At 55.1% G+C, this 55,205-nt stretch carries 62 protein-coding genes and 2 tRNA genes (1 of these 64 running past the window's edge); 33 read left to right on the plus strand and 31 right to left on the minus strand.

Annotated elements, in window-relative coordinates; genetic code table 11:
* Positions 1–133 precede the first annotated feature (133 nt).
* Positions 134–508 (minus strand): hypothetical protein, encoded by a 375-nt coding sequence (locus AC2FH0_RS18995; protein ID WP_281973222.1) that lies wholly within the window; start codon positions 506–508, stop codon positions 134–136.
* A 91-nt stretch (positions 509–599) separates the two neighbouring features.
* Between AC2FH0_RS18995 and AC2FH0_RS19000 the strand changes: the two genes are divergently transcribed.
* Entirely contained in the window at positions 600–1,358 is a 759-nt protein-coding gene (locus AC2FH0_RS19000; protein WP_142638214.1) for an alpha/beta fold hydrolase, read from the plus strand.
* A 48-nt stretch (positions 1,359–1,406) separates the two neighbouring features.
* Here AC2FH0_RS19000 and AC2FH0_RS19005 read toward each other — a convergent pair whose 3' ends face one another.
* Positions 1,407–1,778: a rhodanese-like domain-containing protein gene (locus AC2FH0_RS19005; RefSeq protein WP_496790095.1), complete on the minus strand. Its 372-nt coding sequence runs from the start codon at positions 1,776–1,778 to the stop codon at positions 1,407–1,409.
* 225 nt (positions 1,779–2,003) lie between these two features.
* A tRNA-Leu gene (locus tag AC2FH0_RS19010) sits at positions 2,004–2,089 on the minus strand.
* Positions 2,090–2,494: 405 nt separating this feature from the next.
* On the opposite strand from AC2FH0_RS19010, the gene AC2FH0_RS19015 reads away from it, so the two are divergent.
* The 9 genes from AC2FH0_RS19015 to AC2FH0_RS19055 all read left to right on the plus strand — a co-directional run bounded on the left by AC2FH0_RS19015 (position 2,495) and on the right by AC2FH0_RS19055 (position 9,032).
* Positions 2,495–3,673 (plus strand): tyrosine-type recombinase/integrase, encoded by a 1,179-nt coding sequence (locus tag AC2FH0_RS19015; protein ID WP_496790096.1) that lies wholly within the window; start codon positions 2,495–2,497, stop codon positions 3,671–3,673.
* Positions 3,670–4,383, plus strand: coding sequence for a hypothetical protein (locus tag AC2FH0_RS19020; protein ID WP_496790097.1), 714 nt, complete (start codon positions 3,670–3,672; stop codon positions 4,381–4,383). The genes AC2FH0_RS19015 and AC2FH0_RS19020 overlap by 4 nt, the downstream gene beginning before the upstream one ends.
* A gap of 337 nt (positions 4,384–4,720) precedes the next feature.
* Positions 4,721–5,047: a hypothetical protein gene (locus AC2FH0_RS19025; RefSeq protein ID WP_496790098.1), complete on the plus strand. Its 327-nt coding sequence runs from the start codon at positions 4,721–4,723 to the stop codon at positions 5,045–5,047.
* A 1-nt stretch (position 5,048) separates the two neighbouring features.
* Complete coding sequence (locus AC2FH0_RS19030) at positions 5,049–5,291, plus strand: hypothetical protein (RefSeq protein WP_496790100.1); 243 nt, start codon at positions 5,049–5,051, stop codon at positions 5,289–5,291.
* Between the two features lie 70 nt (positions 5,292–5,361).
* On the plus strand, positions 5,362–5,619 hold the full coding sequence (locus AC2FH0_RS19035) for a hypothetical protein (RefSeq protein WP_496790101.1): 258 nt from the start codon (positions 5,362–5,364) through the stop codon (positions 5,617–5,619).
* A gap of 55 nt (positions 5,620–5,674) precedes the next feature.
* Positions 5,675–7,090, plus strand: a complete 1,416-nt coding sequence (locus AC2FH0_RS19040; protein WP_496790102.1) for a hypothetical protein — start codon at positions 5,675–5,677, stop codon at positions 7,088–7,090.
* Positions 7,087–7,341, plus strand: coding sequence for a hypothetical protein (locus AC2FH0_RS19045; RefSeq protein ID WP_496790103.1), 255 nt, complete (start codon positions 7,087–7,089; stop codon positions 7,339–7,341). The genes AC2FH0_RS19040 and AC2FH0_RS19045 overlap by 4 nt, the downstream gene beginning before the upstream one ends.
* A gap of 25 nt (positions 7,342–7,366) precedes the next feature.
* A complete protein-coding gene (locus AC2FH0_RS19050) occupies positions 7,367–8,131 on the plus strand; it encodes a hypothetical protein (RefSeq protein WP_496790105.1) in 765 nt (254 codons plus the stop codon).
* Positions 8,132–8,363: 232 nt separating this feature from the next.
* Complete coding sequence (locus tag AC2FH0_RS19055; protein WP_496790106.1) at positions 8,364–9,032, plus strand: competence protein CoiA; 669 nt, start codon at positions 8,364–8,366, stop codon at positions 9,030–9,032.
* Positions 9,033–9,292: 260 nt separating this feature from the next.
* Here the strand turns inward: AC2FH0_RS19055 and AC2FH0_RS19060 are convergent, their stop codons facing one another.
* Both AC2FH0_RS19060 and AC2FH0_RS19065 read right to left on the minus strand, forming a co-directional pair.
* A complete protein-coding gene (locus tag AC2FH0_RS19060; RefSeq protein WP_496790107.1) occupies positions 9,293–12,760 on the minus strand; it encodes a P-loop NTPase fold protein in 3,468 nt (1,155 codons plus the stop codon).
* A gap of 336 nt (positions 12,761–13,096) precedes the next feature.
* Positions 13,097–13,172: transfer RNA gene (locus AC2FH0_RS19065), tRNA-Thr, on the minus strand.
* A 499-nt stretch (positions 13,173–13,671) separates the two neighbouring features.
* Here AC2FH0_RS19065 and AC2FH0_RS19070 point away from each other — a divergent pair.
* A complete protein-coding gene (locus AC2FH0_RS19070) occupies positions 13,672–14,229 on the plus strand; it encodes a hypothetical protein (protein WP_271950360.1) in 558 nt (185 codons plus the stop codon).
* Positions 14,230–14,251: 22 nt separating this feature from the next.
* Here AC2FH0_RS19070 and AC2FH0_RS19075 read toward each other — a convergent pair whose 3' ends face one another.
* Positions 14,252–14,518: a DUF2312 domain-containing protein gene (locus AC2FH0_RS19075; protein WP_142638157.1), complete on the minus strand. Its 267-nt coding sequence runs from the start codon at positions 14,516–14,518 to the stop codon at positions 14,252–14,254.
* A 162-nt stretch (positions 14,519–14,680) separates the two neighbouring features.
* Between AC2FH0_RS19075 and AC2FH0_RS19080 the strand changes: the two genes are divergently transcribed.
* A complete protein-coding gene (locus tag AC2FH0_RS19080; RefSeq protein WP_142638212.1) occupies positions 14,681–14,899 on the plus strand; it encodes a carboxymuconolactone decarboxylase family protein in 219 nt (72 codons plus the stop codon).
* A gap of 9 nt (positions 14,900–14,908) precedes the next feature.
* Here AC2FH0_RS19080 and AC2FH0_RS19085 read toward each other — a convergent pair whose 3' ends face one another.
* Positions 14,909–15,124 carry a hypothetical protein gene (locus AC2FH0_RS19085; RefSeq protein ID WP_142638155.1) on the minus strand — a complete coding sequence of 72 codons (216 nt, stop codon included), beginning with the start codon at positions 15,122–15,124 and terminating at the stop codon, positions 14,909–14,911.
* A gap of 246 nt (positions 15,125–15,370) precedes the next feature.
* On the opposite strand from AC2FH0_RS19085, the gene AC2FH0_RS19090 reads away from it, so the two are divergent.
* Genes AC2FH0_RS19090 through AC2FH0_RS19105 form a run of 4 tightly spaced genes read left to right on the plus strand, consistent with a single transcriptional unit; the run spans position 15,371 to position 17,564 of the window.
* Positions 15,371–16,234 carry an MBL fold metallo-hydrolase gene (locus AC2FH0_RS19090; protein WP_281973224.1) on the plus strand — a complete coding sequence of 288 codons (864 nt, stop codon included), beginning with the start codon at positions 15,371–15,373 and terminating at the stop codon, positions 16,232–16,234.
* Positions 16,235–16,269: 35 nt separating this feature from the next.
* A complete protein-coding gene (locus AC2FH0_RS19095) occupies positions 16,270–16,692 on the plus strand; it encodes a YeeE/YedE family protein (RefSeq protein ID WP_142638151.1) in 423 nt (140 codons plus the stop codon).
* The gene (locus AC2FH0_RS19100) at positions 16,692–17,123 is read left to right on the plus strand and encodes a DUF6691 family protein (RefSeq protein ID WP_496698102.1); all 432 of its coding nucleotides are present in this window, start codon (positions 16,692–16,694) and stop codon (positions 17,121–17,123) included. The genes AC2FH0_RS19095 and AC2FH0_RS19100 overlap by 1 nt, the downstream gene beginning before the upstream one ends.
* 9 nt (positions 17,124–17,132) lie before the next feature.
* Entirely contained in the window at positions 17,133–17,564 is a 432-nt protein-coding gene (locus AC2FH0_RS19105; protein ID WP_142638147.1) for a protein tyrosine phosphatase family protein, read from the plus strand.
* A gap of 7 nt (positions 17,565–17,571) precedes the next feature.
* Here AC2FH0_RS19105 and AC2FH0_RS19110 read toward each other — a convergent pair whose 3' ends face one another.
* From AC2FH0_RS19110 to AC2FH0_RS19130, 5 genes are all read right to left on the minus strand, one after another.
* A complete protein-coding gene (locus AC2FH0_RS19110) occupies positions 17,572–18,690 on the minus strand; it encodes a FliM/FliN family flagellar motor C-terminal domain-containing protein (protein ID WP_496731100.1) in 1,119 nt (372 codons plus the stop codon).
* 50 nt (positions 18,691–18,740) lie between these two features.
* Complete coding sequence (locus tag AC2FH0_RS19115) at positions 18,741–21,419, minus strand: ATP-binding protein (protein WP_496790108.1); 2,679 nt, start codon at positions 21,417–21,419, stop codon at positions 18,741–18,743.
* Positions 21,419–21,721 carry a hypothetical protein gene (locus AC2FH0_RS19120; RefSeq protein ID WP_281973229.1) on the minus strand — a complete coding sequence of 101 codons (303 nt, stop codon included), beginning with the start codon at positions 21,719–21,721 and terminating at the stop codon, positions 21,419–21,421. Before AC2FH0_RS19120 ends, AC2FH0_RS19115 begins: the two co-directional genes overlap by 1 nt.
* Positions 21,718–22,098 (minus strand): response regulator transcription factor, encoded by a 381-nt coding sequence (locus AC2FH0_RS19125; RefSeq protein ID WP_142638139.1) that lies wholly within the window; start codon positions 22,096–22,098, stop codon positions 21,718–21,720. The genes AC2FH0_RS19120 and AC2FH0_RS19125 overlap by 4 nt, the downstream gene beginning before the upstream one ends.
* A 78-nt stretch (positions 22,099–22,176) precedes the next feature.
* Positions 22,177–23,475 carry a helix-turn-helix domain-containing protein gene (locus AC2FH0_RS19130; RefSeq protein WP_281973282.1) on the minus strand — a complete coding sequence of 433 codons (1,299 nt, stop codon included), beginning with the start codon at positions 23,473–23,475 and terminating at the stop codon, positions 22,177–22,179.
* 222 nt (positions 23,476–23,697) lie between these two features.
* On the opposite strand from AC2FH0_RS19130, the gene AC2FH0_RS19135 reads away from it, so the two are divergent.
* The 4 genes from AC2FH0_RS19135 to aat all read left to right on the plus strand — a co-directional run bounded on the left by AC2FH0_RS19135 (position 23,698) and on the right by aat (position 26,918).
* Positions 23,698–24,234, plus strand: coding sequence for a helix-turn-helix transcriptional regulator (locus AC2FH0_RS19135; protein ID WP_496790110.1), 537 nt, complete (start codon positions 23,698–23,700; stop codon positions 24,232–24,234).
* Between the two features lie 152 nt (positions 24,235–24,386).
* Entirely contained in the window at positions 24,387–24,878 is a 492-nt protein-coding gene (accB, locus tag AC2FH0_RS19140) for an acetyl-CoA carboxylase biotin carboxyl carrier protein (protein WP_281995796.1), read from the plus strand.
* 9 nt (positions 24,879–24,887) lie between these two features.
* The gene (gene accC / locus AC2FH0_RS19145) at positions 24,888–26,237 is read left to right on the plus strand and encodes an acetyl-CoA carboxylase biotin carboxylase subunit (RefSeq protein WP_271950374.1); all 1,350 of its coding nucleotides are present in this window, start codon (positions 24,888–24,890) and stop codon (positions 26,235–26,237) included.
* Between the two features lie 48 nt (positions 26,238–26,285).
* The gene (aat, locus tag AC2FH0_RS19150; protein WP_282022112.1) at positions 26,286–26,918 is read left to right on the plus strand and encodes a leucyl/phenylalanyl-tRNA--protein transferase; all 633 of its coding nucleotides are present in this window, start codon (positions 26,286–26,288) and stop codon (positions 26,916–26,918) included.
* Here aat and AC2FH0_RS19155 read toward each other — a convergent pair.
* From AC2FH0_RS19155 to AC2FH0_RS19180, 6 genes are all read right to left on the minus strand, one after another.
* Positions 26,873–27,241 (minus strand): DUF2155 domain-containing protein, encoded by a 369-nt coding sequence (locus AC2FH0_RS19155; RefSeq protein WP_142638127.1) that lies wholly within the window; start codon positions 27,239–27,241, stop codon positions 26,873–26,875. The genes aat and AC2FH0_RS19155 overlap by 46 nt on opposite strands.
* The gene (gene mlaD / locus AC2FH0_RS19160; RefSeq protein WP_142638125.1) at positions 27,238–27,690 is read right to left on the minus strand and encodes an outer membrane lipid asymmetry maintenance protein MlaD; all 453 of its coding nucleotides are present in this window, start codon (positions 27,688–27,690) and stop codon (positions 27,238–27,240) included. The genes AC2FH0_RS19155 and mlaD overlap by 4 nt, the downstream gene beginning before the upstream one ends.
* A gap of 13 nt (positions 27,691–27,703) precedes the next feature.
* Complete coding sequence (locus AC2FH0_RS19165; RefSeq protein ID WP_496692846.1) at positions 27,704–28,087, minus strand: NADH:ubiquinone oxidoreductase subunit NDUFA12; 384 nt, start codon at positions 28,085–28,087, stop codon at positions 27,704–27,706.
* A gap of 79 nt (positions 28,088–28,166) precedes the next feature.
* Positions 28,167–28,541: a Rid family hydrolase gene (locus AC2FH0_RS19170; protein ID WP_496692847.1), complete on the minus strand. Its 375-nt coding sequence runs from the start codon at positions 28,539–28,541 to the stop codon at positions 28,167–28,169.
* Between the two features lie 66 nt (positions 28,542–28,607).
* Positions 28,608–29,873, minus strand: a complete 1,266-nt coding sequence (gene clpX / locus AC2FH0_RS19175) for an ATP-dependent Clp protease ATP-binding subunit ClpX (protein ID WP_142638118.1) — start codon at positions 29,871–29,873, stop codon at positions 28,608–28,610.
* Positions 29,874–30,005: 132 nt separating this feature from the next.
* Positions 30,006–30,638 (minus strand): ATP-dependent Clp protease proteolytic subunit, encoded by a 633-nt coding sequence (locus tag AC2FH0_RS19180; protein ID WP_142638117.1) that lies wholly within the window; start codon positions 30,636–30,638, stop codon positions 30,006–30,008.
* A 320-nt stretch (positions 30,639–30,958) separates the two neighbouring features.
* Between AC2FH0_RS19180 and AC2FH0_RS19185 the strand changes: the two genes are divergently transcribed.
* The gene (locus tag AC2FH0_RS19185; RefSeq protein WP_142638116.1) at positions 30,959–31,294 is read left to right on the plus strand and encodes an ArsR/SmtB family transcription factor; all 336 of its coding nucleotides are present in this window, start codon (positions 30,959–30,961) and stop codon (positions 31,292–31,294) included.
* A gap of 23 nt (positions 31,295–31,317) precedes the next feature.
* On the opposite strand, the gene AC2FH0_RS19190 is transcribed toward AC2FH0_RS19185, so the two are convergent.
* Entirely contained in the window at positions 31,318–32,319 is a 1,002-nt protein-coding gene (locus AC2FH0_RS19190) for a zinc ABC transporter substrate-binding protein (protein WP_496790111.1), read from the minus strand.
* A 93-nt stretch (positions 32,320–32,412) separates the two neighbouring features.
* Between AC2FH0_RS19190 and AC2FH0_RS19195 the strand changes: the two genes are divergently transcribed.
* From AC2FH0_RS19195 to AC2FH0_RS19210, 4 genes are all read left to right on the plus strand, one after another.
* A complete protein-coding gene (locus tag AC2FH0_RS19195) occupies positions 32,413–32,892 on the plus strand; it encodes a Fur family transcriptional regulator (RefSeq protein WP_142638114.1) in 480 nt (159 codons plus the stop codon).
* Entirely contained in the window at positions 32,889–33,638 is a 750-nt protein-coding gene (locus AC2FH0_RS19200; RefSeq protein WP_496690139.1) for a metal ABC transporter ATP-binding protein, read from the plus strand. The genes AC2FH0_RS19195 and AC2FH0_RS19200 overlap by 4 nt, the downstream gene beginning before the upstream one ends.
* Positions 33,638–34,432: a metal ABC transporter permease gene (locus AC2FH0_RS19205; protein ID WP_142638112.1), complete on the plus strand. Its 795-nt coding sequence runs from the start codon at positions 33,638–33,640 to the stop codon at positions 34,430–34,432. Before AC2FH0_RS19200 ends, AC2FH0_RS19205 begins: the two co-directional genes overlap by 1 nt.
* A gap of 76 nt (positions 34,433–34,508) precedes the next feature.
* Positions 34,509–34,646 (plus strand): entericidin A/B family lipoprotein, encoded by a 138-nt coding sequence (locus AC2FH0_RS19210; protein ID WP_142638111.1) that lies wholly within the window; start codon positions 34,509–34,511, stop codon positions 34,644–34,646.
* Between the two features lie 1,294 nt (positions 34,647–35,940).
* Here the strand turns inward: AC2FH0_RS19210 and AC2FH0_RS19215 are convergent.
* The 4 genes from AC2FH0_RS19215 to AC2FH0_RS19230 all read right to left on the minus strand — a co-directional run bounded on the left by AC2FH0_RS19215 (position 35,941) and on the right by AC2FH0_RS19230 (position 40,624).
* Positions 35,941–36,261 carry a hypothetical protein gene (locus AC2FH0_RS19215; protein WP_142638110.1) on the minus strand — a complete coding sequence of 107 codons (321 nt, stop codon included), beginning with the start codon at positions 36,259–36,261 and terminating at the stop codon, positions 35,941–35,943.
* Positions 36,262–36,351: 90 nt separating this feature from the next.
* Entirely contained in the window at positions 36,352–36,531 is a 180-nt protein-coding gene (locus AC2FH0_RS19220; RefSeq protein WP_142638109.1) for a CTP synthetase, read from the minus strand.
* Positions 36,532–37,667: 1,136 nt separating this feature from the next.
* On the minus strand, positions 37,668–39,467 hold the full coding sequence (lepA, locus tag AC2FH0_RS19225) for a translation elongation factor 4 (protein ID WP_496790112.1): 1,800 nt from the start codon (positions 39,465–39,467) through the stop codon (positions 37,668–37,670).
* A 143-nt stretch (positions 39,468–39,610) separates the two neighbouring features.
* Positions 39,611–40,624: a hypothetical protein gene (locus tag AC2FH0_RS19230; RefSeq protein WP_496790113.1), complete on the minus strand. Its 1,014-nt coding sequence runs from the start codon at positions 40,622–40,624 to the stop codon at positions 39,611–39,613.
* Positions 40,625–40,816: 192 nt separating this feature from the next.
* Here AC2FH0_RS19230 and AC2FH0_RS19235 point away from each other — a divergent pair, with 192 nt between their 5' ends.
* The 3 genes from AC2FH0_RS19235 to AC2FH0_RS19245 all read left to right on the plus strand — a co-directional run bounded on the left by AC2FH0_RS19235 (position 40,817) and on the right by AC2FH0_RS19245 (position 43,222).
* Positions 40,817–41,128 carry a hypothetical protein gene (locus tag AC2FH0_RS19235; protein WP_142638101.1) on the plus strand — a complete coding sequence of 104 codons (312 nt, stop codon included), beginning with the start codon at positions 40,817–40,819 and terminating at the stop codon, positions 41,126–41,128.
* Between the two features lie 66 nt (positions 41,129–41,194).
* Positions 41,195–42,136: a LysR family transcriptional regulator gene (locus tag AC2FH0_RS19240; RefSeq protein WP_282022114.1), complete on the plus strand. Its 942-nt coding sequence runs from the start codon at positions 41,195–41,197 to the stop codon at positions 42,134–42,136.
* Positions 42,137–42,295: 159 nt separating this feature from the next.
* Entirely contained in the window at positions 42,296–43,222 is a 927-nt protein-coding gene (locus AC2FH0_RS19245) for a DMT family transporter (RefSeq protein WP_496790115.1), read from the plus strand.
* Positions 43,223–43,289: 67 nt separating this feature from the next.
* Here the strand turns inward: AC2FH0_RS19245 and AC2FH0_RS19250 are convergent, their stop codons facing one another.
* Positions 43,290–43,733, minus strand: coding sequence for a low molecular weight protein-tyrosine-phosphatase (locus AC2FH0_RS19250; RefSeq protein WP_496698072.1), 444 nt, complete (start codon positions 43,731–43,733; stop codon positions 43,290–43,292).
* A 28-nt stretch (positions 43,734–43,761) separates the two neighbouring features.
* Here AC2FH0_RS19250 and AC2FH0_RS19255 point away from each other — a divergent pair, with 28 nt between their 5' ends.
* Positions 43,762–44,457 carry an NAD-dependent deacylase gene (locus AC2FH0_RS19255; protein WP_496790116.1) on the plus strand — a complete coding sequence of 232 codons (696 nt, stop codon included), beginning with the start codon at positions 43,762–43,764 and terminating at the stop codon, positions 44,455–44,457.
* Positions 44,458–44,511: 54 nt separating this feature from the next.
* Positions 44,512–45,120 (plus strand): HdeD family acid-resistance protein, encoded by a 609-nt coding sequence (locus AC2FH0_RS19260; RefSeq protein WP_496692855.1) that lies wholly within the window; start codon positions 44,512–44,514, stop codon positions 45,118–45,120.
* Between the two features lie 81 nt (positions 45,121–45,201).
* Here the strand turns inward: AC2FH0_RS19260 and AC2FH0_RS19265 are convergent, their stop codons facing one another.
* The 5 genes from AC2FH0_RS19265 to meaB all read right to left on the minus strand — a co-directional run bounded on the left by AC2FH0_RS19265 (position 45,202) and on the right by meaB (position 49,190).
* Entirely contained in the window at positions 45,202–45,666 is a 465-nt protein-coding gene (locus AC2FH0_RS19265; RefSeq protein WP_142638090.1) for a copper chaperone PCu(A)C, read from the minus strand.
* A gap of 42 nt (positions 45,667–45,708) precedes the next feature.
* Positions 45,709–46,059 (minus strand): hypothetical protein, encoded by a 351-nt coding sequence (locus AC2FH0_RS19270; RefSeq protein ID WP_142638088.1) that lies wholly within the window; start codon positions 46,057–46,059, stop codon positions 45,709–45,711.
* 407 nt (positions 46,060–46,466) lie between these two features.
* Positions 46,467–46,754, minus strand: a complete 288-nt coding sequence (rpmB, locus tag AC2FH0_RS19275) for a 50S ribosomal protein L28 (RefSeq protein ID WP_142638086.1) — start codon at positions 46,752–46,754, stop codon at positions 46,467–46,469.
* A 169-nt stretch (positions 46,755–46,923) separates the two neighbouring features.
* Complete coding sequence (locus AC2FH0_RS19280) at positions 46,924–48,063, minus strand: Hint domain-containing protein (protein WP_496790118.1); 1,140 nt, start codon at positions 48,061–48,063, stop codon at positions 46,924–46,926.
* 149 nt (positions 48,064–48,212) lie between these two features.
* Positions 48,213–49,190 carry a methylmalonyl Co-A mutase-associated GTPase MeaB gene (meaB, locus tag AC2FH0_RS19285; protein WP_142638208.1) on the minus strand — a complete coding sequence of 326 codons (978 nt, stop codon included), beginning with the start codon at positions 49,188–49,190 and terminating at the stop codon, positions 48,213–48,215.
* 153 nt (positions 49,191–49,343) lie between these two features.
* On the opposite strand from meaB, the gene hrpB reads away from it, so the two are divergent.
* From hrpB to AC2FH0_RS19300, 3 genes are all read left to right on the plus strand, one after another.
* Positions 49,344–51,776, plus strand: a complete 2,433-nt coding sequence (gene hrpB, locus AC2FH0_RS19290; protein ID WP_496790119.1) for an ATP-dependent helicase HrpB — start codon at positions 49,344–49,346, stop codon at positions 51,774–51,776.
* A gap of 139 nt (positions 51,777–51,915) precedes the next feature.
* On the plus strand, positions 51,916–52,374 hold the full coding sequence (locus AC2FH0_RS19295; RefSeq protein ID WP_496790120.1) for an NUDIX hydrolase: 459 nt from the start codon (positions 51,916–51,918) through the stop codon (positions 52,372–52,374).
* A 93-nt stretch (positions 52,375–52,467) separates the two neighbouring features.
* Entirely contained in the window at positions 52,468–53,946 is a 1,479-nt protein-coding gene (locus AC2FH0_RS19300) for an inorganic phosphate transporter (protein WP_496790122.1), read from the plus strand.
* Between the two features lie 4 nt (positions 53,947–53,950).
* On the opposite strand, the gene AC2FH0_RS19305 is transcribed toward AC2FH0_RS19300, so the two are convergent.
* Together AC2FH0_RS19305 and AC2FH0_RS19310 are read right to left on the minus strand one after the other, a co-directional pair.
* Positions 53,951–54,916, minus strand: a complete 966-nt coding sequence (locus AC2FH0_RS19305; RefSeq protein WP_496790123.1) for a 2-dehydropantoate 2-reductase — start codon at positions 54,914–54,916, stop codon at positions 53,951–53,953.
* Between the two features lie 67 nt (positions 54,917–54,983).
* Positions 54,984–55,205, minus strand: the final stretch of a protein-coding gene (locus AC2FH0_RS19310; RefSeq protein WP_496692860.1) for a pirin family protein. Its footprint extends 741 nt past the window's final position; 222 of the gene's 963 nt are visible here — the last part of the coding sequence; its start codon lies off the right edge, out of view — the gene reads right to left on this strand; the stop codon is at positions 54,984–54,986.

Here is a 55,205-nt window from a genome sequence, read left to right on the forward strand (position 1 = left end):
ACGGTGAGGTCGAGGCCAAAGTCAAAACCGAAGTCGCAAACCTCTGCGCCAGATTCCCAATCTATCCAAACTTGTAAGAATTCAGTCATCCAAGAAACAAAACGGCGCCAATCCGGCGCCGTTTTTTTTGTGGTCAGATAAGCCCCTGCCACATCATGAAGATCAGCAACAAAGCAGAAAAGGCCAACAGGTTAAAAGTCAGCCCGCCCAGCATTCCCAGAAACCACCCCATCCGCCGATCCGCCAAATTGATACCCCCCAGATGTTTTTGCACCTCTTCCGAGGCCTGGATCAGTTTCGGATTGTCCAGCACAAGTCGCAGTTTTGGATGGGCCGCCATCTGCTCTGCTTGTGCCAGGACCATTGCCTGTTTGTATATCCGGCGCGGCAGTTGCCTTTTGGCCTTTTTGACCGAGGCGGTCAGCGTTTTGTCGCGCACACCCAACTTGTCACGCAACAGCTGTATGGTCTGCGCAATTTGGGTTTGTATATCTGTGTCTTGCGGCATGCTGCGGCCTCCTGAGCTGACAGTTTACCCATGTGGAATAGGAGCCACAATGGGGCTGGCCGTTTCAGATTGCGGCGGGTATCACGGCTATATGCTGAACACGATCATACATGGTGAACCTACCGACAAGCCCCCTTTGCTGATCGCCCATGGCCTATATGGCTCGGCCCGGAACTGGGGGGTCATCGCCCGCCGGCTATCTGACGAGCGGCAAGTTGTGGCGGTTGATATGCGCAACCACGCAAACAGCATGTGGACGCATGACCATGGGTATTCCGATCTAGCAAATGATCTGGCCGAAGTTATCGACCAGTTCGGCGGACAGGCAGATGTCGTCGGACATTCGATGGGCGGCAAGGCATCCATGACTTTAGCCCTGCTGCACAGCGCAAAGCTGCGCAAACTGGTGGTGGCAGACATCGCCCCGGTGGCCTATAGCCACAGTCAGATTCAGTTTATTGAAGCGATGCGCGCGGTGGACCTTTCCCGGGTCGAGCGTCGCTCGGACGCTGAACAACAACTGGCCGACAACGGAGTCGAAAAAGCCCTTCAGAGCTTTTTCACGCAGTCACTCGACATCAACGGACAGCGTTGGCTTTTGAACCTGGATACTTTGGCCTCTGAAATGCCCAAGATCATGGGCTTTCCTGAAATAGACGCATCCTGGGGTGGTCAAACACTGTTTTTGTCCGGGGGGGAGTCCGACTATGTGCTGCCTGAACATCGCTCTGTGATCCGCGGAATGTTCCCTTCGGCACGTTTTGCAAAAATACCTGGTGCAGGACATTGGTTGCATGCGGAAAAACCGCGTGAGTTCGAGGCCGCCGTCAGGACGTTCCTCAACGCCTGACCTGACCTTTCGAACGATCACAGCTCGGGTTCTGGCGTTTCCTATTGGCTAGGCGACTTCGCCCCCGCCATTCACCCAATCGACCAAGCCACCCAGGTTATAGACCTGCTCATACCCCATGTCCTGCAACAGTTTTCCCGCAAGGGCAGCGCGGCCACCCGAGGCACAATACAAGACAATTGGGCGATCTTTGCGAAGCTCTGGATCATGTGATTGCAGAGTGTCATCCGCCCGAAATTCCAACATACCGCGCGGGATATGATGTGACCCCGAAGCACGCCCTGCCTGCTGCAATTCCGCTGCATCGCGGATGTCCAGAAGCAGGCCACCTCGCTCCAGGATCTCGACCGCTTTGGCTCTCTGGATTCGCTCGACGGTGGAGTTCGCAGCTTCCATCATTTGTTTTACGGTCAACGGCATATGGTGTCTCCTGAAGAAATTTACGGGATGCTAACATGCAGGAACTGGAAGGTGTAGCCTGACAGGCCCTCACCTTAGACTGGATAGATATTGGACATTTAATGCAGGACACCGATTTTTGCGCTGGACCAATCCCGGTATTCAATTCCCGCCGAACCCGAACCAAAGCAAATCGGGAGAGGTTCCGCTGCATCGAGACTTGAAAATCAATCAGGGTGGCAGAGGTGGTGCGGGCGGTGGGACTCGAACCCACACGGGCATACGCCCTTCAGATTTTAAGTCTGATATGTCTACCATTCCATCACGCCCGCACAGCGCGTTGGGCCAGTTTTTAGGCTGAAAGCACCAGTAAGGCCATAAGGCTATGAACACAATGCGTTTCGCCGATGCAACTTGCGGAAATTCAATCGCCGCCTTTGACCACCACCCCATTTACGCAGGTCATCAGAAAAAGTCCTCGGAAAAACTCTTCGTTACGCAATTCGCCTGCGCTGTCCCAATCATTCTGACTTTTGGAAAATCAAGAAATAGAAAGAATCTTAGAGTGAAATGGTGCCCCCACACTGCATTGAAGACTTGAACACGCATAACTCTGAACGTTTCAGGTTGCCTCAAAGTATCAACAAAACCCTTTAAAAACACGTAAATATGGTTTCCATCCGCTTCAGAATGGTTCACTGTGCCTCACAGCACAAGGTGGACCAAGGGGTGGACCAATGCCAGCGCTCAATAAGCTATCATCATTGCAGGTGAAGAACGCTCAACCCGGCAAATACTCCGATGGCGGGGGCCTATGGCTGCACAAAAAAGACGGCGATGGCGGCAAGTGGTTCCTTCGGGTTCATGTGCACGGACGTCGCAGGGAAATGGGCTTGGGAGCTCTGACTGCGGTAACTCTGAAGGAAGCGCGCGAAGAGGCCGAGAAATGGCGGGCCGTCGCCCGTCAGGGAAAAGACCCGATCAAAGAACGGGAACGGATACGCCGGGAAGCAGTCAAAGCCGACCACACATTGACCGTTGTAGCGAAAGAAGCCTTTGCTGCCCGTCAGGCCGAGTTAAAAGACGACGGCAAGGCAGGGCGTTGGTTCTCGCCGCTGGAACTGCATGTCCTTCCCAAACTTGGCAATGTGCCAATTGAAGAGATAGACCAACAGGACATCAAAAACACTCTCGCCCCTATTTGGCATTCGAAAGGCGAGACCGCAAAGAAAGCTATGAACCGGCTGGGCATTGTCTTCCGGCACGGTGCCGCAATGGGATTGGATGTGGACCTTCAAGCCACGATGAAAGCCAAAGCGCTGCTTGGTAAATCCCGACAAGTGAGCAAGCATATCCCGGCGATGCCATGGGGCGATGTTCCTGCGTTCTATGAAAGCCTTGATGATGGATCGGTCACACATCTCGCCTTTCGGTTGCTAATCCTCACTGCTGTTCGGTCCAGACCGATACGTTTCGTTCATTTGGACGAACTGCACGGCGACAAATGGGTTATTCCGGCAGACAAGATGAAGACCAGCAAGGAGTTTCATGTGCCCCTGTCCATTGAAGCCCAGCGCACTATTGAACAGGCTATGGCATTTGAAAAGGACGGCTACCTATTTCCAAGTGTTAAAAAAGGCGTCATCTCCGATGCCACCATGTCGCGCCTAATGGAGCGTCAGAAATTAGAGGCACGGCCTCACGGGTTCCGATCTAGTTTCAGGACATGGTGTGCTGAAGCAACGGACGCGCCGCGCGAAGTCGCCGAAATGGCCCTAGCCCATGAGACCGGCAGCAAGGTTGAACGTACCTACCGCAGAACGGACTTTCTCGAACAGCGCCGCGTTCTCATGGAACGCTGGGCGCAACATGTGACCGGGCAGAGTGCAGACATTGTGAAATTGGTGGCGAAATGAGCAAAAGTGCAATGGAAAAAGCAATCTTCAAAAGGAGCAAGAAATGGACGCCGGATAACGATGTCCACGTACTAGACGAAGGAAAAGAGTTGGCTTTTGACCTGACCCAAGACTTTGGTGAATTCGATCCCAAAGAACTTGCCCGCCATATGGCGGCATTGGTAGCGGAACTGCCTCGAAAAACGGTTCTGATAGAAGATGTATTTGCTGAAGCTAGGAAACATGGCGACCCCGAAGGCGAAGCCCACTCTAGAGCGCAGACCTTGGCGTCAATTTGGGAAATGCTTGCAAGCGCAAATGATGCTCTCGGCGATATCCCAAATCAATACCATGACGCAGTTCAACATGCGATGGATTGTGCTTTTTCTGCTGGTCAGAGTTACCAGAGCATCGAGTTTTGCGAGAAGTTTGTCCCTGATTGGGAGCGCAACAAGGCAAAGCCGTACAACGGCGGTGACAAGACCAAAGAAAAATTTGATGAGGAACGAGTGCAGTACGATCCGTTGCTCAATTTTATGGATGACCTGATGAAGGATGACCCTATCAAGTACCCAAGCCGCAATGCTGCTGCTGAGGAAGCAACTGCCAAGAGATATGGCTCACAAATTGGTGGAGGCGATACGGGGGATATCCGAAACAACTATATGCGTCATTACCGCGAAACACCCGAAAACCGCAGAAAACGGCAAGATCGTCGAAACAATCTCTAACTCAAGGCTGAAATCAACCGTTTTACTACGCTCAGCCATGTAAAACGACGCAAGTTTACCGTTATTTTTCAGACTGATACCCCTGAACGCAGACAGACCAAACTGGAAGCGTTCAGCATGCCCCCCAAACACAGATATAACACCCTTCGGCAATTGACCGAAACGTACCCTTTGAGTGGTCCGACGATTTATCGAATGATAAAAAAGGAAATTTTTCCACCTCCCGTGAAGATCGGACGGGGGTCTTACTGGCTCGCCGATGAGGTGGAAGCAGCGATGCAAGCCCTCGCGGACGCTCGCGGCTAACCCAATTTCACCCACAAAAACGGAGATAGATATGTCATCGGACAACAATGCACCCGGGTTCAATCGCATAAAACACAACTGGGGCTTGGCAAGTCGCGCAAGTGACACCCCGGAAAAGCCCAAACCTGAAACAACCGAGATTACCACCCAACGAAACGCGGCAGCGGCGTTCGGTGTCAGCCATGATCGCGCAGGGCAGGAAAAACAGGACGTTAATAAGGATGAACGTTCAGCCCGCCGGGCAAACATCGAAAGCCGTCTCGGCATCTCACTGGGTGATAAGCCCGTGTCCAAGAGCAGTTCCAGCAACATCACCCGCGCGTTCGGCGGCACGAATACTCACGAAGGGGGCATTTAAGATGGAGCCTAAGTTCAAAGCCAAGTTAGTGCGTGGACGGCAATACAGTAAATTCGTGCCGGACGGGGCACACGGAGACTTTGTCGTGTTCAAGCGCGGTATTGCTGTGACCGTCTCCGCAGAAACCAAGCACCACCTCGAACAATACGCTGTTGATCCGGTCCAAACCACATTCAGCACAGGCGATGTGGAAGAGAGTTACGAGTGCAAATTCGCGTTCGAAGAATTGGACGAAAGCCCCTGAGTTATTGAACCCGGGTGCAATTCCGCCCGAACCCTACCTGTCAGATCAACCCAACTAGAATGGAAAACCCATGCCTAAAAAAATGCCTTATGATCCTGCTGAAACCGAGCAGAAAAACCACGCGCTCCAAGCGCTACTAGCGGAATACCTCGTTCGTCTCGACGGCCTGCGCGAAACGATCCAAGGCGACCTTGATAACCCGGAAGATGCATTTTCAGCAGAGATGCATTTTAAGTTTGGAGAAAAACTGGTCCTCGCCCACTCTGCCGGGAATGTCTTTTTGCACCATCTGAGACAGGTTTCAGCGGCGGGCCAAGTCGCTCGCTGAATGCCAAGCGCAAATCCCATTGAACCGAAGAATTTGAACCCGGGTGCAAACAACCATGCCTGATCCTTATGAAACGCATACCGCCCAGCGCATGGCGATAGTGAACCCGGGTTCAATGCACGAAATGGACCGCAAATGGTCCAGAGAAATTGGCTGGGCATATGAGGTCTATCATGAACGGGCTAACGCAATCCATTCCGCCACTACTTCCGGGAAACGCCTTCAACCTGTTGCCCGCGATTTTCTCAGGTCACCCCATGCCAAACTCGTCTCTGCATACAAGGCGCTGGGCGGCAGTGCGGACCCGGATCAGGTTAGAACACTGAGCAAGCAAGTGAATGCTTGGGCGACCGACTATCCGCCGATCAGATGGTATCCGAAGACCAAACCCGACGGGTCTTCGCGTCCTATCTGCGTGCTGCCACCTGCCTTGAAGGCCGCGCATTATCTGATCCGGGAAGTGATTAACCAACAGACCGCGCCGAATGGCTCACTGTTCGGTATCCCCAGGGCAAGCCGCGATGACCTCGCCAGACAACTCAAACAGTTTCAGAATTCCGGGTACGTCTATCTAGCCAAGACTGATGTGGTTGACTGCTATCAGAGCATCAGCCCGGATGCGCTGTATTCTCTACCATTGCCACAGGAGGTGATCCGCCGAGCACTTGATACTAGAAGACTATGCTTTTCAGTGACCCACCATCCCGGCAATGCTTCGCAGGCTAAACAGGATTTCGGTTCTTCTGGGAGTATATATGAGACTAACCACAATGTAAGCGGGCCAAAGGGCCTTATGCAAGGCTCTCCGGCCTCTGGTGTTGTTCTCGCGCATCTGCTTGTCGGATTGTCGGATAGCGCAGACGCAAAGGTTATGATCTGCTTTGACAACATTGTCATTGCAGCGCGTACACCTGCCGGAACCCGGGCGATGGCAGATACCTTGGCCGCTCATCTTGAGCGGTGCCCTGCTGGTCCGCTTGCGATGTGTGAACCTGAATATGCCGACGATGCGCCGTTGGATTTCCTCGGGTATAGGTTCGACCCCAGCCGAGATGACATTGGCATTGCTGAGGACGCCCTTTCCCGGCTGGAAGAACGCCTTGGCTTCGCAGAGCAGATGGATATTGAGCGGCTGCACGCGCTCCTAGAGACCTATGAACAGGCTGCGTCGGACACCGGGCAGATAACACCAGCCAGCCCGCTTCTGGATGCGCCTCCGGTAAGCATATGGCGTGTCCTGCGTGACTGGCGTGCGGGCTTCCCGTCTGCGCGATCAGACGGGCCGGAACTGTCGCACTACCTGCGCACATCCGCCGACGCCACTGCCGACCACCCTGTGTTTAGCCACCTTCACGAACACCTTTTCGCAGAACCCGACACGTGGGAGCACGACGCCATCCGCGCCATTCTAAAAAGACATTGTGATGAACACGACAAATTCCAGAGCAACACCAGAAAGCAAAAATTATGAGCATTGCCACGTTAGTATTCACCGTCGCCACCCTCCTCTATCTGATGGTTGGCCGGACGGCTTATCGCAAGATCATAGTCCCGGCGCGTTACCGCGATGCGCTGGGCGGCGACTTGGACGCGACGGTCTCTATCATCCACGAACAGGAAAAATCGGTGGTCCACTACCTAACTTATGGGGGCTGGCTGTTGTTCTATCCGGTGTTCTTACTATTGGGCTGGATCATCGCCCGATTGGACATCGACATTTGAACCCGGGTTCAAATCCTGAACTGCAATGCCGGTTAACGCCGCAAAACAACCCCACTATCGGAAAGGTATCAAAATGACCGAGCAGCACTACCCAGTGCCCGACCAAGCCCAACCCGATACCAAAATTGTACATTCACCTGCCGCAATGGTACGGCAATCTGGTCGCCTGCGCTCTGAGCAACAATGGGATATTGTCAGGCAACTGCTGCACCCGATGTTGATGCAGAACTATTCCGGCCAAGCCATTGCCGATGTGTTCGGAATTTCCGTTGATACCGCATACAGATGGAAGCGGAGACTGTTGGATGACCTGCGCAAGGAAGCCGTATCCATGCAGCCAAGAGACTTCGTGATGGAAAGCATGTCCTCTCTCCGGCGAGTGCGTGCCGAAGCATGGGCCGGTTATCAAGCAGCAAGCGACGCCAAAGAAAAACGCGCCTTCTTGAACACTGTGACAAACGCCGAAGCGCAGTTCGCCAGAATGGGGGAGCGAATTGGCCTCTATGGGCGTCCCGGCCAAAACCCACTAGATGCGAGCGCCTATGGTGAAGTTAAGGACGGCGACCAAAGCGATTTGATGCTGGTCCGCGAACTCCAAATCCGGCTGGTCGAACTACTTTCGATTTCTGACAATCAAGTTGAAGTTGACGAAGATGCAGGGTCGGAACCCTATGACGAATTGCTGTCGGAAATTGAAGCAAACACTATTGCACACGATGCGGAAGAACCGCAGCGCGTGAATTTACCAACTCGCAAAAGGCAGCGACCACTCCCGACGCCAAGTTTGTGACACCTTTGTAATTCCAAAGAGGTTTAGGGATTTACCCCACAATTACAGGTTCAAACTAGGAAAAGAACAAGTCTTCAATAAGCGCACGATTGGTTCTGTGCATGGATTGCAGGTACGCAAGCAAATGTCCACTCAGAGCAAGTGGCACCAGTAGCCGCCTTTGATTGCGTGTTGGTCCAATTTACGACATTTTGGGACTGTGAACTGTTAACGGAAGAAGCATAAATGATTGTTGGATATCAATAAAATGCGGTTTGCGCTTTCTGGTGAAACCAAGATAGAGGCGACGCCGGGTGCGCACGGACGCTGCCAGGGATGCGACACCGAGATGATAGCCAAATGTGGCAGCGTGAGGGTTCACCATTGGGCGCACAAGGGAAAGCGTCACTGCGATCAATGGTGGGAAAGTGAAACAGTGTGGCACCGACAGTGGAAAAGTGCCTTCCCTACTGATTGGCAGGAAGTGATTATTCGAAAATCTGACAAATGGCATATTGCGGATATTGAGACTGCCAATGGGGACATTATCGAATTCCAGCATTCCCATATTGACCCGTATGAACTGTATGAACGGGAGGAATTCTACGGGCCGAGAATGATTTGGGTCGTGGATGGAACCAGACTGAAAAGAGACCGCGAAACGTTTTCTCGGGAAATCGCTTCTCAAATGCGAAATCAAAAGCACGATGGAACAGTTGAATTTAATCCACGCTCTGCTCAGATCGCTAAGCGTTGGGACGTAAGCAAAAGGCTGGTCTACTTGGATTTCGGCGACGACAGCCTATGGCGCATATCTGCAGGTATGAGGGGTCCTTGGCAGAAGCACGCCAAAAAATTCGAAAAGAAAAAATTCATTGGTAGGATTTTAACCCAATCAATTTCATTAGAAGATTTCTACTAAATCGGTTTCAACCCGAGACTTGACTTGGGCACGGCGCTTGTGATGCGAGACCTCAAATACCCCTTGAATTGGACAAAAAGAGACCGAATAACTCTGGCCTGTTGCTACGAGATCAGACACAAAAATAAGACGGAACGCCGTTGTCTCCTTGGATGCATTTCAGATTAATACTGCTGGAATTAGGAAGTTTCAGAATTTCTTCTAGAAACATCTCCTCAACGAACGATCAAAGCAACGCCGCGCTGAGCAGACCCGATGATTCAATCATTTCCCTTGTCCATAACAGGAAAATCAATCTCCAATCCCATGTTGCGAGAAATGCTTTCGATTTTTTCTTTCGCTTCAGTTGCTTCATGCCAAGCAAGGAAACCTTCTGCAAGGGCGACTATGCTGTCTGAACTGTAGTTCTCTGCATGCTTTGCAAACGTTTTTTCATACTTCTGCAAAAAGCTAGCGAGGCGCTCGTCCTTGGAAGCTAGCAGCTTTGTGAGAACGACGTCCGAAGAAGGAGAAAACAATTGGCTAGAGATGATTGTTCGCATTGTCTTCGGAAACATATTGTCGGCCAAAAGAACGGATTCCAAATTGAAGTTCGTCGTAGAAAACTTGCCGGCGACCGACTTGGCAATGCTCTTTTGCATCGCCTCGCTAACTAACCCAAACCCCTCTTCTCCAACTGTTGAGTTGGGGACTGGCCTTCCCGATAACACAGCAAGGAAGTGAGCTTCCAATGGATTTCTGAGGCTGGCGGAATCAACGTTAGGTGGAGCTCCCAATCCATCAAGTTTAGCCCTAAGCAATTCATGTGTATTGCAATCGCCATGGAACGCTGCGATCCAATCTTCTTCATCTAGTTCTTCAAATTTGGCGGCTATTGCCTTGTCGTATTTTTTCCAATCTCGGCTACCAATAGAGAGTGCATCCTCTAACAATGAGACAGACACACTCTCAAGGTCGATTTCTTCAATATCCTTTTTGTCAATAGTGTTTTTTGTATCTTCAAGCATTGCTCTCAGGAGTTCAGGGTGAGACTTCCGCAAATACTCTTCGTCTTTTAGTATTGTGGACACATACTGTGTTTGCCGTTTAATTTCTTCCCTCGCCATGGCCTGAAGTGTTTTTCCAGAGATTTTTGATAGTTGGCAATCTGACTTCGCCAGTTCAATAAAACGCCGGAGATAGTGTTCTGCGGAGTGTTTTGCTATCTCATCATAGACCTCCGCCTTTAGTTCCTTAGAACCTGATATGACTTGGTTGAACCATTGGCTGGAGTTATGAAAGTTGGAGTAAATTGGAACATTTGTACTTGGCTTAGGTTTGAAAACCTGATCGCCAACACGTAACATGGTTAGTTCCATCGCCACTGCTAACAAACCTGCATTTTCTTCGGTGTGGCAAAATTTGTGTATGTGCCAAACGAAACCACCGTGATCAATTAGTTCATCCAGCAACTGTTTTACATCGAAACCCTCTGTTTCAGAGGATAACTGGTAAACGTCGGAAAAAGCACGCGTCCAAGTAATATACCTTTCTACATCGTCCACGGCGTTTTCGACCAAACCAGCCTTCAATACAGAGAGCAATCCGGTCGCATCGGACTCATTGAAGCGCTCGATCGCAATTATACCTTCCACTATATCGCCCAGTAGACTTGTTTGAGTCTCCGCTGTCGCTATAAGAGTGTCTCCAAAGCTCGTGTCAGGAAAACTACGTACAAATTTATCCCGGTGAATCTCCACTTGCTTGCTTGTGGATGCGACGCCCAGCGCGAATTCTGAACCCCTAGCTTCATCAAAGTAAGGGACCAAGTCCTCTGGTTTCCCAAATCCATATTTCTCGAGTTTTACAAATAGCTTCTGAACGAAATAGCTCCAGAAACGGCCTTCATGCAGATTGGCTTGTTTGCTTATCGTTGATTCGAGTAATTTAGAAATCTGAGGCACAATTTTTGACTTATCAATGCCTCTAGTCGCCTCTAGAATCGGATCAAGATCGTCTAAATAGTAAGCGTCTGATACTCTTTCGGAATAAGTTATTTTTTTGTTAGGAACACTTGCCAAAGCCATTGCAATGTCGTTCGCAAATTGGTTCCTTTGAAATTCGTCCAGGCGCGTTTTTGCCACGCACTCAGACAAAAGGGATAGTGGTCGCAATCCATCGCTGGCGATAGTTGATGCTTCAGTTTGAACGATTTGCTTGAGCACATGGAAGAATCCTTCCACTTGCTCCAGTTCCTCGAGTCTCGTTTCATTTTCAAGTGATAGAGCACTAAGTACTTCAGGCAAAAGAAGGGTCTGGTAGGCTAAGCCCGGTTCGACGTTAAAGGCCAAGGCAGCAAGAAACTTAGTGGTTTCACCCGATCCATCGAAGCGATAGTAGTTGTTATGCTCAGCGCCTTCTTCCTTCAGAACAGACGGGTTGCTCTCAATTTTCTCGCGGTTCTGGACATATATAGCGATACACTGGATCGGAATCTCAATACCCCACGCCATACGCAGTTCCGCAACTTCGTTAACATAAGTTTTAATACCCCTTGGAGTAATTGTTTTTGCTGGGTTTTGCCTTGATGAGAATTCAAAGATTTGAACGAGCGCACTCTTCTCTTCTGAACTGATGGTATCGTCAAACCGCTCATTTATTTTTAATAGTAGGAAGTCAGAAATATTTGACAATATCGGTTGAGCAATCCGGTGTCGAACGTCAAACGTTTTTGCAAAGACATCGTTTTCGCCTTGGTCATCAAAGAAGCTCTTCTTGATCGCATCCGGGACATAGGGAACGATCACAACACACGATTGATCTTTTTGAAACGGCCCTGCATCTGATGAGGAAAACACACTCCTCACCAATGCCCAGTAATCTGTTAAATCCTTGCCGTGCAGTCGGTCTATGTTATCGAATACTACTACAACTTTGCTACCATCGTCCTGAACAAGTGCCAGTATCTGGCGAAACAGGCTATCAAACTCGTGTTCGTTGGGGTCTTTCTCACGTATGTTTTGCGTCACTGTGTTGGTCTTTTCTTTGTGGGAAACGACCGACAAGACGTGAGAAATTGCTTTATTCAGATCATCGTCAGAGCTTTTCATCCGGACGCAAACAGAAATGATCGCAGTCACAATTAGTATCAGCAAAGGTAGGAGTGCCAGTTTCCATCCAGTGACTTTGCCAAGCCATTGGCCAATGTTTTCCGTGATCCACTTAAACTCAAACAGAGTTTCAGCATTTTTAAATGCTTCCGGTCCTAACCAAGCATAAATAATCGGTACTAATGGAAGAAGTAATAAGAAAAGAACTCCAAGTTTAGAAAATTTAAGCTTTAGGTCCGATGTTGTCGTTATCTCCCTATCACGCACTTTGTCTTGTAAATCAAATAATTCTGCACCTACGTCATCACGCTCCCTTTTCCCCCAATCGATCAACTCTTCAAGAAGAGTTCTCTTGAACTGTGCAGTGTTTGCGCTCCAAAGATCAAAAAGAAAAAACCTGTACTTCGGGCCCTCTCCTTTTTGATGTTTATCGTTCAGGGACTTCTCGGCAAATCCAACAACGGTTGTTTTTCCTGACCCCCAATCCCCGTACAGCCCGATGGATCGATTTTTTTCATGACCAGAAAGTTCTTCAATAGATCGCCTCAGTTGTTCAGCTGTTCGCGAATGCCCACATCCTGAGAACTGGTCTTCAACAGCAGCTTCATCCATCAGTGTCGGCGAAATTTTGTCACTCAATGCATTTACCTCAAGTTACTTCGAAGAAATCGTTTAGTTCAAATATCCGGGGTCACTGCCGCTGCTCTAAACTCTGAGTTGTTGAGCTGACGTTTGATTCCCCTGTACTCTCCTGCGAATTTATGTGGTTGGCCTAATTAGTTAAAGCTGTTTCAAAGCTTCATGTTTTGCACCGTGGGAGAGATCTTCAAAATCGCATATTTCTGAAAATAAGTTGTGGAGCGCCGACAATGCCGAATCCATGCGCAGCATCTCTACAAAGGTGGTTCGCAGGGTGGTCCAGTATCTGGGCGAAAGGTCCAGCATTCAGTAAATAAACAATTTTTATAGATTTAGTGGTGCCCCCACACGGACTCGAACCGCGGACCTACTGATTACAAATCAGTTGCTCTACCAGCTGAGCTATAGGGGCACTTGGTGTCGATTAATGCCTCTTGTTACGGACTTCAAGACAGAATTTTGCCGCCGCTTAACGATTTTCTGTATTCATGGCACTGGGTCTGGCCCAGAGATTTTACTCCGCCTGGTTTGACTGTGCGGAGTACAGCCTGTAACCCAACAGATAATGTGCACGAACGCGAGGGTAAAAACCGAATATGCAGGTTGCAATCCACGCAGGTGCTGCGTTCACCGATGAAGGTCTCGTATTGCGGTCCCTTCAACGCAACACCGGCGCGTTGCATCAAAATGGTGCATCCGTATTTGGCCCGCGCCGTTATCGGCAAATTTTCGAACCCGCCTTTGCTGCCATTGAAAACCAGGATGAAATCGGTGCCGCAAAGGAAATGCTTCGGGCTGGGTTGCGATCGGCTCCGAAGGTCGATCGTTTGATTTACTCATGCGCCAGCTTTGCAGGCGATGTTGGAAATGCACTGGACGACGGGCAGCTATACCCAAATGCGGGACGCCGAATGGAGTTGCTTGAAAAGTCCTTTCCTGACCACGAAATTGAGCTTTGTATGGGTTTTTTAAGCCCTGGCAGATTTATTCCCAAAGCTTTGATGTCGCTACCTGAACAGAGTCGCCTCGACAAAATGCGAAGTACCGATATCAGCTGCCTCAGCTGGATCAGCATGGTCGAGGACATCAGAGATCTTGCGCCCAATGTCAAAATCACACTCTGGAGCAATGAGGACGCACCTCTGATCTGGGGAGATATAATCCGTGCAATCGCGGCCCTCCCCCCGGACAACACGCTGGTTGACGAGTTTGATTTACTGCTGTCACTTCTAGACGATTCAGGCAAATCCAAAGGTCTGGCATTGATTGATCAAAGCCTGGAACAGGACGAACATTTGCGTGACGACCTTGCCACGGTTTTGGAGGAACACGCCAAAACCGAGCTCACAACAGAAGAGCTTGATCTGCCAGATTGGAGCATGGAAATCGTCGACGCGTTTGCAGAATTATATGCGCAGGACATGGACCGACTTGAGTCCATGCCCGGAGTGCAGGTTCTAAAACCTTGAGTCTATAGCGGGAAAGCAGCCGTTACATTCCCAACGCTTCCTTGTACATTTCCAACACCGCCTCTTCCTCGGCGATGTCGTCTTTGTCACGTTTGCGCAATGCGATCACTTTCCGCATGACCTTGGTGTCGTAGCCCCGCGCTTTTGCCTCGGCCATCACTTCTTTTTGTTGCTCCGCCAAATCTTTCTTTTCCGCATCCAGACGCTCGATCCGTTCGATGAACTGGCGCAGCTCACCCGCGGTTACACGGTAATTCGCGGCGGCCTGATCTTCGGTATTCTCTTCCATCTAAGTCTCTCCCAGAGGCTGGTTTGTCATGCTGAAAAGGTGGGCAACAAGCGGGATACATCGGTGCGAGCCAAGCCGCAAGCATGCAAAAAACCAGTCTCGCTTGTGCGGGCCAGCGCGATCAGTTAAGCGCTCAGGTCAGACGTTGAAAGATGGAAAACGATGTTCGAATTCATCACCTGGGGCGGTGCCGCCCTGTCACTTATCGGCCTGGCTGGGCTGGTTTGGTGCATTCTGCATGTCATGAAAGCCCGCAAATCCGGCCTGTCTGACGATGAATTGCGCGCCGTTGTTCAACGGGTGCTGCCCTGGAACATGGGCGCGCTCTTTTTGTCGGTGATAGGTCTGATGCTGGTTATACTTGGAATCTCGTTCGGTTGACTGCGGCCATCAAACCGGCAGATTGTCGAAACGCGCTTCCATAACGTCCTCGCACAGGGCCGCATCCAGACGGCGCAGGCGCGCAGGAACCTCAACACCCTGCAGACGCATCTTCTCGATGACCTTTGTGACACTGGGCTGAAGGGCAAGGCGGGTATCAACACTGGCGCCCTTCAGTTTTTTCTCAAGTTGTTCGGCTTCGGAATACAAATCTATTCTCGGCATATCCATCCTCCCAAATGTCATCAGTTACCTATAGTTTAGTAACGGTTTTAAGACTTACATCACTCGGTTATTCTATCGCGCGAAAATTCGCCCGACCGCCCCCTAACATCGGCGCGCTTTCGCAGGATGCCAGAATTTTAGCCCAACTTTGCCGCTTCTGCCTTGACCGGCATCAAATCACCAAATGTTGATTGCTTCACATTCCGTTATTAATATATGACTAAGACCTAACCGGCGGAGGAAACCATGACGCCCAAAGTGAAAGCATTTTTTGACGCCGAGACATTCACGGTGTCTTATCTGGTTCAGGATCCTGAAGGCGATGCCTGCGCGATCATAGATAGTGTTCTGGATTTCGATCACGCATCCGGCCGGACCAATACGCGATCTGCGGATGAGATCATCGGATATGTCCAATCCAATTCGTTGCGAACCGAATGGATTCTGGAAAGCCATGTCCATGCCGACCACCTTTCAGCAGCCCCCTATTTGCAGCAGAAACTCGGAGGCAAGATTGGCATCGGTGATCAAATCGTCGCCATCCAGGAAACTTTCGGGAAAATTTTCAACGAGGGTACCGAGTTTCAGCGCGATGGTAGCCAGTTCGACGCCTTGTTCCGCGACGGCGACGGATTTCATGTCGGCCAAATGAGAGGGGACGTCTTGCACACCCCCGGGCATACGCCCGCCTGCATGACCTATGTCATCGGCGACGCGGCATTTGTCGGAGACACGCTGTTCATGCCGGATTTTGGCACCGCGCGATGCGACTTTCCCGGCGGATCGTCCGGAGATTTGTACAACTCGATCCAGAGGATCCTTTCACTGCCGGATGCGACACGCATCTTTGTCGGGCATGACTACAAAGCTCCTGGGCGGGACGAGTTTGCGTGGGAAACAACTGTTGAAGAGCAAAAAGCCTTGAACGTGCATATCGGGCAAGGTCGATCTATCGAGGAATTCGTTGAAATGCGCGACGCCCGCGATGCCACTTTGGCCATGCCGCGGCTGATCCTGCCCTCTTTACAAGTCAATATGCGGGCGGGTCAGATGCCGCCTGAGGATGAGAATGGCGACGTGTTCCTGAAACTGCCAGTGAACAAACTTTAGACGGCTAGAGCCGAACTTCTTGGGGGAACAAATCAGTGTATTCAGAATGGATATGGGGACTGGTAGGCGGCCTGTTGATTGGTCTTGGCGCAGCAGTTTACCTGCTTGGAAACGGTCGTGTAATGGGGGCGAGCGGTATCCTGGGAGGGCTTGTCGATCGCTCTGACCGCTCGGCCGAGCGGCTGTATTTCCTCGCTGGGATGATTGGGACGCCGTTGATGCTAAGCCTGTTTTTGTCGCCGGGGCCGCAGACAAACCTGACCTCGAATTTGACGGTTGTGATCGGGGCTGGGCTGCTTGTCGGTATCGGGACACGAATTGCCAACGGGTGCACCTCTGGACATGGGGTGTGCGGCATTTCCCGGTTTTCGGTGCGCGGGATCGTGGCAACGATCCTTTACATTGCTGCCGGGGCAGTGACGCTGGCCTTGTTTCGCCATGTTTGGGGGTTGATCTGATGCGCAATCTGATATCGCTTCTTTCGGGCTCTTTGTTCGGAGCAGGCCTGTTGATTTCCGGCATGACTGACACAACCAAGGTTCAGGGGTGGCTGGATATTTTCGGCAACTGGGATCCGACACTCGCATTTGTGATGGGGGGAGCCATTGTGCCCATGATGATCGCATGGAGGCTGGTTCCAGATCGCAAACCGCTGTCGGGTGGGAAATTCCCGACGATGGTTCAGCATGAACTGGATCGCCGCCTTATCATCGGATCGGTCATGTTTGGCATGGGATGGGGATTAGCGGGACTGTGTCCCGGTCCAGCCATCGCGTCTCTTACGTATGGCGGAACCGGAGGCGTTGTGTTTCTGGTTTCCATGCTCGCAGGGATGTATGCCGCTCCTGCCGTAGGTGCAAAACTGGACAGAACCGTAAACGCGACCTAAGCAGTAGCCATGGAGATTCGACCGATAACCCCCCGCTATGCCGTCTCGCCGCAAATTTCGGTCGAGGATGTTCCCACTATTGTCGAGGCAGGCTTTGTCAAAGTGATCTGCAACCGGCCGAACAGCGAAGTTCCCGAGGATCTCCAGTCAGATGCTATCGGACAGGCCGTGCGTGCTGCCGGGTTGGAATACGAAGTGCTAGAGCTGACGCATCAGACCATGACGCCCGAAAACGTCTCCTTGCAACGTGACCTGGCAGAATCCTGTGCCGGTCCGGTACTCGCATATTGTGCATCGGGCACGCGTTGTTCTGTGATCTGGGCATTGGGGCAGTGCGAAAGCATGAGCACCGAAGACATCCTTCAGGCGACGACCAAGGCAGGCTATGCGTTGGACAACCTGCGTCCAACCTTGGAAGAAATACGCAGATCAGTGACTTGAGCGTCTGCTAACTGCCTTTCAGCGCGCTTTCATCCCCGGATAAACCAGCCAGTTGAGATATCTCGGCAACCATGTGTTCCGAATTCTCGAGGTTCAATTCTGTCCCCTCTTGGCCCAGCGCGCCGGGGGAAAATGGCATTATTTCCTGCCCGTGTTCGGTTGGCCCCTCTTCGTGTATACTGGCTGAACTCGCCTCAAGGAACTCATTTGCTTCGGGCTGGGAAAATGTCTGAGTTTGGTAGGTTTCGTTCAGGCGCACCGCACGCAGCCCTCCGCATTGGCCGAGTCGTCCGATCGCGGCCCGGCTGCGGTCGATCGCCACAATCTCGGTACGATCCAGCCGCGCCCCGATCAATGGCAACACATCCCCCACCGCCAGTTCTGTAAGCGTCGCCAGAGACAAGGGCATCCGGCAGACCACCGTATTCAAATCTGCCCTCAACACGCCCGATGCCTGATCAAGCCTGCCCTCTGGCTCATCATGAATCACCTCCGTCTCGGCCGTTTCAGCCGGTCGGATGGGCAACAGTACTGAAAGCTGACCTTGTCTCAGCCCACCGCCAAGTTCGACTGTCAGTTCAAAAACTCGGTATTCCTCTTCCACCATCGCCAGGGTCAAAGTTCGCAGATCTGCAAGGCGCGAAGCATATTCAAAACCGATCAGGCACATGCGGTCACTCGCCGTTTCGACAAGTGATGCCGCGCGAGACAGCCCCTCTTCGATCCAAGGGGACACCATGGCCGCGTCCGTATCGGTGAACCCCCGCGCAGAAGGCGCTCCGGGCATCACCTCGCCTATTGTCTGAGCCTGCACGACAGCCGACACTAACCCTATATCCATGCAGATCGCAGACAAGCTGCTGTCAGAGCCTGAAAAGAGCAGCAATATCCAATCCTCATCCAAAGACTGTGTCAGCCCACCTGGTGGCCGACAGGATTGTTTGGCGCCAATAACCGACAACGGCATCTGCAAACGATCTTCTGCCGCGCGCGCAAAAGCCAGACGCAGCGCACGGAGGATCGAGCGAGGCTTGTCACCCTTTTCCTCCTGACTGATCGAAAGCTTGCGCGCCAGAGCCGCGCTGACAGATTGCGTCATGCCTAAAACCGCTGATTGTTCCTGCATTCTCTTTCAGGTCTAACCCGGCGATAGTTACCAACCTGTTTATACAGCCGTCACTGCGCAGCCTGTCGGTAGGCCTGTGGCAGCCTGACCCGGAACGCAGCCCCACCATGGCCGGGCAAGTAGCTGATATCGCCCCCCAGTCTTTGCATAATCTCACGGCAGATCGCTAATCCCAGCCCCGCACCACCTGCCTTGTCGCCTCCGACGCGGGCAAATTTCTCAAAAACCATCTGCCGGGCATCTGGAGGAATGCCAGTGCCGTTATCAGCAAAATCAATGACGACCTGCCCCCCGACATCATGCGCGGAAATGGTCAGAACCGGTTCTTTGGCATCACAATATTTCTGAGCGTTCGAAATCAGGTTGATAAACACCTGCCCCAGACGGTCCAAATCCGTATGCAGGAGAACGCGTTCGGAGGTTTTCGACCGCCGGACGGTTAGTTTCTGGCTGGTTCCAGCCAAGGCACTGGACACAGCACGATCCAAAACCGACCGCAGGGTGTCACCGCTCTTGTTCAAATTGACTCGCCCACTTTCCAGAACGCTCAGGTCCAGCAAGTCATCCAGCAGCCGTGTCAACCGAAGCGCCTCGTCATGGATGATGGCAGCGTAACGCGTTCTTTCTTCGCTGGTCAGACCTTCGGTATCCCGCATGATCTCGGAAAATGCTCGGATCGAGGTCATGGGGGTTCGCAATTCGTGGCTGACTTGGCTGAGGAACCCGTCCTTCTGTTCGGAAATTTGCGTCAGCTTGGTGTTCGCCTCACGCAACTGACGCGCCGTACGGCTGAGTTCAGCGGATTTCGCTTCCAGTTGGCTGGAGTATTCCAACATCTGCGCGGATTCGTCAGCCACAGCGAGCAAATCCTCGACCGAAACGGAGGAACCACCAACAATCTGCCCGATCATCGCATGCGCTGTCGCCGCCCCGACCGAGCCGCTGAGTTCACGTTCCAACCGCTCCAAAAACCCTGGCGTAGGTTCGGGCAGGCTGGACCGCCCACCCTGCTGTTCGGCCTGTGCCTGAAAGAACTCTTGCGCCGGACCTGCGCCCAAAATGCGCTGGGTCATGATCATCAGGTCTTCGCTTTGTGCCACCGATCCGGTCCAACCGCGCAGCGCGACCGAATGGTCGAATACGTTGACGAATTGCGCGCCCTGCAGCCGTTCAAGCGGGCTTGGGAAGCTCAGCAAAGAGGCCGCGCAAAATGCCAGCGTGTTCAGCGACAGCGACCACAACACAGCGTGCACCATCGGGTCCATTCCGTCGATCCCGAACAAGGCCTGCGGGCGCAGCCAGCCCCATCCGAACGGTCCGTTCTGCAGGACACTATCCGACATAATCGCGCTGCCCATGCCGGGCAACAACAGCGTGTAGATCCACAACAAGAACCCGACCGTCAGCCCGACCAAAGCGCCTGTTCGCGTCGCCCCGCGCCAGAACAGCCCGCCAACCAGCGAAGGCAAAATCTGGGAAATCCCGGCAAAGGCCACCAGACCAATCGAAGCCAGCGCGGCCCCGCCGCCGGAAATGCGGTAATACGAGAACCCAAGCACCATGATCACGGCGATTGAAATCCGCCGCGACAGCAAAACCACATTGCGGACATCACCGGATACGGCGCCAGCGCCCTCCTGCCGGCTAAACCAGATCGGCATCACGACGTGATTTGACACCATGGTCGATAGGGCCATTGCCGTGACAATCACCATCGATGTGGCGGATGAAAAGCCGCCAATAAAGGACAGCATCGCCAGCCATTCATTGCCCTGCGACAGGGGCACCGTCAGCACGAACAGATCGGGATTCGATCCTTCGGGCAAAAGGTCCAATCCTACGACCGCGATTGGCACGACAAAGAGGCTCATCAACAGCAGATACAGGGGGAAGGCCCATGCGGCTGTCCTCAGATGCCCTTCATCGGCGTTCTCGACCACCATCACCTGAAACATCCTCGGCAGACACACAAAGGCCGCAGCCGATAGAAATATAAACGTGGTCCAGCGTCCGGCATTCACATTCCACTGCCCGATCTCAGAGGCATCGATGCGGTCCATCATCGGACCGACTCCTCCGGCTATACCCCAGACAACGAAAATGCCCACGGCCAGCAGCGCAAAAAGTTTAACGACAGATTCCAATGCGATGGCCGTGACAACGCCATGATGGCGTTCGTTGGCATCCAGATTGCGGGTACCGAACAGAATGGCGAACACCGCCAGCCCCGCCGCAACCCAGAACACACTGGACCCTTCGCGGTAAAGACCGCTTGGGTCAGCCTCGGCAAAGATTGAGAATGACAGCGTAATGGATTGAAGTTGCAGCGCAATATAGGGTGTCCCGCCCAACACGGCCAGAATTGTGACGCAAATCGCCAGCGTGTTCGACTTGCCATAGCGAGACGAAATCAGGTCAGCGATTGAGGTCACCCTCTGGCTGCGGCCAACCCGAACCAGCTTGCGCAATCCCCACCACCAACAGATCATGACCAGCGTGGGGCCCAGATAGATCGTTACGAACTCCAGCCCCGACCGGGCGGCGTTCCCTACCGCGCCATAAAAGGTCCAGGCGGTACAATAGATCGACAGCGACAGCGTGTAGATCAACGGAGATCGCAGCCACGCCCCCCTGCCCGCCGCGGCCATTCTGTCGGCGGCGAATGCGACGCTGAACAACAGCACCACATAGCCCAAACAAACCAGGATCAGCACGTTCAGCGTTGCCATCAGTCTTGACCTGGCTCGGAATCATCGCCGGTTGATATGCGTCTTGCGGCGAACCCAAAGAGGACGCTGGCAACGATCAAAACCGCCCAGCATGTGAAGATATAGAGAATCGCAGAAGACAGCGGCACTCCGTCCGCTGCATCGCCCCCACGCGGCCACAGCAACGGAATCGCAATCAGCGCGGCCCCCAATATGGGCAATAAACGGGCGGCGTCGGTTAGCCTGCGTCGGCGGTAACTTTGACGCTCAAGAAACAGCGACGGCCGCGCACCAGATGGTTGGCGGTCGTCCTGCATGCTCATGACCGCGAGGCCTGCGCATGCAAATCGCGGACGGCGGTCAGAACTTCTGCATTGGAAAACGGCTTTGTCATGAACCGGCTGACCCCTGCATTCTCGGCCATCTCACGATCTTTCGATTGGCCACGAGCCGTTAGCATCAGAACCGGAAGATTTCGCAGCTCTTCGAGTTCGCGCAAGTCGCGCAAAATCTCCATCCCGCTTTTGCCCGGCAGCATCACATCCAGAATCACAAGATCCGGCTTCGCGCCCTGTATCACCAGCAGCGCATCCGTCCCTTCAGCATGTGTTTCAACCTGCCATCCCTCGCGGGTCAGCAAAAACCGAATGGCTTCAGCAATGTTCGGCTCATCCTCGATCAACAGAACCTTTCGGCTCATATATTTCATTCCTCCCCGAGACGGGCTGCACCACTGTCAACCTGTCCGAAACAGCTTATGCGCAGTGTCACGAAACTGTCAAAAACCTTCGCTCAAAATCGAGGGCTCTCGGCGCGATTCACAGTCCTTATTGGGGCAGACCCGGCAACTTGGGCCAACATGGGCAACCGCCTGACTGCCCTGAGGGCTTTCTTCGACGGATCGAACCAGCATGACCGAACGATAAACCGGCGCATCTTCATAGCCGGAAATGGATTGCGGCCAGGCATAGGCATAACAATCGAATTCCGCGGCCGTTCGCCCCAACTGAACGATCCGTTTTCGGATCGGAACCAGCGGCCGGTTCAGCGCCTGAAACAGCGGCCACAGAGGACACGCCTCGCCGAACCTGGGCATGGCAAAACCGGGCACCGATTTGCTGAACAAAATGCTACCTGAGGCATCACATATCACCAGCCCGGTCGGGCGCGACAAATACCCTTTGGGCAAGGCGGCCAGCCGCCTCAGGACGGTGGCGATGTCGACTGAATACTCTGTTGCCAGAAGCAAAGGATCTGTAACTCCCCGATCCAAAGCCCCTTTGAGCGCATCCAGAGGCAAAAGCCGAGCGTCGGATTCGTAGACGTCCAGAATATCCCGCGCCACTTTTCGCGCGGCAGAGGAATCAATCTCGTTCAGATTAACATCTGCGCTTCCGCCTCCGGATTCGATTTCCGGGAAATGGTGATCATGCCTGTCAAAAAATGCTTCGACATCTTCTAGAGGCACCCCGCGACGATCCTCGGCCCCCTCGGAATCATCCAGATAGGCCACCAGCGATTTGGAGCTATCGGCCAGGCGTTCGGCATCCTGGTGCAGGTTCCGGTGGAACCGGTCTTGCCACTCGGGTTCAATCTCTTGCGTTTCAGCAAGAATGGCAGCGGTGGAACGAATCGCAGCGGCTGTCGAAAGGACCTCGTGCATGGATGCTGCCAAATGCGGATCGTGGGTCAAACGATCCGACAGGGTTTCGATCGTTCGCTCTAACGACACCACTCGGCTGTGCATTTGCGCCAAAACGCCCGCCCACCCTGGAAACCTACTTGCGAATTCCTCAAGCCCGTCCACTTCGGCTTTCTGACCAACAGCATCTGCCGCAGCCTCGCGCAGCGCAGAAATCAGCGTCGCCTCGATCCCCTGGGTTAGCACCGAAGGCTCAACGGTTAGGGCCGCAGCGATATCCACCAGCAGCTTTCCTCCGATCCTGCGGCGGTTATGCTCGATCAGGTTCAGATAAGATGCCGAGATTCCAACCTGCCGTGCAAGCTGGGCCTGACGCAATCCGGCGATCTGCCGCCTTTCGCGAATACGGCTGCCTGTTAACGTGTCCCGCAAAATTTCCTCTTTTTCCGCTGGCTCCTTTGGTCAACTTCAGGAGCATTTTCAAAACTATTATTTAAATATAAGTCTTTAGCAATAAATTTTCTTGGGCAGTTTACTTTCTTCACAAACGCATCCCGCAGTTCCAAACACCCGGACCACGGTGTAACCCATTTGCATATTTCGAAAATCACAGGCCTTCCCCTTCTATTTTCGGAAAAACACCTGCACCATGGACATATGAGCGACCCAGCCTTTGAATATGCGCCGATCGGATTGGTCGAATTGGAGAACCGCGTGATCCGCCGGTGCAATCTGCAGTTCGCACGCACTTTCGGCGGTGAAGAGGCCGATTACCGCAACATGCCCCTGCTACATCTCTACCCTTCTGTCGCAGATTGGGAACGTATCGGCGCACGGAGCCTGCAAATCATGCGCGACACCGGATATTACACGGATGAGAGGGTCATGCGTCGCCGCGATAGCGACTTATTCTGGTGCCGCGCGCGCGGACGTTCGCTAACGCCTGAAGATCCATTCCGCCATGGCATCTGGAGTTTTTCGGATATTTCCGAGGAACGCCCTCTGGTCGAGCTAACCATCCGTGAGCGCGAGGTAGCCATTCTGTCCTGCAAGGGCTTGTCGGCCAAGGAAATCGGTGCGGAACTGAACCTGAGCTATCGTACAATCGAAGCCTACCGTGCGCGGCTGCTTGAAAAATTCGGGGCACGTAAACTGCCTGAACTGGTTGCGAAACTCTCCGGAATGCCGCTGTAACGCTGTTTACCACTGGTAATCTTCAGCAAAACCCACATCTGACAGGCCGAGACTGTGCTTTTCATGGCCGTACGCTTAGCTTATAACGCTGCGTAATCAGACCAAAGCCCGCGCGAAACAGACGGGCCAAAGGGGAACCGTCGAGGACACTCATGACAGATACCAAACACGAAGCGGATGTGGCGTTTATCAAGGCACTGGCCGAACTGCTGCGGGAAAACGACCTGACCGAGTTGCAGGTAAAGCGTGATTATGGCGAAGATGACAGCTTGAACGTACGCGTTAGCCGCATGTCACCCGTCGCCGCTCCGGTCCAGGTTGCGGTCCCGGCGGCCGCGCCAGCCGCAGCCCCGGCAGCCGCACCTGCAGCAGCTGAAGCACCCGCAGCAAGTGACGATCCAGCCAGCCATCCGGGCGCTGTGACTTCGCCCATGGTCGGCACCGTGTACATGCAGCCCGAGCCGGGTGCGCCGTCCTTCATCTCCGTCGGTGCCAGTGTTTCCGAAGGCGACACGCTGCTGATCGTCGAAGCGATGAAAACCATGAACCACATCCACGCGCCTAAATCCGGCACTATCAAGCGTATTTTGGTGGGTGATGGCGATGCTGTGGAATTCGGCACTCCTCTGGTCATTGTTGAGTAAGGCGGCCCCATGTTCGACAAGATCCTGATTGCCAACCGAGGCGAGATCGCCCTGCGCGTCATCCGCGCCGCCCGCGAGATGGGGATTAAGACAGTCGCCGTCCATTCAACCGCAGACAGTGACGCGATGCATGTACGCATGGCGGACGAATCGGTCTGTATCGGCCCCCCGCCCAGCCCTCAAAGCTATCTGTCGGTGCCTGCGATCATCTCAGCCTGCGAGATCACTGGCGCTCAGGCGATCCACCCGGGCTACGGCTTTTTGTCTGAAAATGCCGAGTTTGTGCAGATTGTCGAAGATCACGACATCACCTTCATTGGCCCCACCGCTGAGCATATCCGCGTGATGGGGGACAAGATCACCGCCAAGGACACGATGAAGGCCTTGGGCGTTCCCTGTGTGCCTGGTTCAGATGGTGGCGTGCCGGATCTGGCCGCAGCCAAGCGGATCGGTGAAGAATTCGGCTATCCTGTCATCATCAAGGCCACCGCCGGTGGCGGCGGACGCGGCATGAAAGTCGCGATGAGTGCGGATGAGATGGAAAGCGCCTTTATGACTGCGCGCGCCGAAGGCAAAGCCGCCTTTGGTAATGACGAGGTCTATATTGAGAAATACCTGACCACGCCGCGCCACATCGAGATTCAGGTCTTTGGCGATGGCAAGGGCCAAGCGGTTCATCTGGGCGAGCGCGACTGTTCCCTGCAGCGCCGCCACCAAAAGGTATTCGAAGAGGCACCCGGCCCCTGCATCACCCCCGAAGAACGCGCAAGGATCGGTAAGGTCTGTGCCGATGCGGTTGCCAAGATCAACTATATCGGTGCAGGTACGATCGAATTTCTGTACGAAAATGGCGACTTCTATTTCATCGAGATGAACACCCGCCTACAGGTCGAGCACCCGGTCACTGAGGGCATCTTTGGCGTAGATCTGGTGCGCGAACAAATCCGCGTTGCGGCTGGTCAGCCAATGTCATTCGGTCAGGATGATCTGAAAATCAATGGTCACGCCATCGAGGTTCGGATCAACGCCGAGAAATTGCCAAACTTCTCGCCCTGCCCCGGAAAAATCTCGGCCTACCATGCGCCGGGCGGTCTGGGTGTGCGGATGGATTCAGCGTTGTATGACGGGTACACGATCCCGCCCTACTACGACTCACTGATCGCCAAACTGATCGTGCAGGGCCGCGACCGGCCCGAAGCACTGGCCCGTCTCGAACGCGCATTGGGAGAGTTGATCGTGGACGGAATCGACACGACGGTTCCCTTGTTCCACGCGCTTCTGCAAGAAAGTGACGTCCAAAGCGGTGATTATAACATCCACTGGCTGGAGCACTGGCTTGCGGAGAATATGGCCGACTAACTCTGCTGGGTCGGAAGGTTGCCGCTTTCCGACCCTGAGGCGCCTGGCATGAGCCTTTCCCCGGAATTACTGCTCCATGGATATTCCATCGGTATCTTCCCGATGGCTGAACATCGCGATGATCCGGACCTGTTCTGGGTTGATCCTAAGTTTCGCGGCATCTTCCCTCTGGACGGATTTCACATCTCACGCAGCTTGGCCCGCAGGATTCGGAACTGTGGGTACACGGTGTCAATCAACAGGGATTTTGCCGGCGTTGTTGATGGCTGCGCTGATCGCACGGATACCTGGATCAATCAGGAACTTCGCACCCTTTACCAAAAGCTGAACCAATCCGGTCACGCCCATTCGCTGGAAATCTGGGACGGCCCGAATTTGGTTGGGGGCGTTTATGGCGTTACTCTTGGCGCTGCCTTCTTTGGCGAAAGCATGTTTTCCCGACGCAAGGATGCCTCAAAAATTGCACTGGCTTATTTGGTCGACCGGTTGCGGTCCTGCGGGTTCAAACTGTTCGATACACAGTTTTTAACCGCGCATCTCGCCTCGCTCGGCGCGATTGAGGTGCCACGGGCACAGTATCGGAACGCGCTGGAAGAGGCAGTGACTGTTGCGGCAGATTTCTCTGCTGATCTCGATCAATCGCCGGATGGCGTGATACAGCGGATCACCCAGACGTCATAGCGCGAATGATCAAGCGCATTCAGGGCTGGCGAGGTGGCAATCATCCACCCATCAAACAGCTGATCCGTTCCGCCTTGTTCCCAAATGGTCAGGTAGGCAAACGCGTCCCCTGTTGGGTTATCTGCAGGATAGCGGCAATCACCCAGTGCGACATCCAGCCCAAAGACTGTCTTGGATTGGCCGTTTTGCAGTTCGACATCAACGGTCTGGCCATTGACCTTATCCAGCCCTCTGAGCATTGCACCCGGTCCGGATTGAACCTTTTGCTGTGCCGCTACCCCAGAGGCTGCCAGTATTGCCGCGATCAGAGCATATCGCTTCATTCGCCGCCATCTCCGGCGACGAACTTAACCAAAAGCGAAATCAGGCTGACTGCGCCCTGTGTATCCTCGACCTGATCGCCCGGCTCAAAGTTAAAGAGCGATCCGCCTGGCATGACTTCTACAAAGTTACCACCCAGCAACCCTTCGGATGAGATCACGATAGCACTGTCATCGGGGACCAGAATTCCATCAGAAATCGCAAAAGTCGTGTCCGCCCGGTAGGTTTCCGGGTTCAGGGTCACCCCTGTCACGGTGCCGATTTTGACCCCGGCAAGCCGCACGTCCGTTCCGACGCCGACGCCTTCGAGCGAGCGGAAAGAGGCGTTAAGCTCATAACCAGAACCGCCCTGGGACAGGCCTGTCGACTGGCTCGCATAGACGCCAAACGCTATTGCCCCGGCCAGGACGGCGCCTCCGACCAAAACTTCTGAAACTTTGTAAGATGACATTGCTCGCCTCGTCTTATTCCGGGTTCCAGGCCTCATAATCCGAACGCTCGACCGGATCCGGGCGGCGCAAAGACCCCGCCGGTGCATAAGCAAGCGCGGTTCCTGTCAAGTTTTCCTGATGCGGTTTTTCCCAGGATTTATGTGCCAGAGGTTTGTCGGTTGGAGGTTCGTCCCAGGTGCGGTGCAACCAACCGTGCCAATCGGGATCAACCCTGCTGGCCTCGGCCTCGCCGTTGAAGATCACCCAACGCCTGCTGTCATCCGCGGTACGATAAAACATATTGCCTTCATTATCTTCACCGACTTTCACGCCTTTGCGCGAAGTGTAAATCTGGGTGTTCAGGGTGGCCCCGTTCCACCAGGTCACGGCGCGCAAAAGACTGTTCAGGATTCCCATCGGCTGCCTCCGGCATTTTTGTCTCTGCAGATATGGACCAAAGGTCCGCCAAGGTCCAGTGCTAGGGTAACGTTGCGCATCAATCCGGCAAAACTGCGGTCACTTCAATCTCGATGCGGTCCTCTGACGTGATCAGGTTGCATTCGGTCACTGTCGCCGCCGGCGGGTTTTCACCAAATGCCTCAACCAGCAAGGGCCAGCACAGTTCAAATTCTGACATGTCCGGAAGGTAGTAGTTTACCCGAACCACATGCGCCAAATTTGATCCAGCCTCATCCAAGGCCTTTTCAATCGCCTGCAGCGCGGATTTGCACTGTCCGACGATATCTTTGGGAATGATTTCGCCTTGTGCGCAGGTCCCGGCAACAAAGACAAAACCGTTTGCAACCACTGCCCGGCAATAGCCGACTTTGGCCTCATATTGGCCGCCCGAGGAAATTCGCCTTATCGTCATCCTGCCCTCCCAAACACAAAATGGCGCGGGATCACCGCGCCATCTGTTGCAATTCAAATTCAGTGATTACCCGGCCGAAGCTGATTCCGCCGCATCCGCATAGATGATCAGCGGCTGCTTGTCCGAGGATACAGCCTCTTCATTGACGACAACTTCGGTCACGTTCTTCATGCCAGGCAATTCGAACATCGTGTCCAGAAGGATGTCTTCAAGGATCGAGCGCAGCCCGCGAGCACCGGTCTTGCGTTCAATGGCGCGTTTGGCGATTGCCTTGAGCGCATCGTCGGTAAAGCCCAGCTCGGCATCTTCCAGTTCGAACAGACGCTGATACTGTTTGACCAGCGCGTTCTTGGGTTTTGTCAGAATGGTGACCAGCGCATCCTCGTCGAGATCCTCAAGCGTGGCCAGAACTGGCAGACGTCCGACAAATTCCGGGATCAGACCGAATTTCAGCAGGTCTTCAGGCTCCAGCTCTTTGAAAATCTCACCCACGCCGCGGTCATCATTGTCCCGCACATCGGCACCAAAGCCCATGGCCGAGCCTTTGCCGCGCTGTGCGATAATTCTATCCAGACCCGCAAAGGCACCACCGCAGATGAACAGGATATTCGTCGTGTCCACTTGCAGGAATTCCTGCTGCGGATGCTTGCGTCCACCCTGCGGCGGAACACTGGCGACGGTGCCTTCCATCAGCTTCAGCAGCGCCTGCTGCACGCCCTCGCCCGACACGTCGCGCGTAATCGAGGGATTCTCGGATTTGCGCGTGATCTTGTCGACCTCATCGATGTAAACGATGCCGCGCTGCGCGCGTTCGACATTGTATTCGCTAGCCTGCAACAGCTTGAGGATGATATTTTCCACATCCTCTCCCACATAACCGGCTTCGGTCAGCGTGGTCGCATCGGCCATGGTAAAGGGCACATCCAGAATGCGCGCCAGAGTTTGCGCCAACAACGTCTTGCCGCAGCCTGTCGGGCCGATCAACAGGATGTTGGATTTGGCCAGCTCGATATCGCTGCCGGCCTTCTGAGCGTGATTCAATCGTTTATAGTGGTTGTGAACCGCCACTGACAGAACCCGCTTGGCCGTAGCCTGACCGATCACATAATCGTCCAGAACTTCGCAGATGTCTTTCGGCGTCGGCACTCCGTCAGAAGATTTCAGCCCGTTGGCTTTCGTCTCTTCGCGGATGATGTCCATACACAGCTCGACGCATTCATCACAGATGAACACGGTCGGACCTGCAATCAGCTTACGCACCTCATGCTGGCTTTTGCCACAGAAGCTGCAGTAGAGCGTGTTTTTGCCGTCACCGCCTGAATTCGTCGCCATGATCTACCTTTCGGGCTCCATCCTATGCCCCTTGCGGGGCCGCGCTTGCGCCTGTTCGTGCAGCTTAGGCCAGCACTGTGGCGGCTACAATCTCAAAATACCCCCCGTATCGGCGACACGAGGGGTCTGGGCTTAGCCCTCTTCGCCGCTCATCTTGGCGCGGTTTTCAACGATCTCGTCGATGTGACCCCATTCCTTAGCCTCTTCCGGGCTCATGAAGTTGTCACGGTCCAGCGCCTTTTCAACGGCCTTTTTGGTCTGTCCAGTATGGCGTACATAGATATCATACAGGCGATCCTTCAGCTTTTGCGTCTCAGCTGCGTGGATCATGATATCGCTTGCCTGTCCCTGATATCCGCCACTGGGCTGGTGCACCATGATGCGGCTGTTCGGCAGGGAAAAGCGCATGCCCTTCTCACCACCGGCCAGCAGAACCGACCCCATCGAGGCCGCTTGACCGATCACCAATGTGGAACATTTCGGTTTGATATACTGCATTGTGTCGTAAATCGACAAACCGCTGGTGACCACGCCACCCGGCGAGTTGATGTAGATCGAGATTTCCTTGTTCGGGTTTTCCGCCTCAAGGTGCAGCAGCTGAGCAACCACAAGATGGCTCATCCCGTCGTGGATCGGGCCGTTGATAAAGATGATCCGCTCTTTCAGAAGGCGCGAGAAGATATCGTATGCGCGCTCACCCCTGCTGGTCTGCTCAACGACCATTGGGACAAGCGTGTTCATGTATGTGTCAACGGGATCGAACATAAGAAACCTGCCTGCTTTGCTATGGATCGGGACACTACCCGAAAATCTGTTACCTGAGTCTTAGTATCGCCACAGTGGGGCTGCAAGGGGTGCAGGAAACTTCATGCCCTGCAAATGCAAATAGATATTCAGCGGTGACTAAAGCGATACGCTCTTCTAAGTCGAAATCTGCGTCGAACTCTCACAAGTTCCCCTTTTCCCCTCACCTCATTTTGATTCATGCATATGAGAGTAAATGTTCATAACTAGCTGACTTGCGACCTTCTCCAGGCAGCAACACAAACAGGCGCCCAAAGTGTGGGCTGGTAAGGAAACAGAGGATGGCCCTTCCACAACTTTCACAGGAAACATCTCCGGAAAATTTCGACAAAATGGTTGAGAACGCAACGCATGCTGCAAATTTCCTCAAGGCCATCAGCCACGAAGGGCGTCTCATGATCCTGTGCCACCTGGTATCGGGAGAAAAGTCAGTAACAGAACTGGAAGAGCTGCTTTCGGCGCGGCAAGCGGCTGTTTCGCAACAACTGTCGCGGTTGCGACTTGAAGGGTTGGTGACGCCTCGCCGCGAAGGCAAGGCGATCTTTTATAGACTGGCCGATGAACGGCCACGCCGGATGTTAGAGGTTGTCTACGAACTCTTTTGCAACGAAGAATAAGAGCAATCCGCTATCCCGGCTACTTACGACTTACTTTTGGAACAGTCTTGATAGCCGGCGGACATGGCCATTAGCAAACTGTCATAGTGCGAAATTCCCGTGTCAAAACTCACGCCTACAGGGTCCAATTCAAAGATCGTGGCCCCGGTTCCTTCGATCGCTGTCCGCACCAGCCTTGTGTCAAATTGCGGCTCGGAAAAGGCACAAACAATTCCTTCATGCTCAACCTTTTCACGCAAAGCCGCCAATCGCGCCGGCCCGGGAGAGGACGCATCGCCAAGACTGACTGCGCCGGATGACTCCAGCCCAAATCGCTTTTCGAAATACTGATAGGCATCATGAAACGTTATGAATGACAGCGTCTGCATATCTGTCAGATCTGTCATAATTTTTTCTTTCAGTTCAACCAGTTCCCGATCAGCGGTCGCCGCGTTCTGCTGATAAGCATCGGCGTTTTCAGGGTCCGCCTCTGAGAGCGTTGCGGCAATTACCTGAACCCAGATACGTGCATTTTCGGGATCCAGCCAGGCGTGGGGGTCAACCCCTTCGTGATGATGGCCATGGTCGTCTGCATGGCCCGCATGGTCGTCGTGATCGTCATGACCCGCATGATCGTCGTGATCCGCGTGATCGTCGTGGCCATCATGATCCGCATGGTCATCATGGTCATCATGATCGGTCGCATCCCGGAATTCATAGAGAATTGTTCCATCCGCATCCAACAAAGAGACATGCAGCGCATCCGGCGACAGCGCGCCCAAGGGTTTAACCAGCCAAGGGGTCAGCTCTTCTCCAGTCCAGAATACGATCTCGGCGGATTGTAAAGACCGCGCCTCAGAAGGCCGCATCGCGTGATCATGCGGAGACGCGCCGGGTGGAATGATCAAGCTGGGCTCACCCACGCCGTCCATCACCCGGGCGACCAGCGAATGGACAGGCGCAATATCGACGGCCACGCTTGGCGCCTCGGCGATTGCCTGGCCCGCAAACGCAAGTGAGCACACATATAGTGTAGATCGGAACATTTTCCCTCCAAATTGATATGTTATTACATTCGCTGAGCGCTTGTTAATCCGGACGTTATTACATATCAAGTTCAAAATCATTGGAGCCCCGTCATGAGCACCGTTGGATTCAGACAACACGATCACGCCCACTGCGTTCACACTGCGCTGTCTCAGGCCGAAAACAAGTGCAGAACAAAGCGCCTGCAGTTCACCACTGTCCGACGCCGTGTTCTTGAGATCCTGTTGGAAAAGCACCGGGCAATGGGCGCATATGATATCCTGGCTGTGCTAGCTGCAGAAGGGCTCGGGTCGCAACCTCCGGTCGCGTATCGTGCACTGGATTTCCTTGTGCAAAACGGGTTCGTGCATCGTATCGAGCAACTGAATGCCTATACAGCCTGCGCCCACCCGACCCATGACCATGTCCCCGCGTTTCTGATCTGCAGGTCCTGCAAAGCAGTGGCTGAAACGGAAACCGAGCTGACACAGGGTCGATTGGGCGCTGCGGCGAACACCTCGGGGTTTCAAATCGAACGAGTAGTGGTCGAGGCCGAGGGCCTATGTCCCGAATGCGTAGGGTCGGCGGCATGAATACCCCCCTTATTTCATTGAAAAACATGTCCATTCGGATCGACGGCCGCACGATCCTTGAACATGTGAATGCGGCAGTTTCCGAAGCAGAGATCGTAACCATTGTGGGGCCCAACGGATCTGGTAAGTCGACTCTTTTACGGGCGATCATTGGGGCCATTACCCCATCAGAAGGCCAGGTAAGCCGCGCACCCGGCCTGCGCATCGGTTATGTCCCGCAAAAACTGGCTTTGGACGCCGCTTTACCGATGACCGTGCAACGTTTCCTGGGCTTACCCAAACGGATCTCGGCCCGCAAAGCGCTGGATGCACTAGAACGAGCGGGCGTCCCGGATCTGCGCAACCGGCAAATGACCCAACTTTCGGGCGGTCAATTTCAACGAGTTCTGCTGGCGCGCGCACTCCTTGATGATCCTCAGGTCTTGCTTTTGGATGAAGCGACGCAAGGCCTGGATCAACCGGGTGCAGCTGCCTTTTATCAACGCATTGAGCAGGTCAGACGCGACCTTGGTTGCGCGATCGTGATGGTCAGTCACGATCTGCACGTTGTCATGGCGGCCTCAGACCGTGTGCTATGTCTGAACGGACATATATGCTGCGAGGGGTCGCCTCATACCGTCGCGGACGCACCCGAATACCGGGCCCTATTTGGCAGCGGAACCAAGGGCATGATGGCCCTTTACCAACATCAACACAGCCATTCGCACGACCATGACCACCACCACGACCAGGAAACAACCAACTGATGTTAGACGATTTTATGGTTCGTGCGGCGCTGGCGGGTATTGGTGTTGCACTCGCGGCGGCCCCTTTGGGGTGCTTTGTGGTATGGCGCAGGATGGCCTATCTGGGCGAAGCCACAGCGCACGCGGCTGTTCTGGGTGTGGCACTGTCTCTGGCGTTTTCGCTTCCGATGCTGCCGTCGATTGTGGCGTCAGCGCTTGCCATGGGGCTTACCGTCACGCTTTTGCGTGGCAAGGGGTTGGCGATGGACACATTACTAGGCGTAATAGCGCATACAGCCCTGGCCGCAGGACTAGTCACCGTCGCCTTGCTGTCCGACGTCCGGCTGGATTTAAATGCCTTTCTGTTTGGTGATATCCTGGCTGTCACCAAAGGCGATTTGGCAACCATTTGGGGCGGCGGCGCGTTGATCCTGGCAGTCATGATCTGGCGCTGGTCAGCCCTACTTGTCGCCACGCTGAACCCGGACATGGCCTATGCATCCGGCATTGACCCAAAGCGCGAGGAGGTGTGGTTGACGCTGACCATGGCGCTGGCCGTTGCCGTAGCAATCAAAGTGGTAGGGGTTCTGTTGATTGCCGCCCTGCTCGTCATCCCGGCAGCCGGCGCGCGGTCTTTGGTGAAAACACCTGAAAATATGGCGTTCGGGGCCGCCATCATCGGATCAGCTGCCGCCCTTGTCGGGCTGTGCGGTGCGTATCTTGCCGACACTCCGGCCGGGCCCAGCATCGTCTGCGCCGCAGCTGTGATCTTTCTGGTAACCGCCGCCATCGGGCCGCTTTTTCGTAAAGAATAGATTGCCGGTTCAAAACTCTGGTTCACCATTAGCAAAACTGCTACGAAAATCGGGACTTATACAAAAGGAGAGACCTATGATCCGAGCCGCACTTATTGGACTGGCCCTTTGCACACTCGCCGCATGTGAAACCGCTAAAGGCGCCGGTAAAGATATTGAAAAAGCAGGTGACGCAATTCAGGGCGCAGCCACCGAGGTTCAGGAAAACATCTGATTCCTTTCGGAATGTAGCGGTCAAGATCGGGCGGCATACAAGATATAGTTGCCCTCTGCACCCGCACCCGCTATCCTTGCGGACACAGGTGCATAGACGCGGCATTGCATTTCTGACACGATCACGGGGTTCTTGCTTAAACGCAAGAACCCCGTTCCCGTTTTAGGGGGAATTAAATCGCTGCCTGTATGAATCCGGGGCCCGGAAAAAGGAAAAGGCGTCAGGTGCGCAGACGCGGTCTTTGCACGTGCCCAAAGGACACCCCTGACGCCTTACCGGTTCGACACGCCCGAGGGACGTCTCGATCCAGTTGCTTTGTCCCCCTAAGGGGCCACAGCCGCTGAACAGAGCCCGAGGGCCCCTCACAGCACGCATTAACCTTCTGAGAGCTTGATCACCTGTTTCAAACTTGACGCCCAAATCAGCGGATCACGCACCGGTAAGTCTTTGCAGTAGAACAAAATCCTAAGATTTCCCTTCACCGCAGCGACCCCCTTGGCCTTTGCGTCCCACCCAGGATCCTAAGAACCTCTGCGGTAACCTGACTGTTACATCGCGGTCATAAACGGGCAAGAAAATAGCACTGCAGCATAAAAAATAGCCGGGGATAAACTGTTGATATCTCGCTGGAGAGTGATGTGGATAACTCTAGATTTTACGTTCCTGCGCAGAGTTGCGATTGGACAAGTGAAATTGCGTGCTTGGCCCGGGATTTTGGACTCTTTCTGCAGGCGCGAACGGACTGCACGACCCTTCTGGGGGTTTTGGTGAGCGATTGCGCCGATCCGATCCCTGATATTTCGAATCAAACCCGCCTTGAACGGGTCGCTCTTTGGCCACGGCCTCCGAGGACCGAGGCATTTTCTGACCAATCAGGGCCACCTGCCCGCATTTTGCGCTGAAAGCCTGTTCTGAATTTGAGAAGCGCTCCGACCCGGTTGGGTTACCTACTAAGCGCTGCGGCAATTCGCAGCCAGTACCCCCTAAATTCCAACCGGACCAGAGACGCTTCAGTTCACCTGGAGACCAGAGACGAGCCCGGAACTCGTTCGATCGCGCAGGCTACGCAAATTCAAAATTACATACAGCCCAAGGACCTTGCGCCAGCCCACGCAGCCAACCTAAATGAAGGGGCATTTACCGCTTCGATAGTTGAATTTGCTGTCACTGGCTCACCTCCTGTGCTGGGCCTTTCGCTGGCCTTTTATACAGATTGGGTGGCTGAGGGCCGGTTGCAACTTACCTAAAGGAAGCTTCATGAAGGCTTTAAAAAAGCCTAACCAGATTGTCGCGCTTAGGCCCAGGCCAGCGCGGTGCCGATCACGACCAGGGAAATGCCAAACACTTCGCGATGCGAGAAGTTTTCGCCAAACAGAAAGAATGAGGCGATGGCGATCAGAACGACCTCGGCCCCCAGAATGCCAGTATAGATTATGCCCAACCGTTCGTCGCGCAGCGCGGCGAGTTCGAGCGTCGCCCCGGCCAGCAGGGTCGCGACGATCAGCAGGCCAAGCCCCAGGCCTGGGATTTTCCACCAGAACTTCATCGCGACCATGGCAACGGAATAGAGACCCGCTGACCCGAGGGCAATGAAGGGGATCATGGATGTGGACATCTGCGCCTCCTGCTAGGGTTCCGCAGGGTAAACTCTAGCAGGTCAGCCGGGATGCGGCTGTGAGGTTGGTCACAATGGGTCGAACAGGCCTTATCCCGCGATCTTTCGGGTCACCAGATACGAAACCGGAAACGCCGCAATAAAGCCAGCTCCGGCAGCAATCAGGATAGGGTATAGCGTCGTATACCCCATCGACAGAACCGCAATCACAGCGGACCCGGCAAAGGTAGAGCCAAGGAAGATATGTACGATCAGCATCAGGGGAAGCATGGGGGCCTCATATCAGGGATTCAACTTCCGCGGATCCTAGGATTGAGAGCGCATGCGGTCTTTGATCTGGGTCAGAGTGAGCGGCGTCTTGGAATTCGTCCAATGGACGAATTCAGCCGCGAACGGGCAGAGCGCTGCGTCGTGAACGCGTTTGCAAGGGTTTATTAGCAGAATGGAGGGCAGCGCCGGCCCGAGGGGAGGCGCAAACGCGCCGCCCCATGGGGGCGGGTCGGCGCGGCCCGGCGGTGCCGCCGGGCGGGTAGTCAAAAAACACGCAATCCACTTTCATGCACCAACGCTCGACAACTGAGTGCTGATCAGTGGGCGGTTACAAACAAACAACAAGTTATCCACAGGAAACTACCAAAACCTGTTGACAAGCCACCATATCTGGTAGTAAATGGTAATATAGAGGTATATTTTGGCAAGATCACTATATCTTGTTGACAGCGCTATCCCCCCATCGCAGTATCAACGTGACAGCCGGAATCAAGTGCGCCGCCAAGGCGTGCAGGCCAAGGCAGCGCTTCACTCCGGCTCCGCAACTTCATTCGAAGGTCGCGGCGGTAATTCGGGGTGCAATATGAGTGAATCAACTCATACCGATTAAGTCAAGCGGCCTTCATCGAAACTAACGATGGAGGCCTGATATGGCTCACTATTATGTAAATAAGAATGCGCAATCTAACGGCGACCACGAGGTCCATACGACTGGTTGCAGTTGGCTGCCCGCTACGGAAAATCGAATCTATTTAGGTGATTTTTCTTCATGCGGACCAGCGGTCACAGCAGCACGTCGCTACTATTCTCAGGTGAATGGCTGCTTCTATTGCAGTTTTGTCTGCCACACTCAGTGAAAGGTATTGCTGATGGCTACCAACCCACCTTCAGGTGATGGGCGTCGCAACGGAATGGTCAAAGGCCGTTCGCAAACTAAGACGCCGTCCGGTCATTATGTGAAGCGCAACTCCGAAACCGGACGCTTCATGGACGTCAAAACTTCCAGCAAGAAACCCTTTAAGGGCGTTCGGAAGGAAAAGTAATGGGTTGAGCGGCTGCGGTCGCTCTCCCAACCCACGGTGTGGGCACGCGTTTGGCTTTGCCAAACGCTTTCGCGCACTCACACTTAAAATGGACTAAGAGTCCATTTTAAGTGCGGAAATAAACGCCTCCTGCGGGATATCGACCTTCCCGAACTGACGCATCTTTTTCTTACCCGCCTTCTGCTTGTCCAGCAGTTTGCGTTTCCGCGTGGCGTCGCCTCCATAGCATTTGGCGGTCACGTCTTTGCGCAGGGCCGAGAGGGTCTCGCGGGCGATGACCTTGCCTCCGATGGCGGCCTGGATCGGGATTTTGAACATGTGGCGCGGGATCAGGTCCTTGAGCTTTTCGCACATCGCCCGGCCCCGCATCTCGGCCCGGTCGCGATGAACCATGGTCGACAGCGCATCGACCGGTTCATCATTCACCAGCACCGACATCTTGACCAGCGCGTCCTCGGTATAGCCGGTCATCTGATAGTCAAACGAGGCATAGCCCTTGGTCACCGATTTCAGGCGGTCGTAGAAGTCAAAGACGACCTCATTCAGCGGCAGGTCATAGACGACCATCGCGCGCGAGCCCGCATAGGTCAGGTCCATCTGGATGCCGCGGCGGTCCTGGCACAGTTTCAGTACGTCGCCCAGGAATTCATCCGGCACAAGGATGGTCGCCTTGATGCGTGGTTCCTCGATATGGTCGACCTTTGACGGGTCGGGCATGTCGGCGGGATTGTGCAGTTCGATCATCTCGCCGTCTTTCATGAAGACGTGATAGATCACCGAGGGCGCGGTGGTGATCAGCTCGATATCATATTCGCGCTCAATCCGGTCGCGAATGACCTCAAGGTGCAGCAGGCCCAGGAAGCCGCAGCGGAAGCCAAAGCCAAGGGCGGCCGAGGTTTCCATTTCAAAGCTGAAGCTGGCGTCATTCAGCGCCAGTTTGTCGATCGCGTCGCGCAGGTCTTCGAATTCGGAACTGTCGACGGGGAAGAGGCCACAGAACACCACCGGTTGCGCGGGTTTAAAGCCGTCCAGCGCGATTTCTGCGCCATTGCGGTCATTGGTGATCGTGTCACCAACGCGGGTGTCGCGGACCTGTTTGATCGAGGCGGTGAGAAAGCCGATTTCGCCGGAACCGAGGCTGTCGACCATCTCCATCTCAGGCCGGAAGACGCCGACGCGGTCGACATGGTGCAGGGTGTTGTTCGACATGAACTTGACGCGCATGCCCTTTTTCAGGGTGCCGTCCATGATGCGGACCAGAACGATGACGCCGAGATAGGCGTCGTACCAGCTATCGACCAGCATCGCCTTGAGCGGTGCATCCAGATTACCCTTGGGGGCCGGCAGATGGGTGACAATGGCCTCCAACGTCTCATGGATGCCCTGCCCGGTCTTGGCGCTGACCTGAATCGCCTCGGACGCGTCGATGCCAATCACATCCTCGATCTGTTCGGCCACGCGGTCACAGTCGGACGCAGGCAGATCGATCTTGTTGAGCACCGGCACGATGTCATGATCGGCGTCGATGGCTTGGTACACGTTGGCCAGCGTCTGCGCCTCGACCCCTTGGGTCGAGTCCACAACCAGCAGAGAGCCTTCGACGGCACGCATCGACCGGCTGACCTCATAGGCAAAGTCCACGTGGCCGGGGGTGTCGATCAGGTTCAGCACGTATTTCTCGCCATTGTCGGCGGTATAGTCGATGCGGACCGTGTTGGCCTTGATGGTGATGCCGCGCTCGCGCTCGATATCCATGCTGTCGAGCAGCTGTTCCTTCATGTCACGATCCTTGACCGTACCGGTCTCTTGGATGAGCCGGTCAGCAAGGGTGGATTTGCCATGGTCGATATGCGCGACGATGGAGAAATTGCGGATATGAGCGAGGTCTGTCATGGATTGGGGATATGTATAGATTTTAAGGTTTGGTCAATGGCTGCTGAAACAACAGCGGCGATCAAATTTGAAACAGAGAACAGCTAAGGCGCAAATACATCAGTATGCTCCATCTTGGGCCTGCTAAATCTTACCTAACGCTCCTACCCATGACCTTCGACTAGCTGCAGTTCTTTCATACTTCGTTTGAAACATGCGTCGGGAACCTTGGCATCACTGTCAGCCTCCACGATGATTTCCCAAGTGGACCTAGCAAGATCGCCGGTGACACGCTTACTGGCCCAATAAACTTCGTTCGAAATTACACTTTCCAACGGGCTGCGCGGTGACAATGGCGTCGTAAGGTAACTTCCGCCGGTTGCAGTACATTCCGAAATAGAGTCCGGGCATTGATCTTCACAGAAATTTCGAACCGGCGTCCAAGCTCGGATATTGCCGCTGTGTTTAATTGCCGCTTCACGCGCTTCGCCATCTTCGACCAGTGCGCGTGGCGAGAGATGGCCCCAAGCAAACTCAGACAGTCGGAAATGCTCATTACCAGTCAAAGTTCTAGGAACACTAGCCGATCCTGCATATGGGCTGTCTGAGCCTTGTGAAGCTTGAAAAATCGCCCATGCCAATAATACATCAGCCTCTTCGGGAAGTTTGTCATCCAGACCCTGCAAGACAGAAACAAGTTCTTCAGCCTCACCATTTAACAGCATAGATTGCGCAGCAATTATTGCTCTCTGCGGCTCGCCCAACTCTATGAGCGTTGCAATTGCCGGAGCCTTCTCTCCTATCTTGGACGCTTGAAGAAGCGCCAGGGCTAAGGCCTCTGAGTTCTGTGCTTCGGTCAGCCAAGATTTACCAGACAGACCGCCGGGTTTGCGCAACAAAGCAATGCGCTCCTTGCGCTCCATATCTGTAGTAACATGAGAGTGGTATTTGCTGCCGCTTGCTATACTCGCCAGCAAGATTTGCGCCGCAGTATTGCCTTGTTGCGCCTGTCCAGCCAGATTTTGCAATGCGACCAAATCATCGCCATCCAACCATGCTTGAACCGCCTCGTTGAATTCCGGCACGTCTTCGCCTTGCAGAGAACCAGAATCTGACAAAGCTGCTATCGGAGACAAACAGACTGCGATCGAGAAGAAAAACGTTTTGATCGAAACCACAAAATTGCTCCTTGAATAAGCTGCTTTTATTCATTTCCGACGCACCTCAGTGCGTAGTTGTGCCCTCGTCAAATCAACACCGTTTGATTTGCCTGTCAAAACAATTGATCCCTCCCCCCGTTTGATTCATACTCCCCCGCAGACCGAGAGGGGCATCAGACCCGTCCGGGCAGGCAAAAACGAGGCAAGAGCATGAAACAGTTCCTCTTAATCGCATTCTGCGCGGCATCGCTGACGGCGATGGCTCCGGCACCGAGCGAGGCTGCGCAGATCAAACGGGCGTGTCTGGCGTCGGACCGGTCGGCGGCGACGCGGGCGCGGTGCAGCTGCATTCAGCGCGTCGCGGATCAGGCGTTGACGCGGGGCGATCAGAAGACCGTCGCCAAGTGGTTTACCGACCCCCATCAGGCGCAGGAGTTGAAGATGTCGCAGACTTCGCGCGATGATGCGCTGTGGGATCGGTATAAGAACTTTGGCCAGATGGCGCAGGCAATCTGCAACTAAGCTGGTCACGCTGCTTGACCTGATGCGCACTGCACCTCAGATATGGCGCAGCGAAAGGTGTATCAGATGGTAATGAAAGGGCTGACCCTGCGGGGCCTTGAGGTGTTCGAGGCTTTGGCGCGGACAGGATCGGTGGCACAGGCCGCCGAGATCACGGGGCTCAGCCAGCCTTCAGTTTCTCAGCAGTTGCGCAATCTGGAAAAGGCATTGGGCACTGATCTGGTCGATCACGGGCGACGACCAATGCGTTTAACGCAAGCCGGCCGCAGCTTTCTGGCGCGGGCCGAGGTCGTGCTGGCCGAACTGCAAATGGCCCAAAGCGAACTGACCGTGATGGATCTGGGGCATCTGACCACCCTCTCCATCGGTTTGATAGACGATTTCGACAACGATCTGACCCCGCGGCTGGCGACCTTGCTGGCCGACAGCCTGACCCGGTCGAAATTCAAACTGATCACGTTGCCCAGTCTAAACCTGTTCGCCGAGCTGGAGGCGCAGAGGCTGCATATGGCTGTATCCGCGCATTCCGGAGAGGTCCTGAAGGGTGTGATTGAATACCCTCTGGTTCAGGACCCTTTCATTCTGGTGACCCCAAAGGGTATGGGGAATTCAATACAGGACCTGCCCTTTCTGCGATACGCCCGAGATCAGCTGATCAGTCGCCAGATCGAGGCGCATCTGGCGCGCCAGCAAATGGAGTTCGAGGAACGGTTTGAAATCGGCTCGCACCTGGCGCTGATGGCAATGGTCGCACAGGGGCTTGGCTGGGCGATCACAACACCACTGGGATATATGCGTGCGACGCGGTTTCATGACGGGATGGAGGCGCACCCGGTCCCGTTCGGTGACTTCGCCCGCACAATTTCGCTGTTCACCCGCTCTGACTGGTCGGACCAAGTACCCAAAGAGGTTGCAGACATGATCCGACGGCTGATGCGGAGCCAGATTGTTGATCCGGCAGTCGCGCAGGTGCCGTGGCTGGGCGGGCAGTTGAAGGTGATGAGTTAGTGTAGGGCACCGCAGAAATTGGAAGCATAATTACCAACGCGCCGTGTGTTTCTGCCACCATCTTCATACAGAACCGAACTAGGGTTAGCTTTGCGAACCGAAGCAACCGCTCGACGAATCTCTGCTACAGCAGTCGCAAACCTGTGATAGCAAATTGGAATGGCAACGATATCAACACAGACGAGACCAACTATTCCCTATCCGATTGCGGTTGCCGGCGTTCTATTCGCCTCAATTTGTTTCGGGCTGGTTCCTTATTTTAGCCGAGGGCTGACCGAGCAAGGCGTCGCGCCTTATGCCGTCGCGTTCTATCGCTACATCGTTACGGCAATTCTGCTGCTGCCTGTTCTTTTTATACACCGAAACGCTTGGCGCGAGATTGTTTGGGGGCTTTCGGCAGGCGCGGTAATGGGCCTTGGATGGATTGGATATGTGACGGCGCTGGAGACATTGCCCGCATCGACTGTGGGCGTTCTCTATATGACCTATCCGGTTTTCACGCTGATCATTGCCTGGGCTTTGTTCGCCGATACACCCACAAGGCGCGCATTGTTCGCCTCGGGCCTCATTACGTTGGCGGCACTCATTGCAGGATCGCCCGCATCCGTTCCGCTACAGCACATACCAACGCTTCTGATGTCGCTAGCAGCCCCAATCGGGTTCGGCTTCGGCATATGTGTCTTGGTTCACAGGTTGTCCCGCATCGCACCGCTTGCGCGCATTGCTTCGGTTTCCTTGGGATCGGTTCTCGGGCTCTTGCCGCTGATGCTGAACGCCGATGTTGCCAAGTTGCTCCCGCAGGGGCAATCCGACTGGATTTTGATCGTCGGAATTGGCCTGATCACAGCGCTTGTGCCACAGCTCATTTATACGATCTGCTCACCGTTGATCGGCGCTTCTCAAACTGCGGTCGTCGGCAGCATTGAATTGCCGACAATGTTTGCTGTGGGCTTTCTTGCCTTTGGCGAAGCAATCACAACGCCACAGGCCGTAGCCTGCGCTTTGGTTTTGGGTGCGATTGCGATCACCAGAAGCCGGACGACACGCACCTTATCCACTGTGATTGCGAAAGAACCAAACAGGTGAGCTTGGCCCCGATGCAGGCGTCGATTGATTTTACATCTGAATGTCGAAGACATCAGAGCTCTTACAACTAAGCCCTCAGATGTGCGTCAAGACCTGCGACGGCCTTTTCGATCAAATCCAGCGTGCCCTCGAAATCACGGGTGTAATACGGATCGGGCACATGATCCGCGCCTGTCTCAGTAGCGAAATCAGTCAGCAAGCGAACCGGAGTTTCGTTGCCACGGGGACGCAAATTTTCGATATTGGTAAGGTTCTCTGCATCCATTCCGATGATCAGGTCAAAGCGGTCAAAATCTTCGGCCACGAATTTGCGCGCGCGCAGATCGCTGATGTCGATACTACGGGCATGAGCAGCCTGCTGCATTGGGCCATAAGGCGGGTCTCCGATGTGCCAGCCAGAGGTTCCGGCGCTGTCAGTGGCATGATGCGGCGCACGGGCGCGAAAAGCACCTTCGGCGGCCGGAGACCGGCAGATATTGCCCAAACAGACGAAAAGGATACGGTGTGTCATACAACCGGGTGTAACGCGTGAGGCGGAAATGCAAAAGATCGTCATTCTGACCGGTGCCGGGATTTCCGCCGAAAGCGGGCTGGGCACATTCCGCGACGAAGGAGGTCTGTGGGCGCAGCACAGGATCGAGGATGTCGCCACGCCCGAAGGCTTTGCCCGCAATCCGGCGGTGGTGCACAAGTTCTACGACGCGCGCCGTGTGCAGGCTGCACAGGCGCAACCCAATCCGGCCCATACCGCGCTGACCCACCTGCAACGCAACTGGCCCGGCGAGGTTATCATCGTGACCCAGAATGTCGACGGCCTCCACGAAGCCGCAGGATCCGAGAATGTGATCCATATGCACGGCACCCTCGCTGGGGCCTTATGCACCACCTGCGATTACCGCTGGGTCGCCCCGCCCGAGATGTCGGTGGGCGAACCCTGCCCCGCCTGCGGTGGCCCAACCGCCCGACCCGATGTTGTATGGTTCGGTGAGATGCCCTATTTTATGGACCTGATCTACGATCACCTGGCCAATGCTACAATCTTCGCTTCAATCGGCACCTCGGGTCAGGTCTACCCCGCCGCAGCATTTGTGCACGAGGCGACAATGTCAGGCGCACGAACCGTCGAGTTGAACCTGGATCCGTCATCCGGCGCCTCGAGTTTCGATCAGGTGATACTTGGCCCTGCATCCGAAACCTTGCCACGCTGGGTTCAAAAGCTACTGCGCGAATCTTAACCCGCCAGACCGGCACCAAAATTATTGATACGACAATCGAAATAAGAGGCTCCCATGACCGACCCCCACCACACGCGCGAAGAAATCCTGGACGATTCCAGTATGGAGGGCCGCGATACATTTGGCGACCAACTGGCAAATCTGTGGTGGACCTTCCTGTTGCGCGGATGTCTGGCCGGAGCATTGGGGATCGCCGCGCTGTTTTGGCCAACGGGCAGTATCTCATTGCTGTTGCGACTGGTCGGCCTGCTTTTGGTTCTAGATGGCGGCCTGACCCTACTAGGCTTTGGACGGCGCGGATTGATCGGCGGCGTCGGCATCGGGGCACTGTTGATCGGTCTTGTCCTGCTGATCTGGCCCGAGGGTGTTGCGCGGCTGACATTTTTCCTGCTGGGTGCTTGGGCGCTGATCGTCGGCATCGGTTCGTTGCTGGCATGGCGGCAGATACCCAGCAACAACCCGGATGCCGTGATGGTGCGAAACTCGGGGATCATTGCTCTGATCATTGGGTTGGTGCTGTTGTTCTGGCCCGGCAGTGGCATGGTCGCACTGGGGTGGGCCATTGCCTTTTCCGCTCTGGCTTTCGCCGCCGTGATGTTCTTTCTGGCAGCGCGCTTCAAACGGGCGCATGACCGCGTTTCGATGCGGGTTGTTAACCGTTGAAGCGATAGGCAAACAGGCCGGGCAAAGCCCGGCCTGACGCGTGGATGACGGCCGCATAGCGGCTTGAAGGATGACGTGACCTTAGTTCGAGTGGGCGCCCATGTCTTTTCGTTCCAGATCAACCGGCACGTCGATCTCAACCTCACCGGCTTTTTCAAAAACCAGCGTTACAGGCACAGTTGCACCATGTTCAAACGGAGCAACCAATCCCATGAACATCACGTGATCGCCCCCGCGCTTGAGCGCATGCGCACCACCGGCTGGGATGACGAACCCCTCTTCGACATGGGTCATCTGCGCCACGCCGTTGGCATCGATCAGATGCGTGTGCAGCTCAACCCGTGCAGCCGCCTCCGATTCCGCGCGAACAAGACGGTCATCCGCCTCGCCCGTGTTCTGAATCACCATAAAGGCCGCGCCCGCTTTCGCCGTTTTGCCGGCGGAGCGCGCATAGGCATCTTCTAGTGTGATGGTTTCCTGCGCCATTGCAGTGGTGGCAAATGCGGCCGCAGCCAGGGTTGCCAAAAGTTTGGAAGTGAGGGACATTGCGCCTCTCCTATGTCAAGTGTCTGAAAAAGTTAAATTTAATCAGGCTCTTGCAGGTGGCGCGCGGGCGGGCTGAAACGGAACGGGCGCTGCTATTAGGCTCCTGTCGCCGCGCTCTAAAAATGGCCCGGCATAACTTGGTGCATCGGGCAGCACATGTGAAACGACAGCAATAGCACCCAGCAACGTCAGCGCATAGTCGGGGCAGAAATGCGGGGGCTTTGCCGGTTGCCCCTCGGCATCCATATAGATCACAACAGGACCAACACCAGTACACAGCACCATCTGCCCGACTGCGGTATCAACGCCACGCGACGCAGCCACCCCTTGACCGGTCAGAATGACCAGCAGAGACAGGGCAAATGATAGAAATCTGTTCCGAAAGTGTTTCATCCTGCCTTCGGTATACGCCCGAGACAAAAAGGGCTTCAAGCACAATCGAATGCGCCAGAAGCCCTCGGGTCATTTTGGTCAGTACGAGGTCAGTTGTCCAATCCAGGACGTTTGACAGACCCTTTGGTCAGGCTGGTATGCAACCTGTTCACCTGACGCTGCATCCGCACACATGTCCCAAACGTCTTGCCAAAAAAGGCCGCCAAAAGGGAGAGGGAATCAAAGGATTTGAAAGACATGAGATCGAACTCCGCCAATAGAATATGAACAAACATATTCAAACATCAGAACACTGTATGTGAACAAGATCACGCTCTGACGGCGAAATCGTCTAAACTCACTCAGACAAAAGAAAAGACCCTGCACCGTTCGGGTACAGGGTCGAAATCTTTGATGAAAAAGAACGTTTAGACCGCAGCTTGAGCCTTGGCGATTTCTTTTTTCACTTTCAGTGCGTTGGTGGACAGCTCGTCATCCTTGGCTTTGGCCAGGAACGCATCCAGACCACCACGGTGGTCAACTGAACGCAGGGCAGCGGCCGAGATACGCAGCTTGACGCCACGACCCAGGGTTTCCGACTGCAGGGTTACGTCGTTCAGGTTGGGCAGAAAACGACGACGAGTTCTGTTTTTGGCGTGGCTGACATTGTTGCCAGTCATCGGGCCTTTTCCGGTCAGTTCGCAACGGCGCGACATGGTTTCTTCCTTTGTATCTGCGGGCTGGGTACAGGACCCGTGGCCAAATCACAAGGGGCGCAACCCGAAGTCGCGCCCGAAAACTGGTTGGATGCGTTTAGTGGGAATCACAGGAAGGGTCAAGACGGGCCGTGCGAAATCTTTGCACCCATCTTAAACTCTATAAGACCTAGGCGCCATTGCGTTGAAGCAAGGGTTTGTTGTTCTTCAAATGCCGCTGGATCAGGTGGGACTGTTGGCGTCCACATGGTATGAACCGGGCCGGGTTTTCACCATGATTTTCGATCAGTTCCGGAAAGATTTCGAAAATTTCTTGCCGCGCCTCCGATCCGAGGGATTTCAGGGCCTCGACTCCGGTGAACAGGCTTTCGGTTGGGGCATCTTCGGCAAAGATGACATGATGGCGATCAAATAGCAGGTGAAAATACTCAACCGATTGCACGGCCTCATCGATATAGATTCCCGGCAGTGCGGTCAGTTTGATCGCCGGAATCAGAACTTCGGTGGTGCCGAACATGCGTTCCGCGATTCTGGACTGCACCAGCATCCTGTGCTGGCGTGAGACCAGAAGATCGCGATGCGGCAAACCCTCGCCCAGCGCACCTGCAAGGATTCGTACCGGCAAGAGCCTGGGATTTACCAGCAAGGCGGCGCGGTCAAACTGTCGACGACCGATCCAGCGTATAGGCTGAGGGTCGCACCCCATGGTCGGGACCATGTCCCCGATCCGCAGCGCTTGGATTGCTTTCATGCCGTCCTGCGTCAGGATGTGCGTGTCACGGGTAAAACAAGGAACGCCACTTCCGTTCTCAAAGGCAGAATATGTGACCGTGATACCGGATGGTAGGGTGAACGTCCCGCTGGACAGGGTATAGCCTACGCCATCTACGACATTAATGACGCCAAAATTGGTATCGGTGATGACGGTACCCACCGGCAAGTTCAACGTGTCGGTCCCGCCACCACCCCGCAAATCGCCACTAACGCTGGTGCTGGTGAAATTCAGGGTATCGTTGCCGCTCCCCAGCCGGATGTTTCCAATACTCGAGCCACTGATATCGACAGTGTCGTCATCCGACCCGCTGGCAATCCTGCCACCAATGGTGCTGCTGGTGACGGTGATCGTGTCGGAGCCGGCATTGCCGATGACATTCCCGGTAATCGTGCTGTTATTGATATCGACGTCGTCGTCGCCACCCCGGCCGCGGATATTATCAATCGGAGTTCCAGCCGGTGAACCGTTCAGGGTCCCCGTGTCATTGTTAACGTCGATATCGTCGTTGCCGTTGGTCCCAGTAATATCGGGCATAGCTGACGGTTCCCGCATATCCGGCCTGGCGACAGATGCGCGGCCTTAACCTGAGTTTGCATCAAGTTTGGGTCAACTTGCAACCTATGGGCGATAACCCACCGATCCGAAATCAGAAAGAGAATGAGATCAAAGGCTTGAATAAGGACTTAGCCAGCGACTAAAGCAGACAACATATGTTCCGCCGCAACCGACGGACTGAGCTGACCAGTGCTGACCTGCGAGCCCAGACGCTCCATTTCCGAGCGCGCTTGTGGAGTCGCCAGACGCGCCAGAAGGGCAGACCGAACCTCTTGTTCGAACCAATATTGTGCTTGCGTGGCGCGGTTGACCTCCCAGTGGCCATTTTCACGGCGCCATTTGCTGAGGGACTGCATCTCCTCCCAGGCTTGAGCCAGCCCATGTTCCTCGACCGCTGAGACAGTCATCGCCTTGGGAAACCCTTCCGGGTCCTGGGGTCGTTTACGCAACAGACGCAGCGCCCCGGAATAGTCGGCGCAGGTGCGAGTGGCGGCAGATTTCAGGTCACCATCCGCCTTGTTGACCAAGATCATGTCGGCCATTTCCATGATACCGCGCTTGACGCCTTGCAGTTCGTCACCGCCCGCCGGGGCAAGCAACAGCATAAACAGATCCGACAACTCGGAGACAACCGTCTCGGATTGCCCGACACCAACCGTTTCGATCAAAACAACATCGAACCCTGCGGCCTCACATAAAGCGATGGCCTCACGTGTGCGGCGGGCAACACCGCCCAGGTGCGACTGGCTGGGTGATGGACGGATAAAGGCGTTTTTCTCGCGGCTCAGGCGTTCCATCCGGGTCTTGTCCCCCAGAATGGACCCGCCCGACCGAGTCGAGCTGGGATCAACCGCAAGAACCGCAACGCGCAGCCCCTGCCCTGTCAGCATCATACCAAAGCTTTCGATGAACGTGGACTTGCCGACGCCGGGCGTTCCTGACAATCCGATCCGCAGGGCCTGGCGGCCTTCTTTGGTCAATCTGGTCAGCAGTTCCGTCGCCTGCGCACGATGATCGGCGCGACCGCTTTCCACCAGCGTGATGCCACGGGCCAGCGCGCGCCGGTCTCCGTTCAAAATCCTGTCACTCAGGCTGTCCAGTTCCATTTCGCCCCCAATCAGTTGCGGCAGTTCTAGTTGCCGTCCCAATGAGGGGTTTGTCCAGACCAGAGCGCACAAGAATTTACCTCTGGGATATACGCTTTCCGGGCATAAGAGACGGAACTGGACCTTGTCGTACCGTTGGCGGATAAAGCCCGCATGATACGCCTGCCCATCGACGACGCCATTCCTGACCTTCTTGCCGCCCTAAAGGCTTCGGGCCGCGCAGTGCTGCAGGCACCTCCGGGCGCGGGGAAAACAACACGAGTGCCGCTGGCGATACTCGAGGCGGGGCTATGCGATGGCAAGATCGTGATGCTGGAACCACGCCGCCTGGCGGCCCGGGCTGCTGCTGAGCGCATGGCCGATACGCTGGGACAGCGCGTGGGCGACACAGTTGGTTATCGCGTGCGAGGCGAGGCGAAGGTATCGAAATCGACCCGGATCGAGGTCGTCACCGAAGGTATCCTGACCCGGATGCTGCAAGTCAAACCCGATCTGCCCGGCATTAGTGCGGTGATTTTCGATGAATTCCATGAACGTTCCCTGAACGCGGATCTCGGCCTGGCTTTGTGCCTTGAGGTCGCCGGGGCATTGCGGGACGATCTGATCCTGCTGGCAATGTCGGCAACGCTAGACGCTGAGCCTGTGGGACGGTTGATGGAGGCCCCCGTTGTGACGTCCCAAGGGCGCAGCTACCCGGTCGAAACACGTTGGCTGGACCGACCGCTAGGACAACGGGCGCGAAAGCTGGACGCATTGGTCGATCTTGTGGTTCAGGCCGAGCGCGAAACAGAAGGTGGGATGTTGGTGTTCCTGCCCGGAGAAGGCGAAATCCGCCGCGCAGAGGCCGCCTTGGCTGGCCGGCTATCCAGCAAAGCTACGGTGCGACCACTATTCGGCGCGATGCCTTTCGCTGCCCAGCGCCAAGCGATTGCACCGGTCGAAACCGGTCGCAAAGTGGTTTTGGCTACGTCCATTGCCGAAACCTCGTTGACCATTCCAGACATTCGCGTGGTCTTGGACATGGGACAGGCTCGGCGGGCGCGTTTCGATCCGGGTTCGGGTATGTCCAGACTAGTAACCGAGCGGGTGACGCGCGCCGAGGCAACGCAGCGCGCTGGCCGCGCTGGTCGTGTCGCCGAAGGCAAGTGCTATCGCTTATGGTCGAAGGGCGAAGAAGGCGCGCTGGCCGCCTATCCCCCGGCCGAGATCGAGGCAACCGACCTGACCGGGCTGGCGCTGGAACTGGCACTTTGGGGGGCGGACCCCGAAGAACTGTCTTTCCTGACCCCTCCACCCGAGGGCACGATGACAGAGGCACGCACGTTGCTGATGATGCTGGGCGCGCTGGATGGGAAGGGACGGATCACCGACCACGGGCGGTCACTAGCGGCGCTACCTCTGCACCCGCGATTGGGACATATGCTGGAACAGGTCGGCCCCGCCGCCGCACCTTTGGCCGCTCTCATGGCCGAGCGTGATCCCTTACGGGGTGCTCCGGTGGATATGTTGCTTAGGCTCGAAGCCATGCGAGATATGCGCGCCTTTCAACGCAACCGTGTCTGGCAGGTCAACATTGGTGCGTTAGAACGGATAAAAACCGAGACCAAGCGGCTGCAAACCAAAGGCAACCTGTCCGACTTCAGCCCAGCGGCAACAGCTGCACTCGCCTATCCCGATCGCATTGGACAACGGCGCAAAGGGGATGAGCCGCGTTATGTGTTGTCAGGAGGGAAGGGTGTTGTGCTGGATGGCAGCGATACGCTGGCTGCCGCGCCTTATCTGGTTGTGACCGATACCGATGGCAACCCCCGCGAAGCAAAGGTGCGCATGGCCGCACAGATCTCGGAAAAGGAAATTCGTGACTTGTTCGAGGATCAGATCACCTGGATCGAGGTCTGCGACTGGTCAAAACGTGACCGCCGTGTCGTTGCGCGCAAACAAGAACGGCTAGGCGCAATCACGTTGAGTGATCGTGTTTGGAAAGAGGTTCCGGACGAAGCAGTTGCATTGGCGATGCTGGATGGCGTCCGTGATCTTGGCCTGCGACTGAACGGGGCCGCTGCGCGATTGGCGGCACGGGTGGAACTGGTCCGGACCGAAGGCGCAGAGCTGCCTGATTTCTCGATCGAGGGGTTGACCGACACGCTGCAAGACTGGCTGTTGCCGATGCTTTCCGGCGTCCGCAATGCTGAAGACTGGAAACGGTTCGACCTGTTGCCAGCGTTGCGCGCCCGACTGGACTGGGCCCAGACGCAGGAACTGGACCGGCGCGCTCCAGGGTCGTTTGAAACTCCTCTGGGGCGAAAGGTGCCGATAGATTATGGCGGTGCAGTACCGGAAATCTCGGTGCGGCTGCAGGAACTGTTTGGCGTAACGCGCCATCCGGTCATTGGCGGTGAGGCCCTCAAGATCACTCTTCTTTCACCGGCCCAACGACCCATCCAGATCACGCGCGACCTGCCCGGTTTCTGGGCTGGGTCATACGCGGATGTGCGCAAAGATATGCGCGCGCAATATCCCAGACACCCTTGGCCCGAAGATCCAACCAAGGCCGACCCCACCCTGCGCGCAAAACGTCGAAATTAGGCGGCCGTCGGGAATTTTCGTCGAAAATTCTTGGCATGAAGATGCGGAAAGCACGGCGATTCCGGGCGTTCATTGAAGATTATCTGTTTCATTGCTATGTGGGCTGCTCAGGTAAAACCCGGGTACGCGAACGACAAACATGACAAAATGGCTGCGAAATATTTGGGAAGAGGTCGCCCGGCCTCTGTTCCTGCGCCCCCATCGGGTGCAGTTTGGCGCCTTGTGCACCCGCGAAACGCAGGACGGGCTGCAGGTTCTTTTGATCACCAGCCGGGACACCGGACGCTGGATCATCCCCAAAGGTTGGCCGATTGATGGCCTGGATGGCGCCGAGGCTGCCCGGCAAGAGGCCTGGGAAGAAGCCGGCGTGCGCGCCCAATCCCTATCCAAAGACCCAGTTGGGCAATATACTTATGACAAGATCCTGAAAGACGGGGCCAGCCAGACTGTGGTGACCAATGTCTATCGGATCGAAGTGCAGGAACTGGCCGATATCTACCCCGAGGCCGAGGAAAGGACCCGCGAGTGGGTTTCGCCCGTGATAGCGGCCGAACGTGTTCAGGAACCCGAACTGCGCGCTTTGCTGCTGCAGCTGTGACACCTCCACAAAAAGTGATGACGCCACGGTTGCTCGTCTGAGCGAAACCGTATAGCCGCGGGTGTTCTTTTGGAAACCGCCCGCAATAGCCTGATGTCGAACCCAAGCTCCAAACTCCGTTGGCAATCGCTGGACAGCGATCTGGCGCGCATCTCGCGCGTTGAGTATGCCAATGCCCATGTGGCACGCCCCATGCTGGCGCCGGGTATCGCCTTCGCCTTTATTGCGCTGGCCGGGCTGACGGCCGCAGTGGTTTTTGGGCGGGCTGATGGCGGGTTGATCGTTGTCGCGGCAGCGGGTTTTGGGGCCTATATGGCCATCAATATCGGCGCAAATGACGTTGCCAATAACATGGGCCCCGCTGTCGGGGCCAACGCGCTGACCATGACCGGCGCAATCGTCATCGCCGCCATCGCAGAAAGCGCGGGGGCCTTGCTGGCAGGTGGGGATGTCGTCTCGACGATTTCGAAAGGGATTATAGACCCGGCATCAGTTCACGACAGCACCGTCTTTATTTGGGCGATGATGGCGGCTCTGATTTCTTCAGCCATGTGGGTCAACTTGGCCACCTGGGTCGGCGCGCCTGTTTCGACCACACATTCGGTGGTAGGTGGCGTCATGGGGGCGGGCATCGCAGCAGCTGGCCTAAGCGCGGTCAGTTGGACCACGATGAGCGCCATTGCCGCCAGTTGGATCATCTCTCCTGTGTTAGGTGGAACTATTGCCGCTGGCTTTCTGGCTTTGATCAATGCCAAAATTCAGTATCAGGACGACAAGATCGCCGCTGCCCGCCGTTGGGTGCCGATACTCGTTGCTGTCATGGCTGGTGCCTTTACCACCTATTTGGCCGTCAAAGGCCTGAACAAGCTGGTCAAAGTTGAGCTTGAAGTCGCTTTGCTGTTCGGTCTGGCCACCGGATTTCTGACATGGCTGGTGACAGTCCCTTGGGTGCATCGCAGATCAGAAGGACTAGAAAACAGAACGAAGTCTCTGAAAACGCTGTTTGGGCTACCACTTATTATTTCAGCAACATTTCTTAGCTTTGCCCACGGCGCCAATGACGTGGCAAATGCGGTTGGTCCGTTGGCGGCAATCGTGCATACGGCGCAGTTCGGGGATTTCGCTGCACAAGTCGCAATTCCAACCTGGGTGATGGTGATCGGAGCGCTGGGAATTTCCTTTGGGCTGTTCCTGTTTGGCCCAAAATTGATCAGGATGGTCGGCAGTCAGATCACCAAGCTCAACCCAATGCGCGCATTCTGTGTCGCCCTTTCTGCGGCGATCACTGTGATCCTGGCCAGTTGGCTGGGCCTGCCCGTCAGTTCCACCCATATCGCAGTGGGCGCGGTCTTCGGAGTGGGCTTCTATCGCGAATGGCATGCCGAGCGGCGCAGAAAGAACGCGAACCACCAACGACTGCCCGAGCGGCGCCAGGCACAGGAAGAGAAAAAACGCCGGAAACTCGTCCGTCGCTCGCATTTCATGACGATCGTGGCTGCCTGGATCATAACGGTCCCCGCTACCGCAGTGTTATCAGCCGCTATCTTCTGGACACTGACGGCTTTTCTCTAACCCATCAGCTTCGGATTTGCTCGGGAGTAAGCGGGGATTTTGGGTTCTGTGCAATCTTTTCGCGAACCTGCGCGCAGATTGGGGTCGCAATGCCTTGCTGCTCGCCCAAACGGATGATCTCGCCTTGCAGACTGTCGATTTCCGTTGGGCGCCCTGCCATCAGGTCATAGGCCATAGAGGTGCGCGCCGAAGGGTCAATGATCAGCATCCGGGATGCGACCCGCGAAAACAAAGGCGTAGGCAGACGCAGGATATACGGTGTCATCCATGCGGGCAGCGGCGTCATTGACACAATCGGTTGTCCTGCGGATCGCAACACGGTCAGAGCCTCGGACATCTGATCTGCCATCAGTTGGCGCCAGTTGCGGTCCAGCAACTGCTGTTTCAACGTCAACCCGGACAGCGCATTCAGCGCGTTATTGAGATTGATCACCAGCTTGCCCCATTGGACGGCTTCGATCTGGTCACTCTCTGACACCGGTAGGTCGGGGTCAGTCAGCTTTGCGCCCAAATCGCCGAGGCCGGATTGGATAACGATTTCACCAGAAGTCGCGCGATGAAATCCGCCGGTATCTGTCGGTACGACGTTGAACGGCACCATACCGGCGCGGACATCGTGGTGCGGAAGCATCGTACGTAAGGTGCCTGCGTTTTCCAGTCCATTTTGCCAGGAGAGGATCACAGCGTCTGGAGCGTGTTTCCCGATTTGCTTCGCCATCTCTTCCGTCGCGCCGGTCTTTACCGTGACAATGACCATTTCAGCATCACTCAGTTCCGCCGGATCTTCGGTCAGGGACAGGTTGGTCACATGACACCGCAGGCCTGAAAAATCTGTGACCATCAGCCCCTTATCCCGGATCGGGTCGAGGATTCGTGCCCGCCCCAACAGGGTGACATCGTGACCGGATCGGGCCAGCAAAGCCCCGCAGTAACATCCAATGCTGCCCGCCCCCGCGATTGCGATCCTCATGACGCCCCTCCCCTTCGGTCAAAGATTGCCGCGATCCGCCTGTCAGACAAGGCCAACTGACGCCAGGTCAGCGCGCGCGCCTCGGGCGGGTGCGTTCAAGGTCTTCTGAAATCGGGATGAAGTCTTGATCGTCCCCCGGAGGCAGTTGAAAAGCCCCTTTGGCCCAGTCCGCCGTTTTCCATTCGCGGGTGGCTGCTTCTATCTTTTCCTTTGAGGACGACACGAAGTTCCACCAGATATAACGATCCTCGTTCAACGTCGCACCTCCAAGCAACATTAGCCGCGCACC

The organism is Ruegeria sp. CDSC051, from assembly GCF_059610665.1.

Coding starts and splice junctions, on each gene's coding strand:
- AC2FH0_RS19040 (WP_496790102.1), top strand. CDS start 5,675: ATGCCTGATCCTTATGAAACGCATACCGCCCAGCGCATGGCGATAGTG.
- AC2FH0_RS19025 (WP_496790098.1), top strand. CDS start 4,721: ATGTCATCGGACAACAATGCACCCGGGTTCAATCGCATAAAACACAAC.
- AC2FH0_RS19075 (WP_142638157.1), bottom strand. CDS start 14,518: ATGGAAGAGAATACCGAAGATCAGGCCGCCGCGAATTACCGTGTAACC.
- AC2FH0_RS19155 (WP_142638127.1), bottom strand. CDS start 27,241: ATGAAGCGATATGCTCTGATCGCGGCAATACTGGCAGCCTCTGGGGTA.
- AC2FH0_RS19295 (WP_496790120.1), top strand. CDS start 51,916: ATGACAAAATGGCTGCGAAATATTTGGGAAGAGGTCGCCCGGCCTCTG.
- hrpB (WP_496790119.1), top strand. CDS start 49,344: ATGATACGCCTGCCCATCGACGACGCCATTCCTGACCTTCTTGCCGCC.
- AC2FH0_RS19205 (WP_142638112.1), top strand. CDS start 33,638: ATGTTAGACGATTTTATGGTTCGTGCGGCGCTGGCGGGTATTGGTGTT.
- AC2FH0_RS19165 (WP_496692846.1), bottom strand. CDS start 28,087: ATGGGAATCCTGAACAGTCTTTTGCGCGCCGTGACCTGGTGGAACGGG.
- AC2FH0_RS19185 (WP_142638116.1), top strand. CDS start 30,959: ATGGCCCTTCCACAACTTTCACAGGAAACATCTCCGGAAAATTTCGAC.
- lepA (WP_496790112.1), bottom strand. CDS start 39,467: ATGACAGACCTCGCTCATATCCGCAATTTCTCCATCGTCGCGCATATC.
- AC2FH0_RS19125 (WP_142638139.1), bottom strand. CDS start 22,098: ATGAGCCGAAAGGTTCTGTTGATCGAGGATGAGCCGAACATTGCTGAA.
- rpmB (WP_142638086.1), bottom strand. CDS start 46,754: ATGTCGCGCCGTTGCGAACTGACCGGAAAAGGCCCGATGACTGGCAAC.
- AC2FH0_RS19050 (WP_496790105.1), top strand. CDS start 7,367: ATGCCGGTTAACGCCGCAAAACAACCCCACTATCGGAAAGGTATCAAA.
- AC2FH0_RS19015 (WP_496790096.1), top strand. CDS start 2,495: ATGCCAGCGCTCAATAAGCTATCATCATTGCAGGTGAAGAACGCTCAA.
- AC2FH0_RS19265 (WP_142638090.1), bottom strand. CDS start 45,666: ATGTCCCTCACTTCCAAACTTTTGGCAACCCTGGCTGCGGCCGCATTT.
- AC2FH0_RS19020 (WP_496790097.1), top strand. CDS start 3,670: ATGAGCAAAAGTGCAATGGAAAAAGCAATCTTCAAAAGGAGCAAGAAA.
- AC2FH0_RS18995 (WP_281973222.1), bottom strand. CDS start 508: ATGCCGCAAGACACAGATATACAAACCCAAATTGCGCAGACCATACAG.
- AC2FH0_RS19000 (WP_142638214.1), top strand. CDS start 600: ATGCTGAACACGATCATACATGGTGAACCTACCGACAAGCCCCCTTTG.
- AC2FH0_RS19180 (WP_142638117.1), bottom strand. CDS start 30,638: ATGTTCGATCCCGTTGACACATACATGAACACGCTTGTCCCAATGGTC.
- AC2FH0_RS19090 (WP_281973224.1), top strand. CDS start 15,371: ATGACGCCCAAAGTGAAAGCATTTTTTGACGCCGAGACATTCACGGTG.
- aat (WP_282022112.1), top strand. CDS start 26,286: ATGAGCCTTTCCCCGGAATTACTGCTCCATGGATATTCCATCGGTATC.
- AC2FH0_RS19305 (WP_496790123.1), bottom strand. CDS start 54,916: ATGAGGATCGCAATCGCGGGGGCGGGCAGCATTGGATGTTACTGCGGG.
- accC (WP_271950374.1), top strand. CDS start 24,888: ATGTTCGACAAGATCCTGATTGCCAACCGAGGCGAGATCGCCCTGCGC.
- AC2FH0_RS19220 (WP_142638109.1), bottom strand. CDS start 36,531: ATGCTTCCCCTGATGCTGATCGTACATATCTTCCTTGGCTCTACCTTT.
- AC2FH0_RS19105 (WP_142638147.1), top strand. CDS start 17,133: ATGGAGATTCGACCGATAACCCCCCGCTATGCCGTCTCGCCGCAAATT.
- AC2FH0_RS19070 (WP_271950360.1), top strand. CDS start 13,672: ATGGAGTTGCTTGAAAAGTCCTTTCCTGACCACGAAATTGAGCTTTGT.
- AC2FH0_RS19045 (WP_496790103.1), top strand. CDS start 7,087: ATGAGCATTGCCACGTTAGTATTCACCGTCGCCACCCTCCTCTATCTG.
- AC2FH0_RS19240 (WP_282022114.1), top strand. CDS start 41,195: ATGGTAATGAAAGGGCTGACCCTGCGGGGCCTTGAGGTGTTCGAGGCT.
- AC2FH0_RS19100 (WP_496698102.1), top strand. CDS start 16,692: ATGCGCAATCTGATATCGCTTCTTTCGGGCTCTTTGTTCGGAGCAGGC.
- AC2FH0_RS19210 (WP_142638111.1), top strand. CDS start 34,509: ATGATCCGAGCCGCACTTATTGGACTGGCCCTTTGCACACTCGCCGCA.
- AC2FH0_RS19200 (WP_496690139.1), top strand. CDS start 32,889: ATGAATACCCCCCTTATTTCATTGAAAAACATGTCCATTCGGATCGAC.
- AC2FH0_RS19300 (WP_496790122.1), top strand. CDS start 52,468: ATGTCGAACCCAAGCTCCAAACTCCGTTGGCAATCGCTGGACAGCGAT.
- AC2FH0_RS19110 (WP_496731100.1), bottom strand. CDS start 18,690: ATGCAGGAACAATCAGCGGTTTTAGGCATGACGCAATCTGTCAGCGCG.
- AC2FH0_RS19195 (WP_142638114.1), top strand. CDS start 32,413: ATGAGCACCGTTGGATTCAGACAACACGATCACGCCCACTGCGTTCAC.
- AC2FH0_RS19245 (WP_496790115.1), top strand. CDS start 42,296: ATGGCAACGATATCAACACAGACGAGACCAACTATTCCCTATCCGATT.
- AC2FH0_RS19215 (WP_142638110.1), bottom strand. CDS start 36,261: ATGTCCACATCCATGATCCCCTTCATTGCCCTCGGGTCAGCGGGTCTC.
- AC2FH0_RS19235 (WP_142638101.1), top strand. CDS start 40,817: ATGAAACAGTTCCTCTTAATCGCATTCTGCGCGGCATCGCTGACGGCG.
- AC2FH0_RS19260 (WP_496692855.1), top strand. CDS start 44,512: ATGACCGACCCCCACCACACGCGCGAAGAAATCCTGGACGATTCCAGT.
- AC2FH0_RS19035 (WP_496790101.1), top strand. CDS start 5,362: ATGCCTAAAAAAATGCCTTATGATCCTGCTGAAACCGAGCAGAAAAAC.
- AC2FH0_RS19135 (WP_496790110.1), top strand. CDS start 23,698: ATGAGCGACCCAGCCTTTGAATATGCGCCGATCGGATTGGTCGAATTG.
- AC2FH0_RS19270 (WP_142638088.1), bottom strand. CDS start 46,059: ATGAAACACTTTCGGAACAGATTTCTATCATTTGCCCTGTCTCTGCTG.
- meaB (WP_142638208.1), bottom strand. CDS start 49,190: ATGGAACTGGACAGCCTGAGTGACAGGATTTTGAACGGAGACCGGCGC.
- AC2FH0_RS19005 (WP_496790095.1), bottom strand. CDS start 1,778: ATGCCGTTGACCGTAAAACAAATGATGGAAGCTGCGAACTCCACCGTC.
- AC2FH0_RS19190 (WP_496790111.1), bottom strand. CDS start 32,319: ATGTTCCGATCTACACTATATGTGTGCTCACTTGCGTTTGCGGGCCAG.
- AC2FH0_RS19255 (WP_496790116.1), top strand. CDS start 43,762: ATGCAAAAGATCGTCATTCTGACCGGTGCCGGGATTTCCGCCGAAAGC.
- clpX (WP_142638118.1), bottom strand. CDS start 29,873: ATGGCGACGAATTCAGGCGGTGACGGCAAAAACACGCTCTACTGCAGC.
- AC2FH0_RS19120 (WP_281973229.1), bottom strand. CDS start 21,721: ATGAGCATGCAGGACGACCGCCAACCATCTGGTGCGCGGCCGTCGCTG.
- AC2FH0_RS19170 (WP_496692847.1), bottom strand. CDS start 28,541: ATGACGATAAGGCGAATTTCCTCGGGCGGCCAATATGAGGCCAAAGTC.
- AC2FH0_RS19280 (WP_496790118.1), bottom strand. CDS start 48,063: ATGCCCGATATTACTGGGACCAACGGCAACGACGATATCGACGTTAAC.
- AC2FH0_RS19250 (WP_496698072.1), bottom strand. CDS start 43,733: ATGACACACCGTATCCTTTTCGTCTGTTTGGGCAATATCTGCCGGTCT.
- AC2FH0_RS19115 (WP_496790108.1), bottom strand. CDS start 21,419: ATGGCAACGCTGAACGTGCTGATCCTGGTTTGTTTGGGCTATGTGGTG.
- mlaD (WP_142638125.1), bottom strand. CDS start 27,690: ATGTCATCTTACAAAGTTTCAGAAGTTTTGGTCGGAGGCGCCGTCCTG.
- AC2FH0_RS19080 (WP_142638212.1), top strand. CDS start 14,681: ATGTTCGAATTCATCACCTGGGGCGGTGCCGCCCTGTCACTTATCGGC.
- AC2FH0_RS19030 (WP_496790100.1), top strand. CDS start 5,049: ATGGAGCCTAAGTTCAAAGCCAAGTTAGTGCGTGGACGGCAATACAGT.
- AC2FH0_RS19085 (WP_142638155.1), bottom strand. CDS start 15,124: ATGCCGAGAATAGATTTGTATTCCGAAGCCGAACAACTTGAGAAAAAA.
- accB (WP_281995796.1), top strand. CDS start 24,387: ATGACAGATACCAAACACGAAGCGGATGTGGCGTTTATCAAGGCACTG.